Source organism: Suttonella indologenes, assembly GCF_900460215.1.
GTDB lineage: Bacteria > Pseudomonadota > Gammaproteobacteria > Cardiobacteriales > Cardiobacteriaceae > Suttonella > Suttonella indologenes.
Genome location: NZ_UHIA01000004.1, coordinates 276,852 through 332,710, shown reverse-complemented (window position 1 = coordinate 332,710; position 55,859 = coordinate 276,852). Strand labels below are relative to the sequence as shown.

At 47.3% G+C, this 55,859-nt stretch carries 59 protein-coding genes, 1 tRNA gene and 4 pseudogenes (2 of these 64 cut by a window edge); 27 read left to right on the top strand and 37 right to left on the bottom strand.

Features of this window, described 5'->3' with window-relative positions; genetic code table 11:
- The 9 genes from DYC63_RS05655 to DYC63_RS05615 all read right to left on the bottom strand — a co-directional run.
- A protein-coding gene (locus DYC63_RS05655) for a FixH family protein (RefSeq protein WP_115218343.1) crosses the window boundary here: on the bottom strand, positions 1-365 show its 5' portion. Its footprint begins 142 nt before the window's first position; 365 of the gene's 507 nt are visible here — the first part of the coding sequence; the start codon lies at positions 363-365; its stop codon lies off the left edge, out of view.
- Positions 362-1,735 (bottom strand): cytochrome c oxidase accessory protein CcoG, encoded by a 1,374-nt coding sequence (ccoG, locus tag DYC63_RS05650; protein ID WP_115218342.1) that lies wholly within the window; start codon positions 1,733-1,735, stop codon positions 362-364. The genes DYC63_RS05655 and ccoG overlap by 4 nt, the downstream gene beginning before the upstream one ends.
- A gap of 126 nt (positions 1,736-1,861) precedes the next feature.
- The gene (gene ccoP / locus DYC63_RS05645; RefSeq protein ID WP_112863896.1) at positions 1,862-2,800 is read right to left on the bottom strand and encodes a cytochrome-c oxidase, cbb3-type subunit III; all 939 of its coding nucleotides are present in this window, start codon (positions 2,798-2,800) and stop codon (positions 1,862-1,864) included.
- Positions 2,797-2,985: a cbb3-type cytochrome c oxidase subunit 3 gene (locus tag DYC63_RS05640; RefSeq protein WP_112863897.1), complete on the bottom strand. Its 189-nt coding sequence runs from the start codon at positions 2,983-2,985 to the stop codon at positions 2,797-2,799. Before DYC63_RS05640 ends, ccoP begins: the two co-directional genes overlap by 4 nt.
- A 2-nt stretch (positions 2,986-2,987) precedes the next feature.
- Positions 2,988-3,665, bottom strand: a complete 678-nt coding sequence (gene ccoO, locus DYC63_RS05635; protein WP_115218341.1) for a cytochrome-c oxidase, cbb3-type subunit II — start codon at positions 3,663-3,665, stop codon at positions 2,988-2,990.
- A gap of 20 nt (positions 3,666-3,685) precedes the next feature.
- Positions 3,686-5,113: a cytochrome-c oxidase, cbb3-type subunit I gene (ccoN, locus tag DYC63_RS05630; protein WP_115218340.1), complete on the bottom strand. Its 1,428-nt coding sequence runs from the start codon at positions 5,111-5,113 to the stop codon at positions 3,686-3,688.
- Between the two features lie 312 nt (positions 5,114-5,425).
- On the bottom strand, positions 5,426-6,751 hold the full coding sequence (locus DYC63_RS05625; protein ID WP_115218339.1) for an ArsB/NhaD family transporter: 1,326 nt from the start codon (positions 6,749-6,751) through the stop codon (positions 5,426-5,428).
- A gap of 3 nt (positions 6,752-6,754) precedes the next feature.
- Positions 6,755-7,237: a CBS domain-containing protein gene (locus tag DYC63_RS05620; protein WP_115218338.1), complete on the bottom strand. Its 483-nt coding sequence runs from the start codon at positions 7,235-7,237 to the stop codon at positions 6,755-6,757.
- Between the two features lie 119 nt (positions 7,238-7,356).
- On the bottom strand, positions 7,357-7,638 hold the full coding sequence (locus DYC63_RS05615) for a hypothetical protein (RefSeq protein WP_115218337.1): 282 nt from the start codon (positions 7,636-7,638) through the stop codon (positions 7,357-7,359).
- A 66-nt stretch (positions 7,639-7,704) separates the two neighbouring features.
- Between DYC63_RS05615 and DYC63_RS05610 the strand changes: the two genes are divergently transcribed.
- From DYC63_RS05610 to DYC63_RS05595, 4 genes are all read left to right on the top strand, one after another.
- On the top strand, positions 7,705-9,189 hold the full coding sequence (locus DYC63_RS05610) for an ATP-binding protein (RefSeq protein ID WP_115218336.1): 1,485 nt from the start codon (positions 7,705-7,707) through the stop codon (positions 9,187-9,189).
- A 97-nt stretch (positions 9,190-9,286) separates the two neighbouring features.
- On the top strand, positions 9,287-10,294 hold the full coding sequence (gene argF / locus DYC63_RS05605) for an ornithine carbamoyltransferase (protein WP_115218335.1): 1,008 nt from the start codon (positions 9,287-9,289) through the stop codon (positions 10,292-10,294).
- On the top strand, positions 10,273-11,463 hold the full coding sequence (locus tag DYC63_RS05600) for a BaiN/RdsA family NAD(P)/FAD-dependent oxidoreductase (protein ID WP_115218334.1): 1,191 nt from the start codon (positions 10,273-10,275) through the stop codon (positions 11,461-11,463). Before argF ends, DYC63_RS05600 begins: the two co-directional genes overlap by 22 nt.
- Positions 11,464-11,559: 96 nt before the next feature.
- Positions 11,560-11,922, top strand: a complete 363-nt coding sequence (locus DYC63_RS05595) for a hypothetical protein (protein WP_115218333.1) — start codon at positions 11,560-11,562, stop codon at positions 11,920-11,922.
- A 61-nt stretch (positions 11,923-11,983) separates the two neighbouring features.
- On the opposite strand, the gene DYC63_RS05590 is transcribed toward DYC63_RS05595, so the two are convergent.
- The 5 genes from DYC63_RS05590 to DYC63_RS05570 are packed head-to-tail and all read right to left on the bottom strand — an operon-like array spanning position 11,984 to position 16,390.
- Positions 11,984-12,433, bottom strand: coding sequence for a YbjN domain-containing protein (locus DYC63_RS05590; RefSeq protein ID WP_172459437.1), 450 nt, complete (start codon positions 12,431-12,433; stop codon positions 11,984-11,986).
- Between the two features lie 31 nt (positions 12,434-12,464).
- Positions 12,465-14,615 (bottom strand): NAD-dependent DNA ligase LigA, encoded by a 2,151-nt coding sequence (gene ligA / locus DYC63_RS05585; protein WP_115218331.1) that lies wholly within the window; start codon positions 14,613-14,615, stop codon positions 12,465-12,467.
- The gene (locus DYC63_RS05580) at positions 14,591-15,265 is read right to left on the bottom strand and encodes a cell division protein ZipA C-terminal FtsZ-binding domain-containing protein (protein WP_115219477.1); all 675 of its coding nucleotides are present in this window, start codon (positions 15,263-15,265) and stop codon (positions 14,591-14,593) included. Before DYC63_RS05580 ends, ligA begins: the two co-directional genes overlap by 25 nt.
- Positions 15,262-15,720, bottom strand: coding sequence for a YcgN family cysteine cluster protein (locus DYC63_RS05575; protein ID WP_245888049.1), 459 nt, complete (start codon positions 15,718-15,720; stop codon positions 15,262-15,264). The genes DYC63_RS05580 and DYC63_RS05575 overlap by 4 nt, the downstream gene beginning before the upstream one ends.
- A gap of 1 nt (position 15,721) precedes the next feature.
- A complete protein-coding gene (locus DYC63_RS05570; protein WP_115218329.1) occupies positions 15,722-16,390 on the bottom strand; it encodes a c-type cytochrome in 669 nt (222 codons plus the stop codon).
- A 208-nt stretch (positions 16,391-16,598) separates the two neighbouring features.
- Between DYC63_RS05570 and yihA the strand changes: the two genes are divergently transcribed.
- Entirely contained in the window at positions 16,599-17,204 is a 606-nt protein-coding gene (gene yihA, locus DYC63_RS05565; RefSeq protein WP_115218328.1) for a ribosome biogenesis GTP-binding protein YihA/YsxC, read from the top strand.
- Positions 17,194-17,979 carry a TSUP family transporter gene (locus DYC63_RS05560; protein WP_115218327.1) on the top strand — a complete coding sequence of 262 codons (786 nt, stop codon included), beginning with the start codon at positions 17,194-17,196 and terminating at the stop codon, positions 17,977-17,979. Before yihA ends, DYC63_RS05560 begins: the two co-directional genes overlap by 11 nt.
- Positions 17,980-18,193: 214 nt before the next feature.
- Here DYC63_RS05560 and DYC63_RS05555 read toward each other — a convergent pair whose 3' ends face one another.
- The 8 genes from DYC63_RS05555 to DYC63_RS05520 form a co-directional block, all read right to left on the bottom strand.
- Positions 18,194-19,627 carry an aminoacyl-histidine dipeptidase gene (locus tag DYC63_RS05555; protein ID WP_115218326.1) on the bottom strand — a complete coding sequence of 478 codons (1,434 nt, stop codon included), beginning with the start codon at positions 19,625-19,627 and terminating at the stop codon, positions 18,194-18,196.
- Between the two features lie 15 nt (positions 19,628-19,642).
- Positions 19,643-20,686, bottom strand: a complete 1,044-nt coding sequence (sohB, locus tag DYC63_RS05550; protein WP_245888048.1) for a protease SohB — start codon at positions 20,684-20,686, stop codon at positions 19,643-19,645.
- Positions 20,653-21,372, bottom strand: a complete 720-nt coding sequence (locus tag DYC63_RS05545) for a hypothetical protein (protein WP_115218325.1) — start codon at positions 21,370-21,372, stop codon at positions 20,653-20,655. The genes sohB and DYC63_RS05545 overlap by 34 nt, the downstream gene beginning before the upstream one ends.
- Complete coding sequence (locus tag DYC63_RS05540; RefSeq protein WP_115218324.1) at positions 21,369-22,256, bottom strand: ATP-binding cassette domain-containing protein; 888 nt, start codon at positions 22,254-22,256, stop codon at positions 21,369-21,371. The genes DYC63_RS05545 and DYC63_RS05540 overlap by 4 nt, the downstream gene beginning before the upstream one ends.
- Before the next feature lie 156 nt (positions 22,257-22,412).
- Complete coding sequence (gene rpmG / locus DYC63_RS05535) at positions 22,413-22,583, bottom strand: 50S ribosomal protein L33 (protein ID WP_072576824.1); 171 nt, start codon at positions 22,581-22,583, stop codon at positions 22,413-22,415.
- 11 nt (positions 22,584-22,594) lie between these two features.
- On the bottom strand, positions 22,595-22,831 hold the full coding sequence (gene rpmB / locus DYC63_RS05530) for a 50S ribosomal protein L28 (protein WP_115218323.1): 237 nt from the start codon (positions 22,829-22,831) through the stop codon (positions 22,595-22,597).
- A 33-nt stretch (positions 22,832-22,864) separates the two neighbouring features.
- Positions 22,865-22,940, bottom strand: a tRNA-Phe gene (locus DYC63_RS05525).
- An 83-nt stretch (positions 22,941-23,023) separates the two neighbouring features.
- Positions 23,024-23,287, bottom strand: coding sequence for an oxidative damage protection protein (locus DYC63_RS05520; protein WP_115218322.1), 264 nt, complete (start codon positions 23,285-23,287; stop codon positions 23,024-23,026).
- Positions 23,288-23,508: 221 nt separating this feature from the next.
- Between DYC63_RS05520 and nagZ the strand changes: the two genes are divergently transcribed.
- The 5 genes from nagZ to DYC63_RS05495 all read left to right on the top strand — a co-directional run bounded on the left by nagZ (position 23,509) and on the right by DYC63_RS05495 (position 26,460).
- Positions 23,509-24,519: a beta-N-acetylhexosaminidase gene (gene nagZ / locus DYC63_RS05515; RefSeq protein WP_115218321.1), complete on the top strand. Its 1,011-nt coding sequence runs from the start codon at positions 23,509-23,511 to the stop codon at positions 24,517-24,519.
- A gap of 26 nt (positions 24,520-24,545) precedes the next feature.
- Positions 24,546-24,917: a DsrE family protein gene (locus DYC63_RS05510; protein WP_115218320.1), complete on the top strand. Its 372-nt coding sequence runs from the start codon at positions 24,546-24,548 to the stop codon at positions 24,915-24,917.
- Positions 24,918-25,051: 134 nt separating this feature from the next.
- Positions 25,052-25,618, top strand: coding sequence for a hypoxanthine-guanine phosphoribosyltransferase (locus tag DYC63_RS05505; protein WP_115218319.1), 567 nt, complete (start codon positions 25,052-25,054; stop codon positions 25,616-25,618).
- Positions 25,605-25,985: a hypothetical protein gene (locus DYC63_RS12375; protein WP_147284932.1), complete on the top strand. Its 381-nt coding sequence runs from the start codon at positions 25,605-25,607 to the stop codon at positions 25,983-25,985. The genes DYC63_RS05505 and DYC63_RS12375 overlap by 14 nt, the downstream gene beginning before the upstream one ends.
- A gap of 7 nt (positions 25,986-25,992) precedes the next feature.
- Complete coding sequence (locus DYC63_RS05495) at positions 25,993-26,460, top strand: hypothetical protein (RefSeq protein ID WP_115218317.1); 468 nt, start codon at positions 25,993-25,995, stop codon at positions 26,458-26,460.
- A gap of 165 nt (positions 26,461-26,625) precedes the next feature.
- Here the strand turns inward: DYC63_RS05495 and DYC63_RS05490 are convergent, their stop codons facing one another.
- On the bottom strand, positions 26,626-27,057 hold the full coding sequence (locus tag DYC63_RS05490) for a hypothetical protein (RefSeq protein ID WP_115218316.1): 432 nt from the start codon (positions 27,055-27,057) through the stop codon (positions 26,626-26,628).
- Between the two features lie 171 nt (positions 27,058-27,228).
- On the opposite strand from DYC63_RS05490, the gene DYC63_RS05485 reads away from it, so the two are divergent.
- The 3 genes from DYC63_RS05485 to nirK all read left to right on the top strand — a co-directional run bounded on the left by DYC63_RS05485 (position 27,229) and on the right by nirK (position 30,337).
- Positions 27,229-27,810: an SCO family protein gene (locus tag DYC63_RS05485; RefSeq protein WP_115218315.1), complete on the top strand. Its 582-nt coding sequence runs from the start codon at positions 27,229-27,231 to the stop codon at positions 27,808-27,810.
- 14 nt (positions 27,811-27,824) lie between these two features.
- On the top strand, positions 27,825-28,976 hold the full coding sequence (locus DYC63_RS05480; RefSeq protein ID WP_115218314.1) for a YncE family protein: 1,152 nt from the start codon (positions 27,825-27,827) through the stop codon (positions 28,974-28,976).
- 239 nt (positions 28,977-29,215) lie between these two features.
- Positions 29,216-30,337: a copper-containing nitrite reductase gene (gene nirK, locus DYC63_RS05475; protein WP_115218313.1), complete on the top strand. Its 1,122-nt coding sequence runs from the start codon at positions 29,216-29,218 to the stop codon at positions 30,335-30,337.
- A 186-nt stretch (positions 30,338-30,523) separates the two neighbouring features.
- On the opposite strand, the gene DYC63_RS05470 is transcribed toward nirK, so the two are convergent.
- The gene (locus tag DYC63_RS05470; protein ID WP_172459436.1) at positions 30,524-35,134 is read right to left on the bottom strand and encodes a calcium-binding protein; all 4,611 of its coding nucleotides are present in this window, start codon (positions 35,132-35,134) and stop codon (positions 30,524-30,526) included.
- Between the two features lie 58 nt (positions 35,135-35,192).
- Between DYC63_RS05470 and DYC63_RS12615 the strand changes: the two genes are divergently transcribed.
- Together DYC63_RS12615 and DYC63_RS12610 are read left to right on the top strand one after the other, a co-directional pair.
- Positions 35,193-35,378, top strand: coding sequence for a hypothetical protein (locus tag DYC63_RS12615; RefSeq protein ID WP_172459435.1), 186 nt, complete (start codon positions 35,193-35,195; stop codon positions 35,376-35,378).
- A 63-nt stretch (positions 35,379-35,441) separates the two neighbouring features.
- Entirely contained in the window at positions 35,442-35,585 is a 144-nt protein-coding gene (locus tag DYC63_RS12610) for a hypothetical protein (protein ID WP_172459434.1), read from the top strand.
- Positions 35,586-36,621: 1,036 nt separating this feature from the next.
- Here the strand turns inward: DYC63_RS12610 and DYC63_RS05465 are convergent.
- From DYC63_RS05465 to DYC63_RS05460, 3 genes are all read right to left on the bottom strand, one after another.
- Complete coding sequence (locus DYC63_RS05465) at positions 36,622-37,587, bottom strand: hypothetical protein (protein WP_115218311.1); 966 nt, start codon at positions 37,585-37,587, stop codon at positions 36,622-36,624.
- A 95-nt stretch (positions 37,588-37,682) separates the two neighbouring features.
- Positions 37,683-37,820, bottom strand: coding sequence for a hypothetical protein (locus DYC63_RS12605; RefSeq protein WP_172459433.1), 138 nt, complete (start codon positions 37,818-37,820; stop codon positions 37,683-37,685).
- A gap of 11 nt (positions 37,821-37,831) precedes the next feature.
- Positions 37,832-38,797 carry a hypothetical protein gene (locus DYC63_RS05460; protein WP_115218310.1) on the bottom strand — a complete coding sequence of 322 codons (966 nt, stop codon included), beginning with the start codon at positions 38,795-38,797 and terminating at the stop codon, positions 37,832-37,834.
- A 180-nt stretch (positions 38,798-38,977) separates the two neighbouring features.
- Here DYC63_RS05460 and DYC63_RS05455 point away from each other — a divergent pair, with 180 nt between their 5' ends.
- On the top strand, positions 38,978-39,889 hold the full coding sequence (locus DYC63_RS05455; protein WP_147284931.1) for a cation diffusion facilitator family transporter: 912 nt from the start codon (positions 38,978-38,980) through the stop codon (positions 39,887-39,889).
- Here DYC63_RS05455 and DYC63_RS12600 read toward each other — a convergent pair.
- Positions 39,875-40,039: a hypothetical protein gene (locus DYC63_RS12600; protein ID WP_172459432.1), complete on the bottom strand. Its 165-nt coding sequence runs from the start codon at positions 40,037-40,039 to the stop codon at positions 39,875-39,877. The genes DYC63_RS05455 and DYC63_RS12600 overlap by 15 nt on opposite strands.
- Before the next feature lie 64 nt (positions 40,040-40,103).
- On the opposite strand from DYC63_RS12600, the gene DYC63_RS05450 reads away from it, so the two are divergent.
- The 3 genes from DYC63_RS05450 to DYC63_RS05440 are packed head-to-tail and all read left to right on the top strand — an operon-like array spanning position 40,104 to position 43,385.
- Positions 40,104-41,087: a ribonucleotide-diphosphate reductase subunit beta gene (locus tag DYC63_RS05450; protein ID WP_115218308.1), complete on the top strand. Its 984-nt coding sequence runs from the start codon at positions 40,104-40,106 to the stop codon at positions 41,085-41,087.
- A complete protein-coding gene (locus DYC63_RS05445; protein ID WP_115218307.1) occupies positions 41,074-42,738 on the top strand; it encodes a ribonucleoside-diphosphate reductase subunit alpha in 1,665 nt (554 codons plus the stop codon). Before DYC63_RS05450 ends, DYC63_RS05445 begins: the two co-directional genes overlap by 14 nt.
- Positions 42,739-42,743: 5 nt before the next feature.
- Positions 42,744-43,385 carry a hypothetical protein gene (locus DYC63_RS05440; RefSeq protein WP_174892111.1) on the top strand — a complete coding sequence of 214 codons (642 nt, stop codon included), beginning with the start codon at positions 42,744-42,746 and terminating at the stop codon, positions 43,383-43,385.
- A gap of 66 nt (positions 43,386-43,451) precedes the next feature.
- Here DYC63_RS05440 and DYC63_RS05435 read toward each other — a convergent pair.
- Positions 43,452-43,688 (bottom strand): annotated as a pseudogene (locus tag DYC63_RS05435) (DUF711 family protein); the annotation flags it as partial.
- Between DYC63_RS05435 and DYC63_RS05430 the strand changes: the two are divergent.
- Both DYC63_RS05430 and DYC63_RS13525 read left to right on the top strand, forming a co-directional pair.
- On the top strand, positions 43,636-43,896 hold the full coding sequence (locus DYC63_RS05430; protein ID WP_115218306.1) for a hypothetical protein: 261 nt from the start codon (positions 43,636-43,638) through the stop codon (positions 43,894-43,896). The pseudogene DYC63_RS05435 and the gene DYC63_RS05430 sit on opposite strands and share 53 nt — an antisense overlap.
- A 129-nt stretch (positions 43,897-44,025) precedes the next feature.
- Positions 44,026-44,481 (top strand): annotated as a pseudogene (locus DYC63_RS13525) (calcium-binding protein); the annotation flags it as partial.
- Between the two features lie 75 nt (positions 44,482-44,556).
- Here the strand turns inward: DYC63_RS13525 and DYC63_RS12730 are convergent.
- A pseudogene (locus tag DYC63_RS12730) lies at positions 44,557-44,808 on the bottom strand (DUF711 family protein); the annotation flags it as partial.
- Between the two features lie 449 nt (positions 44,809-45,257).
- Between DYC63_RS12730 and DYC63_RS05415 the strand changes: the two are divergent.
- The 5 genes and pseudogenes from DYC63_RS05415 to DYC63_RS13735 all read left to right on the top strand — a co-directional run.
- Positions 45,258-45,917 carry a hypothetical protein gene (locus DYC63_RS05415; RefSeq protein WP_115218304.1) on the top strand — a complete coding sequence of 220 codons (660 nt, stop codon included), beginning with the start codon at positions 45,258-45,260 and terminating at the stop codon, positions 45,915-45,917.
- On the top strand, positions 45,901-46,200 hold the full coding sequence (locus tag DYC63_RS05410; protein ID WP_115218303.1) for a hypothetical protein: 300 nt from the start codon (positions 45,901-45,903) through the stop codon (positions 46,198-46,200). Before DYC63_RS05415 ends, DYC63_RS05410 begins: the two co-directional genes overlap by 17 nt.
- Complete coding sequence (locus tag DYC63_RS05405) at positions 46,193-47,164, top strand: hypothetical protein (RefSeq protein WP_115218302.1); 972 nt, start codon at positions 46,193-46,195, stop codon at positions 47,162-47,164. The genes DYC63_RS05410 and DYC63_RS05405 overlap by 8 nt, the downstream gene beginning before the upstream one ends.
- A 529-nt stretch (positions 47,165-47,693) precedes the next feature.
- Positions 47,694-50,498: a calcium-binding protein gene (locus tag DYC63_RS05400; protein WP_172459431.1), complete on the top strand. Its 2,805-nt coding sequence runs from the start codon at positions 47,694-47,696 to the stop codon at positions 50,496-50,498.
- A 621-nt stretch (positions 50,499-51,119) separates the two neighbouring features.
- Positions 51,120-51,328: pseudogene (locus DYC63_RS13735) on the top strand (IS30 family transposase); the annotation flags it as partial.
- A gap of 64 nt (positions 51,329-51,392) precedes the next feature.
- Here DYC63_RS13735 and greA read toward each other — a convergent pair.
- The 7 genes from greA to DYC63_RS05365 all read right to left on the bottom strand — a co-directional run.
- On the bottom strand, positions 51,393-51,875 hold the full coding sequence (gene greA / locus DYC63_RS05395) for a transcription elongation factor GreA (protein WP_115218300.1): 483 nt from the start codon (positions 51,873-51,875) through the stop codon (positions 51,393-51,395).
- Positions 51,876-51,946: 71 nt separating this feature from the next.
- Entirely contained in the window at positions 51,947-52,480 is a 534-nt protein-coding gene (locus tag DYC63_RS05390; RefSeq protein ID WP_115218299.1) for an inorganic diphosphatase, read from the bottom strand.
- 60 nt (positions 52,481-52,540) lie between these two features.
- Positions 52,541-53,050: a 2-amino-4-hydroxy-6-hydroxymethyldihydropteridine diphosphokinase gene (folK, locus tag DYC63_RS05385; protein WP_115218298.1), complete on the bottom strand. Its 510-nt coding sequence runs from the start codon at positions 53,048-53,050 to the stop codon at positions 52,541-52,543.
- Positions 53,047-54,393, bottom strand: a complete 1,347-nt coding sequence (pcnB, locus tag DYC63_RS05380) for a polynucleotide adenylyltransferase PcnB (protein WP_115218297.1) — start codon at positions 54,391-54,393, stop codon at positions 53,047-53,049. Before pcnB ends, folK begins: the two co-directional genes overlap by 4 nt.
- Before the next feature lie 88 nt (positions 54,394-54,481).
- The gene (locus DYC63_RS05375) at positions 54,482-54,814 is read right to left on the bottom strand and encodes a hypothetical protein (protein ID WP_218564557.1); all 333 of its coding nucleotides are present in this window, start codon (positions 54,812-54,814) and stop codon (positions 54,482-54,484) included.
- 72 nt (positions 54,815-54,886) lie between these two features.
- Entirely contained in the window at positions 54,887-55,393 is a 507-nt protein-coding gene (locus tag DYC63_RS05370) for a nitrous oxide reductase accessory protein NosL (protein WP_115218295.1), read from the bottom strand.
- A protein-coding gene (locus tag DYC63_RS05365; protein ID WP_115218294.1) for an ABC transporter permease subunit crosses the window boundary here: on the bottom strand, positions 55,390-55,859 show its 3' portion. Its footprint extends 364 nt past the window's final position; the window shows 470 of its 834 coding nt (coding positions 365-834); its start codon lies beyond the right edge, outside the window; its stop codon occupies positions 55,390-55,392. Before DYC63_RS05365 ends, DYC63_RS05370 begins: the two co-directional genes overlap by 4 nt.

The window sequence follows — 55,859 nt, the reverse complement described above, 5'->3', positions numbered from 1 at the left end:
AGCGGATATTGACCTGCCGCATTGCGTGCGATTTCATAAGATTGGTCTTTGATATCCAGCGTAGGATGTTCCAATTTCAGCAGCAATACCGGCTCTTCACTGCCCTGCAAGGTCAAGATACCCTGTGCGATTTCCGCCCGAATGCGCTGCGATTTGGCGGAAGCCACCAATTGCCGCGGTGCCAAACCGTCTTTGTAATAACCCTGCATTACGGCGGATTCATCGCTTTTAATTGCTAGGACCAATGTCGCAATCGAACCTGCCACCGAAAACAGCGGCAGGAAAATCATCAGGATTAAAATATAGTTTTTATACCAAGGCAGCGGCGGCTTTTTCGCCGCCTGTGTCGGGCTTATTTCACTCATCGTTTCAATTTTCCGGTAAAGACCGCTTCTTTGGCATGCACATCATCAGGCGCATCCTCAGGTGCCACAGTAAACTCAAATTTCGTCATCAATTTGCCGTTTAAAGAGGCTTGCGGCACATTCAAACTAACCACCATTTGATGCACTTCGCTCGGCGCAATCGTAAACGCCGCATTGTTTTCGATTTCCGCATCGGGCAAACCGCGCGTGCTAACTATAAAGCGCCGCTCTTGCTCGCTTTTATTCAAGACTTGAATGGCGTAGGCATTTTGAATTTTACCACCGCGGATTTCGCGCGACAGCATATTACGGTCGGCAATCACATCGATTTCCACATCGCTCTTGGTAATAATCATAAAAATAAACAGCACGAAGGACAGGCTCAGCACTAGACCGTAACCCAAGGTTTTGGGACGTACAAAGCGGGTCTTTTTGCCTTCCAAGGCATTGGTGGAGGTATAGCGGATTAGACCGCGCGGCGCATTGATTTGATCCATCATGTTATCGCAGGCATCGATACAGGCGGCGCAGGCAATACATTCCAATTGCAATCCTTCGCGAATATCAATCCCTGTGGGGCAGACCTGCACGCACATGGTGCAATCGACGCAGAAACCGAGATGTTCGGGATTCTCGCGATCGGCTTTTTTCAAACGCCGGCGCGGCTCGCCGCGATTTTCATCATAGGCGATAATCAAAGTATCGCGGTCAAACATCGCGCCCTGAAAACGCGCATAAGGACACATATATTTGCAGAATTGCTCGCGCACAATGCCGGCTTGCAGCCAAGTAAAGCCGCCGTAAAAGGCAATCCAAAAATAATGTGTCGGCGCTGCTTTAAGCGTGAAGAAATCCACGACTAATTCGCGAATCGGCGTGAAATAGCCTACAAAACCAATGCCTGTGCAAACCACTACCGCGAACCAAGAAAGATATTTACCGCCGCGTTTAAGCCATTTTTCCTTACTCGTCCAGGGTTGGCGTGCCAATTTCAATTGCTCGGAACGGTTGCCTTCAAATTTCTGCTCCAGCCACATAAAGACTTCATTATAAACCGTGTGCGGACAGGCATAGCCGCACCATACGCGCCCCAATAAAGAGGTGGCAAAAAATAAAATCAGCGCCAAGCCTAATAAGACAAAAGCCAATAAAATAAAATCTTGCGGCCAGATATTTAGTCCGAATACAAAAAAACGCCGCTCGCTCAAATCAAATAAAATCGCCTGCCGTCCATTCCATTGGAATAAAGGCAGAATGTGAAAAATGCCGAGTAAGACTAATAAGGATGTGATGCGCAGATTTTGAAAGCGTCCGCGCACAGGACGCGGTCTTATTTTGACGTGTTTTTCGTAAAGCGTTTGACTTGCCATGTTTACCTCATGCTTTAACAAGCGGCGAAATTGATGTTATATAGAATAAACTCGCTGCGTTTTGTGCCGCTTATGAAAAAAGCCCGACACAATGTCGGGCTTGTGCCTATAAATCATCTAGGCATCTTACTCTTTATTGCTTAATGAGTAAACGTAAGCAGCAACTACTTTAATGCGACCTTCGTTTAACCATTCCTGCCAAGCCGGCATCACATTATTCACAGGATTAACAATTTGCGCCTTAATATCTTCGATATTGCCGTCCACGCTGTAAAGCCAAATATCATCGGCTAAGTTCGGTCCGCCAAGCAAAGTGTTTCCTGTGCCGTCAGCACCATGGCAGGCAATACAGGATTGCTCGTATAAGATTTTACCTTCTGCCGCCAAAGTCGCATCAACATCATGACCGCCCAATTGACGAACGTAATGCGCCACCGCATCTAATTTATGCTCGTCATCCGGCTGCGGATTATTCACATCAATCAATGCGCCACCTGCCGGCATGCCTTGCCCGGGAATTGTGTTGCGGCCATGGGTAATGGTGGCAATCAAAGCCGCCTCATCGCCGCCCCAAATCCAATCGTCGTCGGTTAAATCGGGATAGCCTAATGCAGCACCTTTGGCATTTTGTCCGTGGCAAACCGCACAGTTATTTAAGAAAATCCGCTGACCGGAAGCCACCGCCGCCGGCATTTTAGCCAGTTCTTCTACGCTTTTATCCGCATATACTCTGAAATAGGTTTCCGAGCGTGAGTCATCTTCGGCTTTTTCCTGCTCATATTGCCCGATTTGCGACCAACCTAAAAAGCCTTGGAATTTATCACCGAATACGCCTGGATAAGCTAATAAATACACTGCGCCAAAAAGAATCATGGCGTAGAACAATACTACAATCCAACGTGGCGAAAGGTTATTCACCTCTCTTAAATCGCCGTCCCAAGTATGATCAATAATCTCACCGTCAGGCACATCTTCCGGTGATAGGCGCGTTGTCCAATATACAAAAACGGCATAACCCACGATATGTATAATCGTTACGATGCCAATAAAGAGCGCAACTGTCATGATTTTGTCCTCTTGTCTGATGTCGGATGCCGCGGCGTAATGAGTTCTGAATCATCATCTTTGAGCGCCAGTTTTTCGGCATCCTGATAGGGTTTTTTATTATCCGAAGTAGGCAGCATCGTCAGCAGGCTAATACCGATAAATGCCGTAAACACCACCACAGTAATAAAACTCCACATGTCCATAATTAACGTTTTTCCTTAAAGGCACGTCCCAATCCCTGCAAATAAGCCACCATCGCATCGAGCTCGGTTTTGCCTTGCAAAGACTCCACTACCCAGGCATCAATCTGCTCATTGGTCAACAAAGTATTGCCTGTTGCCCCACCGGCTTGCTCAGGGAAGTTTTGCGCCGTATAAGGTTCGCCCAATTTAATTTTGGTTTTAATGCTTTTTTGCGTTAAATCCACATTCGCCTCAGTATCTGCCAACCAAGGGAAAGAAGGCATATTCGACTGCGGCACACGGCTGCGGGGATCAATCAAATGCAGCATATGCCATTCATCCGAATATTTGCCGCCCACACGCGCCAAATCAGGACCTGTACGTTTTGAACCCCATTGGAAGGGACGATCATAAGCGGATTCTTCCGCCAAAGAATAATGTCCGTAACGCTCGGTCTCCCAACGGAAGGGGCGAATCATTTGCGAATGGCAGTTATAGCAGCCTTCGCGTACATAAATGTTAAAACCCGCCAAACGCAGAGGATCGTAAGGTTTAACAAAGGTATTCTCGGCATCAGGACGCACCGATTTATCGTTAAGTAAAGGAACGATATGCACCAGTCCGCCCCAAATGACCGTTAAGGTAGAGAGTACGCCGAGCAATACAATGCTTTTTTCAATTTTCTCATGACTGAATTTCATTTTTTATTCTCCTTGTCGGCTTATGCTGTTTGCGGATTAACCGCTTGCGCGCTGCGCTTGGCTTCGTCTTTGCGCGGCAAGGTCATCAAGCAGTTATAAGCCATTAAGCACATGCCCGTGAGGAATACCACACCGCCGATCAGGCGTACAAACCAATAGATGTACTTCTTATCTACGATTTCAAGGAATGAGTAGGTTAAGGTGCCATCCGGGAAAGTTTCGCGCCATAACAAGCCTTCCATGATGCCCGCCACCCACATAGATGTGGTGTAAAGCAAGATACCGATGGTTGCCAACCAGAAGTGAACGAAAATAAGTTTAGTCGAATACATCTCGGTTTTACCGTACAAACGCGGCAGCATATGGTATAGAGAACCCATGGTAATCATCGCTACCCAGCCCAAAGCGCCGGAGTGCACGTGAGCAACTGTCCATTCGGTATAGTGCGATAAGGCATTAACGGTTTTCACTGCCATCATCGGTCCTTCAAAAGTACTCATGCCGTAGAAAGACAGTGCTAAGAACAGGAAGCGGATAATCGGGTCGGTAATCAATTTATCCCAAGCACCTGACAGCGTCATCATGCCGTTGATCATACCGCCCCATGAAGGCACCCACAGAATTACTGAAAACACCATACCTAATGATTGCGTCCAATCAGGCAAAGCGGTGTAATGCAAATGGTGCGGACCTGCCCACATGTAGATGGAAATCAGCGACCAGAAGTGCATGATAGAAAGACGGTAAGAGAAAATCGGGCGACCGGCTTGCTTAGGAACAAAATAATACATCATGCCTAAGAAAGCTGCGGTTAAGAAGAAGCCTACCGCATTATGACCGTACCACCACTGTGCCATGGCATCGACCGCGCCGGAATAGAAAGGATAGGAGTGGAACAAATCGATAGGCAGGGCCAGGTTGTTGAAGATATGCAGAATCGCCACGGCGATGATATAGGCGCCGTAGAACCACAGGCCCACATAAATATGCTTTTCCTTGCGCTTGCCGATGGTGATGAAGAAGACCGCACCATAGACCACCCAGACCACCGCCAGCAGAATGTCCAGCACCCAGGGCAGCTCGGCATATTCTTTGCCTTGGCTGTAGCCGAAGATATAGCTCAATACCGCCAAGAGCAAGACCAATTGGAAGCCCCAGAAGGTAAAGGCCGCCAATTTGTCCGACCACAGGCGTACGCCGCAAGTGCGCTGCACGATGTAGTAGGAGGTGGCGAACAGGGCATTGCCGCCGAAAGCAAAAATTACGCCGCTGGTATGCACAGGGCGTAAACGTCCAAAGTGCAACCAAGGAATATTCTCAAGAAAATGTGGATTATAAAGCTGATAAGCGATGATTACCCCGACGAGCATGCCCACTACTCCGAAAAGAATGGATGCCCAAGCAAACTGCTTAACGACTTTGTAGTTGTAGGTTGTATCTACGGTCATGTCGCGCCTCATTTTGTAAAGTTAATGTCCAACACAGCAACAAGTGCTGTCTACTTGTCTAGATAGCTAGCCAACTTCTAATTGGAAATGTCCGAGCTTTCCCAATTAAATAAGTTTCGGTATCATAGCATGACTAAAAATTCATAACAATACATTCATTAATGTAGGTGTTATTTTTTAACCTTAAAAATCAATCGACTAACAGAACTCTTTTAGTTCTATTTGAAATCTCTTTATTTTTACTAAAGAAATTTTTATAAGTTAAGACTTAGTTAATAAAAAAGCGGCTGCTGCCGCTTGTGTTGCTTATGCTTAAAAATAGCGCAGCCACAAATAGATATGCGCTAATAAAACGGTAGCCAACATTAAGCCGAATCCGTATTTGACATATTGCAGCATACCGATAGGCTGCTTCGCTTTTTCTGCGAAGGCGGCGACGGTTAGGTTTGCACTGGCGCCGATCAATGTACCGTTGCCACCCAAACAAGCGCCCAATGCCAATGCCCACCACACCGGTTGGAAGGTTTCTTGCGCAATATTCGCCCCTGCGGATTCCAGTAAGGGAATCATGGTTGCCACAAAGGGGATATTATCTAAAATTGAGGATAAGACGGCAGAAACCCATAAAACGGCAAAAGCCATTTTTTCGATATCGCCGTTTGTAGCCGCAATCAATTTATCGCCTAAAATCGCCAATAAACCGCTATGCTCCACCGCGCCTACAATGATAAACAAGCCCATGAAGAAGAAAATCGTTACCCATTCCACTTCTGCAAATACATGATGAATGCTCTCGCCCTGTTTTTCCGCAGGTTGTTTGCCATAAGCCAAGAGCATCAACAATGCTGCGCCCGACAGAGCTACCGTCCCCGGCTCGATATGCAAAGGATGTCCGACAATAAAGCCCAATAAGACCAATCCAAACACCAGCGCCGATTTTTTCAGCAAAGCCGCATCGTGAATCGCCTCTTTTTCATTAAAGCGCATGATTTTCGCGCGGGCACGCAAGGTAGCGGATAATTTATTACGATAAAAAAGCCAAAAATACACACAGATAACTAAAAGAATAAAAAAAGCAATCGGCGCCATGTGCAGCAAGAAATCACTAAAACTCAATTTCACCGCCGAACCGATAATGATATTAGGCGGATCGCCGATTAAGGTCGCCGTGCCGCCGACATTTGCCGCAATAATGGTGGCAAATAAATAGGGAAAAGCGCGCACACGCAATTGTTCGGTAATCAATAAAGTAACCGGCGTAATCAATAAGACGGTGGTAACGTTATCCAATAATGCCGAAAACACCGCCGTAATCACCACGATCATCAGTAAAATACCTATCGGATCGGCGCGTACCGTTTTTGCCGCCTTAATCGCCACATACTGAAACACGCCTGTTTTCGCCGTAATGCTGACCAACATCATCATGCCGATTAAGAGCCACAACGTGTTGAAATCCACCGCATCAATCGCCTGCTGCTGATTGAGCAGACCGCAGTAAATCATCAAGCAAGCACCTAAAGTCGCAATCACGGAACGATTTAATTTCTCCGTAATCAATATGATATAAACAATCACCAAAATAATGCCCGATAACCACATCGGGTTCATGCCAAAAACGGCTGCATGTTCATGCATGATTTACTCCTCATCCCGCACAGTGGCATGAATGGAATCCAACACACCTTTCACGGTAATCACGCCTAAAAACTGGCGGCTATTGGGCGCAAGCACCACCACATGATAATGATAGTGATACAGCAGATTCAGCGCTTCCATAATAGAGGTCTGCGGCGTACAAGTAGGCACATCATCTGTGAAAATATGATCTGTAATCAAAGAATCGCCGATTTCTTGCAAGCGCTCGCCCAGCTCATCCAGCGTGGTTTGCATAAACATCAAATCAAAAGGATTTTTTCCTTCTTTAATGCTCACGCTGCTGGGCAATAAAAGCTTAATCAGGGTCATGCTGGAAAAAGTGCCGACAAAATCACCGGCATCATCGACCACCGGCAAAAACCGCGTACCCACCTGTCGAATAATCGGAAATACCTCTTTAATCGTCATTTTAGGATGTAAAATTCTCGGCTCAGCAATCATGATGCTGCTACAGTTTGCGCTCATCTCAACCTCTCTTTTGATGAAAATCGCGCAAAATATAGCCGCCTTTGCAATCGGCAGCAAATTTATTTTTTAATACAAGTTAACAATATAATAATAAAAGTTTTTTCATAAGATACGACTTAGATAAAAGCCAATAGCAAAGGCGCGAATGCACCGCCGATATACGCCAACAGCCACAGGGCAATGCTGTCGCTAAGGCGCCGCAATAAAGCAAAATAACCCCAGACATAGACAAAAACGACAAGAGCGAGCAAAGCGATATGCAGCCAAGGCATCTGATTGAATAAAAGATTCCACAGCACACTGAAAACGCTATAAGCAGCCGCCCATTGCCATGCTTTGCCGGCATTCACCGCTTCTTGGATTTTAGCAAAAGCCAATAAGATCAAGACTTCTATCATCGTCGCTCCTCGTTTTTGGGGAATTGAATATAATCCGCCCCTAACATAAGGCAAAAAGGAGCGACTATGCAATTATTTATCCTGATTCGCGGACATCAGGGCTCGGGCAAATCGACTTTCGCCGCGCAGAAGATAGCGGAATTTCAACAACAGTATCCGCAGGCGGAGATTGTGCATATTGAAAATGATCTACTGATGACGGATGCACAGGGGGCATATCATTGGTCGCCGGAGCTGCTGAAAGCGGCACAGGCAAGGGGCGAGAGAATGATGCGCAGGGCTTGCAAGCATGCGCTCGCCAATCCGCAACAGGCGATGCTCATCATCAATTCCAATACCAATCAGACAGTCGGCGCTTGTCGGATATGGCTGGAACAGGCGAAAAAATACGGCTTAAGCTGCGAAACCTATTGTCTGAGTAATTTTTTCCCAAACCGGCATGCGGTAGAAGATGAAGACGTGATCGCCGCCTATTTGCGGATTCGCCGACAACGCGTCAGCGGCGAGATTGCCGTGTCTGCTGTGCGCGGTATGAGTGCGGCATTACGCGATGTAATGCGGCAGATGCAGACAATCGGCGAGCATGATTTGCCTTTCGACGAGGTAAGGCAGACTTATGTCAGCGAGCAATATTTGCGCTTGGGACGACTAAATTTTGTCAGCAAGACGTCTTCACAATATCCTGATTTGCGGCTGCTGAAATATTCGCATCGGGTCAAGCGTTTTGATGCCGCTTTATTAGAAATGCGCGGCTTGGTGCTGGATAAATACAATCACATTATCGTGCGTCCTTTTAAGAAGGTCTTTAACTACAGCGAAAGACTGGCGAAAAATAGCCGCTTTTCTCTGAAAATCGAGAATTCGCACTGCATTGACGCCGTCGTGAAAGTCGATGGTTTTTTAGGCTGCTGCACCTTTGTCGATTTGCCGCACGAACATCCTAGTTATGCGGCAAGTTTCAATCGGCAAGTGCTGTATTCCACCACCGACTCATTGGACGACTCTTATGCGCAAATGACGAAAAAGCATTGTCAGGCTTATGAAGCCCTATTTCGCAGCTATCCTAACCATACCTTTTTATTTGAGATTAACGATGCCGCAGCCCCGCATACCATTCAAGAAGCCTTGGGCGAGACCTTAATCGGCGCGGTGGAAGTTATCAGCGGTAACATGTTCAGCCAAGATCGCTTAGACGAAATCGGCGAAACCTACGCTATCCGCCGCCCCGCCCGTTTGCGCAATATCTGTTTCGGCGAACTCAAGGAATTATTGAAAAGCGTGCAACATGAGGGCTTTATGGTCTTTGACTCGCATAGCCAAGCCTTACTGTTTCAGCTCAAATCGTCCCACTACCTCATTTCAACATTCTTCAGCTACAACAAGAAATACAGGCTCGAAGACAGATTAAACAAACACCGCCTTGGCGAAGCATTCTATCCTTTGATTGAGCATATTCAGGCGCAGCAAAAACACTTCAATCAACTAAACGAAGCGGAAAAAATCGATTACATACGGCGTTTTTTACAAGAGCCGCATTTTCTTTACCGCTAAGCGGCACAGCGCGAAAATGCCGCCGAATTAAGCACTTTTATTGTCGCCGCCCGCTAAACAACGTATTATCGGCGACTTTGCTTATTTTGGAGGAATCATGGCTTATTGGTATCAAAAATCGCTCTTGGATTTGACCGATCACAGCGCGGAAGCGGTGCGTGAATTGCTCGAGCTGAGTGCGCAATTAAAAAGCGAAAAAAAAGCAGGAAGGGAAAAACGCCGTCTGCAAGGTAAAAACATCGCTTTGATTTTTGAAAAAACCAGCACGCGTACCCGCTGCGCCTTTGAAGTCGCCTGCGCAGATCAAGGCGCTTTCAGCACCTTTTTATCCCCCGAACATTCCCAATTGGGCGCCAAAGAAAGCATTGCCGACACTGCACGCGTATTAGGCAGAATGTATGATGCGATTGAATACCGCGGTTTTGCCCAAGAAACCGTGCAAGCCTTAGCGAAATTTGCCGCCGTACCGGTGTATAACGGGCTGACCGACCTCGCCCACCCCACGCAAATGCTGGCGGATTTGCTGACCATGCAGGAACACAGCGACAAGCCGCTGCAAGACATTGCCTTTGCCTATATGGGCGATGCGCGTTTTAACATGGGCAATTCCTTATTACTCGCCGGCGCATTAATGGGCATGGACGTACGGATTGCCGCACCTAAAGCCTATCAGCCCAACACGGAAATTCTGCATAAAGCACAGCAACTTGCCGAGAACAGCAGCGCAAAAATCCTCATCACGGAAGAGGTGCAAGCGGCTGCGACAGGTGCGGATTTTATCCATACCGATATTTGGGTTTCAATGGGCGAAGACAAAAGCGTCTGGGACGAGCGAATTCCCGCCTTAATGCCTTACCGCATCACACCCGAAATCATGCAAGCTGCCGGCGCACATGCAAAATTCATGCACTGTCTGCCCGCTTACCATGACCGCAAAACCCCGACCGGCGAAGCCTTTTATCAGCGGCAAAAATTAGTCGGCATCGAAGTGGCGCATAATGTCTTTGAAAGCGCCGCATCTATCGTCTTCGATCAGGCGGAAAACCGCATGCACACCATTAAAGCCTTATTAGTCGCCACCTTATGCGAGCATTATCAGGCGTGAACGTCGATGCCTTGATTATCGGCGGCGGCGCGGCAGGTACTTATTGCGCCATTCATGCCGCCGCACGCGGTCTGCGCGTCGCGATACTGGAAAAAAATCTCGATATCGGCGCCAAAATCCGCGTTTCGGGCGGCGGACGCTGCAATATGACCAACCGCGACATCGCCCCGCATGCCTATCTCTCTCATAATCCCAATTTTTGCCGCTCCGCCTTGGCGCGGCACAGCCAATGGGATTTTCTCGCTTGGTGCGAAGCGGCGGGATTAGACTATGAAGAGAAAACCCTCGGACAACTCTTCTGCCGGCAAAAAAGCCGAGGACTAATTGCCGCCCTGCAAAAGGCTTTAGATGCGGCACAAATTCCTGTTTACACCGATACTTGCGTAGACAGCATCAGGCGCGATGGACAAGGCTTTTGCCTGCATACCTCGCAAGGCGTATTCCGCGCCCCGCAAATCGTACTTGCCTGCGGCGGCCCGAGTTTCGCCAAATTAGGCGCCAGCGACCACGCCCTCGGTTTTGCCAAAAGCCTCGGCATTGCCAATTTTCCTTTCCGCCCTGCCCTTGTTCCTTTTACGCTGGCAGAAGCCATGCCGCAATTGGCGGGATTATCCTGCCGTGTCAGCCTGCATACCGCGCAATCAGCCACCTTTACCGAGCAATTACTCTTTACCCATCGCGGACTCTCCGGTCCTGCCATCTTGCAAGTCTCGAGCTATTGGCAGAAAGGCGAAACCGTTCATCTGAATTTTCTGCCCGATTGTCCCGCCGATGCTTTGGCGCAAGCCAAAGCGCAACATTCACCGCAATCACTGACGCAATGGCTCAAACAGCATTTGCCCAATGCTTTAGCGCAACACCTCGCCGCTCCTTATCCGCAGCGCCCGATATCCGAACTTGCCGACAAACAGATTCAAGCCATCAGCCAATCTTTGCAGGATTACCGCCTCATTCCCAGCGGCACGGAAGGTATGAAAAAAGCCGAAGTCAGTACCGGCGGTATTGATACGCGCGCCCTCGATCCGCGCACAATGGCAGTCAAATCGCAGCCGGGCATGTTTGTTATCGGCGAAGCCTTAGATGTAACGGGTTGGCTGGGCGGCTATAATTTCCAATGGGCATGGTCTTCCGCTTGGTGCTGCGCCCAAGCCCTAAACAAACATTTGTGAGCATTTGATAATATTTATATCATTAGACAGTAATCATCCATCAGTAATTAATCGCTATAATCACGACTCACTCACAAAAAAGCAAAGGAGTCTTTAATGGCAGAAGATCGTGTAGAAGTTCTCGAAAAACAATTAGCCGAGATGAAAAAAGAATTTGCCAATACGCAAAAAGAGCTGAAATCATTTTTAGATAAAGCCTTAAACGAAGCAGAGGACGTTTATGAAGACGGACGCGATGAAGCCGCTCATTTCTTTGAAAAAGCACGACGTAAAGGGCGTAAAGCATGGAATGAAGTGCAAAACGTCGGCGGTGACTGGACGGACGAAGTCTCTAGCTGCGTGAAAAAACATCCTTATTCCGTAGCGGCAGTCATCGGCGGTCTTGCTGTTTTCGCCGCCATCATTTACCGCTGCGCCGAAGACAACACCTCACGCGAATGGTATCGCCGTTGGCGTTAACATAAGCACACACGCTTAGCAAAAACCCTTCCTTACGGCAGGGTTTTCTTTTATTTGCAATTTATTGAATGAAATCCACATATTCTTGCATGAGGTCCTTCCAAATCTTGAAGGTATCTTCAAGATTGGCTTTCTCAACGCCATGCTTTAAGTTTACATCCCAATCCAAAGCCGGATCGCCATCCACATCAAGGAAAGCACGACCGAAGCGTTTGTTTTGGTTCCAATCATTGACCTTTTCTAAATCTACTTCCGAACTGATTTCCCAAGCAGCATCAAAAGCAATGGTCGTGCAATTTTTTCCGTTTTCGCAATCATAGAAAATGATTTGATATTTATATTCTTCCATACGTCCTTGAATCAAAGGATCGCCATGCTTGTCATTAGACAATTCCGCGCTGCCAAAACCTTTGGCAATCTCTAAAATTTTATTCGGTTCAGTCGCATCGACCGTTGCCGCCATTAGATTAAGACTCATGGCGCTTAAGGCAAGTAAGAAAGCTTTACGCATATTCATATCCTCTGTTAGCAAAAGAGCGGAATTATAGCATGCCGCCTTCTGCCAACCAAGAAATCAAATGTGTCTCATCCACAATCACCACGCCTAGATTTTGGGCTTTATTTAATTTACTGCCCGCTTTTTCTCCCGCCAAGAGATAATCGGTTTTTGCTGACAAACTGCCGCTGATTTTCGCCCCCAGTTTTTCTAAAGCCGCCTTGGCTTCTTCGCGCGTAAAATGCGCTAAAGTACCTGTCATGACGATGGTTTTGCCCGAGACGGGGCTATCGTCAGCAATTTCTTGCACTTCCATTTCCTGCCACACAATGCCTTGTGCCTGCAAATCCTCCATCACGGTAAGATTGGCGGCATCTAAAAAGAAATGGCGGATATATTGCGCCATCACAGGTCCGATACCGTCAATTGCCTGTAATTGGATTTCATCGGCTTGGATAAGCTCCGGCAGACGACGAAAATGCTGCGCCAGCAAATTCGCACTGACTTGCCCCACTTCGCGAATGCCCAAAGCATAAATGAAACGCGCCAACGTCGTCTGCTTCGCCGCTTCTAGCGCATTCATCACATTTTGCGCCGATTTTTCCGCCATGCGCGGCAAAGCCGCCCAATCGGCAAGGCTTAATTTGAACAAATCCGCAGGACTATGCACACTGCCGTTTTCCACCACCTGCTCAATCAATTTATCGCCCAAGCCCTGAATATCCATTGCTTTGCGCGAGGCAAAATGAATCAGCGCCTGCACGCGCTGCGCCTTGCAATGCAGACCGCCCGAGCAACGCGCCACCGCCTCGCCCTCGGGACGTAGCACTTCCGAACCGCAGACAGGACAATGCTCGGGCATCACAAAAGGCTGACTATCGGCAGGACGCTTTTCCACCACGACCTTAACCACTTCGGGAATCACATCGCCCGCACGGCGGACAAATACCGTATCGCCCACGCGCACATCTTTGCGCGCCACTTCATCGGCATTATGCAAAGTGGCATTGGTAACGGTTACGCCGCCCACTTCCACCGCCTGCAAACGCGCCACCGGCGTTACCGCGCCCGTACGCCCGACCTGCACGTCAATGCCTTCCACAAGCGTGGTTTTTTCCATCGCCGGGAATTTCCATGCAATCGCCCAGCGCGGTGCGCGCGAGCGAAAACCTAATGCCTGCTGCGCCGCAAAAGCATCCGTTTTAAACACCACACCGTCGATTTCATAAGGCAATGCCTCGCGTTCGGCAGCCAGCTCGTCCATATAACGAGCGGCAGCGGCAACCCCGCCTATCAAACTGCGCTGCCAATCACAGACCGGAAAACCGAAGCAGCGCAACTGCGCTAAGAATTGCGTATAAGTCTCGGGCAAAGCAAAGCCTTGTATTTCGCCGTAACCATAAGCGAAAAATGATAATTTTCTTGTCGCGGTAATCGTGGCATCCAATTGGCGCAAACTGCCTGCGGCGGCATTGCGCGGATTGGCAAAGGTTTTGCCACCCGAGGCAAGCGCGGCGGCATTTAAGGCGAGAAACGCCGCTTTCGACATATATACCTCACCGCGCACTTCCAAGACCGCCGGCGGATGTTGCGCCTGCAAACGCGCGGGAATATCGGCAATGGTGCGGATATTGGTGCTGACGTCCTCGCCCGTTTCGCCGTCGCCGCGCGTGGCGGCTTGCACCAAAACGCCTTGTTCATAGCGCAAATTAATCGCCAAACCGTCAAATTTCGGCTCGGCGGAAAGCGACAAGCCTTCGCCCAAACGCTCCTGCAAACGGCGGAAAAATGCGGCGAATTCTTCTTGATTAAACACATTATCCAAAGACAGCATCGGCACCTGATGGCGCACCGTCGTAAAACCTGCCGCCGCCTTGCCCGCCACGATTTGCGTAGGCGATTGGCTGTCGGCGGTCAAATCCTGCAATTGCTGCCGAATCTCTTGCTGACGAATCCAAGTTTCAATATCGCCGCCTTGTGCCTGCAAAGCGGTCAATTCCGCCTGCAAAGCCAAGCGCTGTTCTTCCAGCCATTGCTGTTCTTTCTGCGCCAGCTCGCGCAGCAGGGCATCATATTGCGCATCGGCAATCTGCGGATTGTCTTCTTCGTAATAATAGCGGTTATGTATTTGAATTTCTTCGCGCAAAGCCGCCACTTCGGCAGCTAAATCTTCTAGCGCTGATGAGCGGCTAACCATTGTTCATAATCTCTTTGGAATTTTTCTGCCGCATGGCGGTAAGTAAGCAAATCTTTGGCGGTAACTTGACGGCGTTCAAAATCGCACAAACGTCCGCCACAAAGCTCCGCCATATCCTTGCTAATCGCCAGAAAATTTTCCCAATCTTTTACCGCATCGCCGCAATTAGGCAATTGCAAGACTAGCATCACGCCGTCAATCGGCGCCATATGCTCCAAATCCTGCGCAAAAATGCCCGGACTATGGATGTTGAGCATGCTGAATAAAATATCGCGCCCGTTTTCATTGAGCAATTCATATACGCCACTGGGCGAACGTTGCAAACCGAAGGTTTTGACCAAAGCGGCGATGTCGTCGCCGCTGAAATGCTGACCGATGCGCGCCATAATACTGAGCGGCAAATCAATAGTCGGCGTATCGGGCAGACTGTCTGCGGTCGGTAAAGCGGTTTTGCCGAAAAAGCCGGGATTGAGACGTGATGTTTTTTGCGCTTGTGCGCTAGGCAAAGGGGCTTGTCCTGCGCGCTGCAATAGTAATTGTTTCAATTGTCGCTGACGACGTAAATAAATGCGCCGCGCATAATGCAAAAGCAAAAGCGCCAAACCTGCGCCCAGCAACCTGACAATCCACAACATCATTTCCTGACTCATTCACACTCCCCGTTTCCCAAAGCATCTTCCAGCCTGAACATCAAATAATCGTCAATGGCATATCCCTCGCGCTCAGACAAAGCAAAATGACAGACACTCCGTCCGCAACGATGCAAAGTCTGTCTATCGCCGCTTTCCAAATAATGCCATTTCGGTAAAGGCTTATTTTCATGACGTAAACGATAAGCGCAAGTCGGCGGCAGCCAACGAAAATCCTCGCGGGCAATCTCCGCTAAATTCAGGCAATCCGGCACTTTCTGCGCACGATTGGGATAATCGCCGCATTGTGCCGCCTCGATATCGAGCAGCGAACAAGCCACACGGGAGAAGTAAACTTCTCCCGTGTCAATATCTTCCATTTTATTCAAACAACACAAGCCGCAACCGTCGCAGAGCGCTTCCCACTCCTGAGCATTCAGCGCATCTAGCGGCTTGTGCCACCAAGGGCCGGTCAAATTAATTCAAGCCTTGAATATACAGACTGACCGCCTCGATTTGGCGCGGCGTCAATTTACGCGCCACATCGCGCATCATCTCATTCGGATCGTTGGCGCGCATTTCATCAGCCGCCAAAGCGCTGTCGCTTGCCTGCTGATCGGCATTCGCCGCATGTTGGAAATGCTGTAACTGCATACGGTTGTATTCGGCCTGCTGACCCGACAAAGCAGGGAAAGCCGCCGGCGGAATACCTGCTCCTGTCGGACCATGACAAGCCGAACAAGCGGGAATGCCGCGCGCCAAATCGCCGCCGCGATACAATGCCTGACCTTCCGCCAACATTTCTTCCGGCGTATCGCCGCGTCCCTGCGTTGCCGCAGGCGGCAAAGCCAATGAAGCATAATAAGCGGACACGTTTTCCATTTCCTGATCGCTGAGCATCGCCGCCTGCGCGCCCATCACGGCATTGCTGCGTGCACCGCTTTTAAAATCTTGTAACTGTTTCAGCGTATATTTGGCGCTCTGCCCCGCCAAACTCGGCCAAATAGGATTAGGCGACACGCCGCCCGCACCATGACAGGCCATGCATAAGGTCTCCGCCTTTTCCTTGCCGGCCTCTAGGTTTGCCTCGGCAAATGCCATCATACTGGCGCCTAATGCCAATATTGCAACTGCTGTTTTTTTCATAATTTGCTCCATGATGTTTCAACGCACAGAACGACACACAAAGCGTCGCTCTACGTGTTGCCCTGAATTGAAAAAAGTTATTAAGCCTCTCTCAATTCCATTATCCTACCTGAAGAGAGGTCTTTCAACTAGTAAGAAATTTTGATGAATTGTCTTGCGCGAATTTCCGCTATAATCCGCAGGCTTGTTTTTAAACATTCTACATTATATGCGAAATCCCTATCATCAGGCAAAATTTGCCTTCTCTGCCAATGCCAAAAAGCAGCTGCCCAATGATGCGAGGGCGGAAATCGCCTTTGCCGGCCGTTCCAATGCAGGCAAATCTAGCGCCTTAAACACCCTGACCGACCAGAAAAATCTGGCGCGCGTATCCAAAACCCCCGGCCGCACGCAATTAATCAACTATTTCTCGCTGGCACAAGCCGGCGATTATTTAGTCGATTTACCCGGCTACGGCTATGCCAAAGTGCCGGAAGAAATCCGCAGCCATTGGGAACGTTTGCTGGGCGATTATTTGCTCACGCGCGAAACCCTGCGCGGCGTAATTCTGCTGATGGACAGCCGCCATCCGATGAAAGACTTGGACATCCGCCTACTGGAATGCTGCGCCGAACGCCAATTACCGGCACATATTCTGCTGACCAAAATCGACAAACTGAGCAACAGCCAAGCCGCGCAGCAATTGCAGGCGATGAAAAGCGAAATCGTGAACTGGAACGCGCCCTTTAGCGTGCAAACCTTCTCTAGCCTTAAAAAACAAGGTTTGCCGCAACTGATTGCACAACTCAACCAATGGTTTGACTATGATTGCTGAACTGACCGGAAACCTTTCCCTATGGATACTGCTCGCGCTGCTCGCCGTCGGCTCCTTAGCCGGCTTTGTGGACACCTTAGCCGGCGGCGGCGGTATGCTGACCGTGCCCGCCCTACTGATTTCCGGACTTCCGCCTGATACGGCACTTTCGACCAACAAACTGCAAAGCAGTTTCGGCACCTGCTATGCCGCTTGGTATTTTATCCGCCGCGGACATCTGAATTTCCGCAAACTCCTGCCCGGTATTATCGCCTGCGCAATCGGCTCGGCATTAGGTAGCGCCGTGGTGCAAATTCTGCCCAAAGATTGGCTGAGTAGCGTGATTCCCGTCTTATTGATTGTCGTTGCCGCTATTTTTATTTTCATGCCGGCGCTGGGCGAAGTCGAACAGGAAGCCCGTTTGCCCATGAGTGCCTTTTTAATCGGCGCACTGGCACCGATTGGCTTTTACGACGGCTTTCTAGGTCCCGGCACCGGCAGCTTTATCCTGCTCTCCTTAATCGCTTTGCGCGGCTACACCTTGCAACACGCCACTATTGAAGCCAAACTGTATAACGGCACCACCAATCTCGTCGCCCTCTTCATTTTCATGTTGGGCGGCAAAATCATATGGCTTGTCGGCTTTGCCATGGCGGCGGGACAACTCATCGGCGCGCGCATTGCCTCGGGCATGATTTTAAGCAAAGGCAATAAACTCATCCGTCCCATGGTGATTACTATGTCTGTACTTATGAGCCTGTATTTAATAGGAAAAAACTGGTTTCACCTTTATTAAAACGCAAATTTAGGCGTAATTATTCCTATATACTAAAAAACCATTGCGCCGTCATTCGTAATATGACGACGCAATGGTTATCTTAAATCGTCGGAGAGGCAGACATTTACACAAAGCGGCGAGCCGGCAATTATCGTATAGTTTCTTCAGGTTAAAGCGTATCCTTTTAATCTGAAGAAACTATAGTTTTCTATTCTTCGACGATAAGCTCAAATCATTCCACCGCAGCCAAGGTATTGACCAGCCATTGCCAAAATTGCGCCACGCTTTCAATATGCACGCGTTCATCAGGGGAATGCGGCATTTCTATCGTCGGACCGAAGGATGCCATTTGCCAATGCGGATAATACTGCGCCAATAAGCCGCATTCCAGTCCTGCATGAATGACGGTAATCAGCGGCGTTTTGCCTAAGAGTTTTTCACCTTCGCGCGAGAGTACATCACTAATTGCCGAGCTGGGCGCAGGTTGCCAGCCGGGATAAGTACCGCTTAATACCGCGCTGCCGCCCGCCAAGCGGAAGAGATCCGCCATGCGCTCCGCCAAATCGTCACGCGCCGCATCGTCTAAAGAGCGCAGCAGGCAATGCACTTGTAATTGATCATGTTCGCAGCTGATTTTGGCAAGATTGGTCGAGGTTTCCACCAAGCCCGCCACCGCCATGCTCATGCGATCCACGCCGTTCGGGCATAAATACAGAGTGCGCAGCAGATTTTCCTGCGTTGCCGTCGTCCAGACTTGCGCCGGTTGTGCAACAGGGCTGAGTTCGATGCGCAATGTTTGTTCATCCGCCGCCAAAGCACGTTTAATGGCAGGAATAAGCTCATCAATCTGCGCCTGCAATTGTGCTTGAGAAAGCGCCGAAGCAAAGACCGCCTGCGCTTCGCGCGCAATGGCGTTGCGCAAACTGCCGCCGCCCACTTCGGCAATCTGAATGTTGTCTGAAAGTTTACGCAGCAGGCGCAATAGAATTTTAATCGCATTGCCGCGCTGCTTGTGGATGTCGATGCCGGAATGTCCGCCTTTCAAACCGCGCACTTGCAATTGGAAGCCCGCCTGCGTATTGGGAGCAAATGCCAGCGGCAGACTGAAGCTGCCGTCCACGCCGCCTGCACAGCCGATGCAGATTTCGCCCAATTCTTCGCTGTCCAAATTCAGCAGATAATCGCCTTGCAGCCAACCGCCCTGCAAACCTTTGGCGCCGTCCATACCGGTTTCTTCAGTCGCGGTAAAGAGAGCTTCAATCGGCCCATGACTGAGGGAATTATCCGCCAATATCGCCAAGGCTGCCGCCGCGCCGATGCCGTTATCCGCGCCTAAAGTCGTACCGCGTGCCTTAACCCATTCGCCGTCAATATAGGCTTGAATCGGATCGCGGCTGAAATCATGGGAACTGTCTTGGTTTTTCTGCGCCACCATATCCAAATGGCTTTGTAAAATCACACCTTTAACCTGTTCTTTGCCGGCGCTTGCCGCTTTGCGTACCAAGACGTTGCCGGCGGCATCGCGCTCCGCCCACAAGCCCAATCGCGCCGCTTCCGCCAATACGAAATCCTGCACCGCCGTTTCTTGATGCGAAGGGCGCGGAATCTGCGTCAATTGATAAAAATAGTGCCACAATCCTGCGGGTTTTAAGTCTTGAATGCTCATCATCTGCTCCTTGTCTTAACGAAAACGGCTTTTTAAAGGCGCGCTGGCTTGGGCGCGTCCCCATTGTCCGAAAATATGACCTTTTATGCGCTCGATAAAGGATTCGTTCGCCTCATAGCTAATCTGCCAAATCTGGTGGCTGTCGATATGTTCCAACAAATAATCGTCGCTGACCTGCACGCGGTCAATCAAGCCTTTTGCCAATGCCTGACTGCCGTACCATGTCTCGCCGGTGGCAATCGCTTCCACGTCCAATTGCGGGCGCATAGCGGCAATGTGATTTTTAAATAAATCATGCGTTTCCGCCAATTCTTTTTTGAATTGCGCGCGGTCTTCATCGGTATTTTTGCCAAAGACAGTCAAATTGCGCTTATGCTCGCCGGCGGTGTGTTGCTCATATTGAATATGGTTGCGGCTCAGCAATTCATGGAAATTCGGCACTGCCCCAATCACACCCACCGAACCGATAATGGCAAAAGGCGCGGCGATAATTTCCGTACCCACGCAAGCCATCATATAACCGCCGCTTGCCGCGATTTTATCCACCGCCACCACCAACGACAATTCCTTAGCACGCAAACGCGCCAATTCCGAAGCCGCCAGCCCGTAGCTATGCACAAAACCGCCGCCGCTTTCCAAACGCAGCAAGACTTTATCTGTCTTTTCCGCCACTTGCAGAATGGTAGAAATATGATCGCGCAAATCCGCCACCGCAGAGGCTTCCACATCGCCGTCAAAATCCAACACAAACAAACGCGGCTTTTCCGCCTCATCTTGGGCTTTTTCCGCTTTTTTCAGCGCTTTTTCACGCGCCTTCCATGCCTTTTTATCCAGCATCTGCGCATACAGCTGCTCGCGCCAATTGATGAACGTATCGTTAAGAGAAGTGATTTTGAGCTTATTCTCCTCATCATCGTCATCGCCGCCTTTCAGCGCCACCACCGCCGCCACTAACACAATCAGCAATACCACCGCCGTCAAGCCCTTAGCGAAAAACAAGGCATAAGCCTGCCAAAATTCCATCATCATCGATTCTCCTGTTGCATCAATATAAAGCAAGAGCCAAAAAACAAGACATGCAGCAAGACAAAAACTGCCGTCTGCACATGAAAAACTCCCTGCGTAAACAAAGCCGCATGCGAAAAAGGCGAGAGCCATCGCACAATATCCGCCGCCGGCGCCGGCTCGTAAACCAATAAAGGCGACAGCCACAGCAATAAAAGCAGCACCGCCGCCGCCAAAGCGGTGGTTACGCTATGACGCAGGCGCAGACTTAAAAGCCACACCAGCGCCAAAGCATAGAGACTCAAGAAAATTTGCGCCGCCGCTATGCCGTAAAGCAAACCCTTATCCCAATCGGTCTTCAGTCCCAAAAAGCCGACCGACAACCAAAAAGGCAGGCTTAGCAACATCACATTCAACCATAAAATCAGCGCTTTGCGCCACAAAACAGCCGCACCGGCAAAAGGCAGGGTCTGCCATTCGTATTCCTGCGCCAAAGCGCGTGCGCCGAAAAACACCGTCCACAGCAACATCGCATTGAGCAAAAGCTGATTCACCGGCAGCAGCAGCATCTGCGTTGCGCCGCGGCGATTTTCCAACTGCGCCAATTGCAAAGCCAAAGATTGATATTGTTGATAAGCCGAGAGAAAAAACAAAGCCAAAGCCAGCCACAAGCCTAATCGCAGCCATAAAGCGGCAAGACTAGATTGCAAATGCCATTCCTTACGCCATAAAGGATTCATGACGCCCTCCCCTGTTCCGTCTCAAGCGCCTCCGGCACAAGCAATGCCTCTCTTTGCGCCTGCAAAGCCGCCGCCGGATAATGAAAGCTCATGCGCTGCAAACCCGTTTGCCGGCTTAATTGCTGCATTTTTTCCGCCCGCGCCTGCGTATCTGTAAAAAGATAACCGCTGCAAGAGCCCAAGCGCTGCTGAGCATCAAGACAGCTTTGCGCCTGCTCGGCAGTTTCCCATTCGCACCATAGCCAGCATTCCTCTTTCGCCGGCAAAGGCAATGCCAAGCAATAGCCCTGCTGCAAGGCATAAACCCTATCTGCTAATGCCACGACTTCTTCCAAATCATGATGCACTAGCAATACGCCGGCAGACTGCGCCACCTGCCGCAAGATGGTGCGCAGCGCCAATTTCTGCCCCATATCCAAACCATTACCCGGCTCGTCAAGGCACAATAAATCGGGGCGCGCCGCTAAAGCGCCGGCTAAGGCAACACGCTGACGAAAGCCGTGCGAAAGATGTTTGCAGGGCGTTGTTAAAACGCTTTCCAAGCCGCAGGCGGCAACCGCCGCCAATGCCGCCGCTTTGGCATCTGCCACCGCTTGGCAATCGGCGCTGCAATGAATAAAGGTTTCCACCGTCCAATCGGGATATAAAGCAGGTTTATCGCCCAGCCATACAATGCGCAGCATCGGCTGCGCATATTGGCGCCGCCCTGCTTGCGGTTTCTGCAAATTCGCCGCAATGGATAACAGCGTACTTTTGCCTGCGCCGTTTTCCCCAATCAATGCCACGATTTCGCCGCGCGCGATCTGCAAATCCGCGTTTTTTAAGACGCTTTTATTGCCGTGGCGGTGCTGAATGCGGTGTAGTTGCAGTAGGATTTCGCTCATAGAATGACAATCACTCGACTAAAAAAGTACCTTAACTTCAAAATAAGACTTAAAGATGCGCATTTTGTCAGAAGAAGCGCGGAATAACCGCATTTTGAAATTAAGAGACTATAAAAAAACCCGCTTAAAAGCGGGCTTTCCTCAAGAAGTAAAACCTTATTTGATTTTCGCTTCTTTATAAATGCAATGTTTACGCGCTACCGGATCAAATTTTTTGATTTCCATTTTTTCCGGCATATTGCGTTTATTTTTAGTGGTAGTGTAGAAATGACCTGTACCTTCTGAAGATACGAGGCGGATTTTCTCACGAACATTTTTTTTAGCCATGATTAACGTCCTTACACTTTTTCGCCGCGGGCGCGGATTTCTGTTAATACTGCATCAATACCGCGCTTGTCAATAATGCGCATACCGTTGGCAGAGACTTTCAGTTTGACGAAACGGTTTTCGCTCTCCACCCAAAAACGGTGTTCTTGGATATTCGGAAGAAAACGGCGTTTCGCTTTGTTGTTTGCGTGTGAAACCGTGTTCCCGACTAAGGGACGTTTACCGGTTACCTGACAAATGCGTGACATGCCGTACCTCTGTATAAAGTCAATTAAAACTAATGGTGGCCAAGGGCGGAATCGAACCACCGACACGCGGATTTTCAATCCGCTGCTCTACCGACTGAGCTACTTGGCCGTTTAAGAAGGCGCGCATTAAACCGTATTTTGCCGATGCCGTCAAGCGCTTTTTAAAAATTTTTGCATCTTTGCGGCTAAAGCCTATTGCGGACGATATTCCTGCGGGCTGACGTTTTCATCGCCGAATAAAAAAGCCTCCATTTTTTCGCGCAAAAAGGCTTTGGTTTCCGGCTCGAAAGAAGAGAGGCGGTATTCGTTAATCAGCATGGTTTGCTGCTTGAGCCATAATTCCCAAGCCTCTTTCGATATGTGCTGAAATACGCGTTCGCCGATCTCGCCCGGAATGGGTTTGCGCGGTAATTGTTCTGCTTCGCGTTGTAATTTTTGGCAAAAGATGGTCGCCATTAGCCTCTCCGTATCTAAGATTTCTCTATAGTCGAAGAATTGAAAAAGTATTACGGTGTTGGCTCACCTTGCCGTACGCTTTTGTACTGTCTGCGGCTCGCCGCCTTGTACTACTGCTTCACTTCTCCGACTATACTATGCGGCGCGTATGATAGCGTAAACGGCACAGTTTTGCTTGTGCGGCATGCTACACTGACGCAAATTTTTCTTAAGAGACAGAGATGGCTTTATTGATCGGTATTGAGGGTAAGCAGTTGCAGGCGGCGGATGAGGCTCGGTTGCACCATCCTCAGACAGCAGGCGTAATTTTATTCACGCGCAATTTTGAAGATTTGGCGCAGCTGTGCGCCTTAACCGCCGCTATCCGGGCTATCCGTGCGGAGCTGTTGATTGCGGTGGATCATGAAGGCGGACGCGTGCAGCGTTTTCGTCATGAATTTACGCATCTCCCTGAAGCCGCCGCTTTCGGACGCTATTTTGATCATGCGCCGCAGGGTGCCTGCGAATGGGCACAGGCGGCAGGAGCAATTATGGGGTATGAATTGCGCCGCGCAGATATTGATTTCAGCTTCGCGCCGGTGCTGGATTTGCAAGATGCGCAGTCCGATGTCATCGGCAACCGCGCCTTTCATGCCGAGCCTGCGGCGGTAGCGCTATTGTCTTGCGCTTTGCGCCGCGGTTTGCGGCAGATGGGCATGGCGGCAGTCGGCAAACATTATCCCGGTCATGGGCGCGTGCAAGGCGATTCCCATCTGATGCTACCCTGCGATAGGCGCGAGTATGCGCTGCGCGAGGCGGACCGCTTCCCTTTTTACGCCAATATCCAAGACGGCGTCGAGGCGATTATGAGCGCGCATATTATGCTGCCCGAAGACGACAAACCGGCGGGATTTTCCGCCCTCTGCCTGCAATCTTTGCGCGATATGGGCTTTGAAGGCGCGATTATCAGTGATGATTTGGACATGGCAGGCGCAAAATTTTTCACCAATCCTGCTGAACGCGTGCAGGCGGCATTAGATGCCGGTGCGGATGCGGCGATGATTTGCAATACTTTTGCCGATATAAACAGCGCGCTGGCGCAAGCACTGCATCTGCCGCAGCCCGAGCGCAGCAAAGCGCGCTTGCAGGCACTGCGTGCCCGAGTGCTGCCTGCCGAGCGACTGGCACAAGATTATGCCGCCGCGGAAGAAATTTACCGCCGTCATCACGCACGCGCCCTAGCTATGGCATAATACGCCCTCTTTTTTAGGACCATCTTATGGCTGATAAACTTGTCGTCATTATTTTAAACAGCTCTTTGGAATCGAGCGCGGAATTGGTTGAGCCGATTTACCATGCCACTGTTGCCGCATCGATGGATTACCGTGTAGAAGTGATTTTGGCCGGTCGCGCCGGCGAACTCGCCATGCGCGGCGCGGCGAATAAAATCTCCTCGCAGCGCAAACCTGACGAAACCATTTACGATTTAATCAAAGAAGCCTATCAAAACGGCGTGGTATTTAAAGTAAGCAAATTTGTCACCCAAGTTTGGAATGAAAAAGATTTAATTGCCGAAGTGAGCGAAACCGTAAGCAGCGGTTACATCATCGGCGAAATCATGAGTCCCAATGTCCGCACCCTGACCTATTAAGCCTATGTTTGTTCAACACACAGAACAACAAATAAAGCCCCGCTCTAGATGTTGCCTGAACAGGAGGAGATTAGACCTCCTTCACACATTATCCTTTATAAAAGAGAAATATTTCAAATAGTAAGGAATTATTGATGAAAAATTTAACCAATAAAGAATTAGAAAACGTCCTTCGCCACAGCGAATGCCTGATTAGCGCCGGCGAAATCAATGCCGCTTACGACCGCCTTGCGGCGCAACTCAATCTGCATTATGCAGGCTTGAACCCGATTGTCATGGTCGTGATGAACGGCGGACTGATTCCCGCGGGACAATTGCTCACGCGCCTGAGCTTTTATCACCGCATGGATTATCTGCACGCCACGCGCTACCGCGACAATGTCGGCGGCAAAGAACTGATTTGGAAAATGCGCCCCAGCGTCAATGTGAAAGACGAACACGTTCTACTCATCGACGATATTTTCGACGAAGGCATTACCCTGAAAGCCGTCTATGACGAACTCAAAGCGCAGCAGCCCGAAACCCTTTCCACCTGCACATTGATTAACAAAATCCACAATCGAAAAGTGCCTGATTTCCAAATCGATTTTGTCGGAACAGACGTTGCCGACCGCTACATTTTCGGCTGCGGCATGGATTATCACGGCTATCTGCGCCACCTGCCGGGCATTTACGCCCTGAAAGAAAATGCGCAACTCTAAAGCCCTGTGGCTAATCCCGCTATGTCTGACAGGCTGCCTTGCCCAAGGCAGCTATCACAATCAAAACACCGTGCATTTCTCCCATAGCGGCAACAGTATCAGCGAAACCAACTCGGGAAGCTACAGCCACATGGGTTTACCGCCGGTCTCGGGCAGCCTTGCCGTACAAGGTTCGCAAGGCGCCGTTCTCATACACAGCCCCGCGCCGCCACCAGTATATGTTTACGACTACCCCCGAGACAGCCGCCGCGTTTACAGCGACGGCAATACCACCATTAGCCGCGGCACTATTTACCTCGGCGACTGCACACAAAACATCCGTCGGCACGGACGGATTTACAGCCGCCGCATTCCCTGCCCATACTAGGAGCATCATGCAGAAAATCAGCCTATTACTCCTTAGTGCCCTGCTTACCGCTTGCAGCAGCACCATCGGGCAAGAGCGCAATTATCATGTGGAACATTATTTGGACGCCAGCACGGATAACAGCATCGCGCAATGGCGCAAAGCGCGGCTAATCGGGCGCGATGCGCTGGTCGCCATTTATCCCGACGGGCATTTTGAAATTGTGGAAGCCGTGACCCGTACGCGCTATATCTCTCCCAGCATGAGCCCTTATGTAAATGATTTTGTGCAATGTTATCTGAATATGCGCGGCATTTACAAAGCCACGCCCGTTATCTTGCAAGCCCCCTGCGACCGCGATCCGGAACGCTGGCGGCATCACGGTTTTCATGGTCTTATGGGCAGCGGATTCGGATTCGGCGGCTATCACGGCGTTAGCGTCGGCATTGGTGGCGGACACCGCAATATGGGCATCGGCATCGGCTTAGGTCTTTAAGATAAGTCGGTTAAAATCAAAATAAGACAAGACGGCAAAGCGCAAGCCGTACAGAGCATACGGCAAGGCAATGCCGTATCATTGTGATTGTAAGCGACTACAAATACATACAGCCATTGCGCATTCATCGCAATGGCTGTATGGCATCAGATTTCAAAAACGTTTTTATTCGCCTTCGGATTTATTGGATTTCAAGAGATTAAATAACATAAACAGCAGCAACACACCGGCAAATGCCAATTTGCCCCAAACGCGCTCCCACATGCTCAATTTAGATTTGCCGTCATCCCAAGAAGTATCGGCATTCAATGCCTTGCTAATCTCCAGCAAATCTTCCTTGCCCACATCGCTATAGGTATTCTCGTCAACATAGCCGCAATAGCGTTCTTCCCAGTTCCACACAGGAATAAACATAATGCTCAACTGCTTATAGCAATAACCGATATCCACGTATCTGCCTTGCACCTTCAGTTCTTCGATATCCGGCAAATCCGCTACGCGCTTGATATGATCGCCATAGCCGAAAAATGCCGGTTTGGCAGCATAAGCAGGCAAAACCGCAAGGCTCAGTCCCAATGCTAAGAGATATTTCTTCATTTTCTATCCTTTTATTAATGAAGCTGACATTATACAAGGATTATTCTCATTTCATACATCAAAAAAATACCGTAAATACTGCTTATTTTTTACTTTCTTGACATATATCAAGGCAAATGATTGCTGCGTAAGCGATTATAATGCCTTTCATTTTAATAAGAGGAGCCGACTATGAAACATTATCTGAACAAATTCTTCTGCCTTGCCGCTTTCGCCGCAGTAAGCGCGATTGCCGCCCCGACTTATGAATACGCATTGATCGATCAGACAGGCAAGACCGTCACACAAAAAGATTTCCCCGAGCAATATCAACTAATTGCCTTTGGATTTACCCATTGTCCGGACGTTTGCCCCACCACTTTGTTTGATTTCAAACAAGTGTTGGCAAATATGCAGCAGCCCGAACGTCTGCAAGCTATTTTCATCACTATCGACCCGCATCGTGACACGCCTGAAACGCTTGCAAAATACACCGGCTATTTTGACAAACGCATCCTCGCCTTAGGCGGCGAGCGGGCGGCAATCGACCAAGCCGTCGAGAATTTCAATGCCACTTACGGCTATCAAATTGACGGCAAAAAAGCGGAATACGACAATCTGCCCAGCGACAAACCTTATGTCGTCTTTCATTCCACATTGATTTATCTCTTGGATAAAGAAGGCGAATTATTAGATATCTTTGATTATCAAAGCGGACACAAGCAATTGCTGGCAGGCATCGAAGCCAGTATCGCCGCCCGTGAACAGCAATAGGAGTGATAAGTGATATGAATACCTTTCTTCGTCTCTGCACGCTGATTCTTGCCCTTGCCGCTTGGCAAACGCCCGCGCAAGAACAATCCAAAGTCGATTTATACAACCCGACCCGCCACGCCTTTATTGCCGGCACAGCAGTGCCCGCAATTGCCGTGGTCGACCTTGCCGAGCAAAAACAGATTGATTTGCTCAATCTGCCCGTGCAAGCAAAAGTCTTCGCCTCTAGCACCGATTCACATTATTTGGCTTTCAGCGACCGCATCGACAGAGCCGTTTACACTTTCAATTTAAAAACACGCGAAATCAAACGCCATCCTACGCCCAGCACCGCTTACCGCCTGATTTTTATCCCCAACAGCAGCAAAATCTTAGTCGTGCTGTTTAAAAACATCGCGGTCTTAGACTTTGCCAGCGGCGAACTCAATGTGATTGAAAAAGACTTCCAAAGCCTTTACACGCGCTACAACATCGTCTTCAGCATCTATAGCCGCACCGTGTGGGTAATGCAGGAAAACACGCCGATTATTTACCGCTACCGCCTCGACAAACCGCAGGAAGGCTGGTCGGAAATCACTATGGAAGGCGACAAAGGCTTCGGCATGGGCGCGCCCAGTTTTGAAGACAAAGTCATTGCCTTTAACACCTATTATGCCGATGAAGGCTTCATTTACTTCAATGACAGCGGCAAAGTCATCCGCACCGGCAAAATGCACGATTCCCGCCATTTAAATGAAGCCATGGTAGAGCCTTATGTCGATAACGGCACGCGCCACGTCATCTTCGGTGACAAACGCGGCAATTTGAAAATCTATGATTTGGACAAAAGCGACGAACCGATGGAATATCAAATATCCTTCCCGCCCAACCGCTTCCGCACCGGCTGGCTCGACCAATACCTGATTGTAGCAGGCGACCAAAACCTCGGCATTTATCCTTTTGAAGACATGGACAAAGGCACAGTCATCTCCTTCGGCTATGAAGAAAACGTCAATGACGTTTGGGTCAGCGGCGACAGCAAAACCCTGCTTTTCGGCACGGCGCGCAGCAACAAACTCGGCATCTTCGATTTGCAACGCCAAGTCCGCCTGTCCGACATTCCCTTAAGCGGCATCGCCGAAGTCGGGCGTATCCGCATGAATACCGCCAACACGATCTGTTATTAAGCCTCAGCAGCACCGCCAAGTGCTGCTTTTTAATTACTCATTATCATAAAGACAGCACAGCCATCTTTCTGTTATAAAAAATAATCTTTACTAACATGACAATAATCACAAAAACAAATAGACAAGTATTTTTCACAAACTTTTTGTCAAAAATTTTTAACAAAATTGACGCAAGTCAAGGCGCTAAATCGGCAGACTTGTAAAATGAAAGCTCTTAACCAACTCGTAAGGAGAAAATCATGAAAAAGCTATTCTTAGCGATGACAGTGGCATCATTAAGCACCGGCGTATTAGCAGACACCGCAAGCACGCACACCGGCGGTTTAGAAGGCTATGAAGTCGGCAAACAAGCAGATATCGAAGCTTTAGAAGTCGTTACCCCGAAACTTCTGCCTGCGCCGCTGGTGCAAGAGCACAGCCTGGAAGCGCCTGCCAAGCCGCGTCTGGTCAAATACACCATGACCATTCAGGAAAAAGAAATCGAAGTCGAGCCCGGTGTGTTTATGTGGGCCTTCACCTTTGACGGCGCGGTTCCCGGCCCGATGATGGTGGTGCATGAAGGCGACTATGTAGAGCTGACCCTGAAAAACGCCGAAACCAACAAACTGGTGCACAACATCGACTTCCACGCCTCAACCGGTGCTTTGGGCGGCGGCGAATTAACCAACGTAGCCCCCGGTCAAGAAGTCGTATTGCGTTGGAAAGCCATTAAACCGGGCGTATTCATTTACCACTGCGCACCGGGCGGCGCGATGATTCCTTGGCACGTCGTACACGGCATGAACGGCGCGATTACCGTCTTACCTAAAGAAGGCTTGAAAGACAAAGACGGTAATCCTCTGAAATACGACCGCGCTTACTATATCGGCGAACAGGATTACTACATTCCTAAGAACGAAAAAGGCGAATTCATACGCTTTGACAATGCCGCCGCTTCTTATGCGGACGACAAACGCGCCATGGACACCTTAATTCCCAGCCATATTGTCTTCGGCGAAACCAAAGGACAATTGCTCGGCGACAATGCCATGACTTCAAAAGTCGGCGAAACCGTCATGCTTTACCACTCACAAGCTAACCGCCAAAGCTATCCGCACTTAATCGGCGGACACGGCGAATACGTCTGGGAACGCGGTAATTTGGCAGACGCACCGGCACACGATTTGGAAACTTGGGTCATTGCGGCAGGTTCGGCAGGCGCAGCCATGTACACCTTCAAACAACCCGGCACCTACGTTTACCTCAGCCACAACCTGATTGAAGCCCTGAACTTCGGCGCGATTTCGCAAATTCGCGTGGATGGCAAATGGGATAACGACCTGATGGAACAAGTCGTTCCGCCAAGCCCAATCAAAAACTAAACCTTGATTGTGCTGATAGCCCGCCTAGTGCGGGCTATTTTTTCTGTAGCTGAAATAATATAGTCAACAAACAATTGAAACCTTAGTTTATTCATGTGATTAAGCCGATACACAAAAGTCATATGTTGTGCTGTATGAATTAACTATATAAAGCGGCAAATGCCGCTTTTTTTCTAAATGCCGAATCTACACAATCTCAAAATGTTCATGACTTAAAGCATATAAAGCCGAACCGCGCAGCGTCGCCACATGCTGAGCCGCTATTACGCCCGAACCGTCAGCGTCATAAAGCAAAGATCCTGTCTTCACATCAAACAATACGCGCTGTTCCTGCGTATCGGCTTGAGTGCCTAAAGCAAAAGCCTCCGCCTTAAGCTGCTCGCCCAAAGCAGAAAACACCTCTCGGCTCAAAGCAATTTTATCTTCCTGAACATTGAAATCTTCAATAATATCGACCGCATCATCAGCCACATCAAACACAAACACATCCGCACCGGCATCGCCGTGCAAACGATCCGCGCCTTTGCCGCCGCTTAAGACATCATCCCCCGCGCCGGCATAGAGATAATCCGCTCCATCGCCACCATATAAACGATCATTACCGCCATTACCGTACAGTTTATCGTCTCCGTCTTCTCCGTACAGCACATCGTCTTTGTCCGCACCGTGCAGGGTGTCGTTTCCGGCTCCGGCATAGACTTCTGCTTTGCCGCGCCAATATTGGAAGGTATCATTTGCTTCCGTGCCGTGAATCAGCAAACCTTTTGTCATTAAGTCTTCAAGAGAGAAAGACTGATCGGCAAATTGGAAATGTTCGATTTTATAAGCATCGCTATGGAAAAAGTTTGTAATTTTGACGGAGTCTGTTTCACTGCTTTGCATGATGAGATGATAGCCTTCTTGGCGGAAGATCACTTCTTCTCTTTTTAGGTCAGTGAAAATAATACGGTCATCAGCATCATTATGCGGATCATGAATCACATCTTGTCCATGTCCTTTGGAGAAGACGTAAGTGTCATTACCGACACCGCCTTCTAAACGATCATTGCCAGCACCGCCAATTAAGCGGTCGTTACCGCCTTTGCCGTACAGTTTATCGTCTCCGTCTTCTCCGTACAGTACATCGTCTTTATCCGCACCGTACAGGGTGTCGTTTCCGGCTCCGGCATAGACTTCTGCTTTGCCGCGCCAATATTGGAAGGTATCATTTGCTTCCGTGCCGTGAATCAGCAAACCTTTTGTCATTAAGTCTTCAAGAGAGAAAGACTGATCGGCAAATTGGAAATGTTCAATTTTATAAGCATCGCTATGGAAAAAGTTTGTAATTTTGACGGAGTCTGTTTCACTGCTTTGCATGATGAGATGATAGCCTTCTTGGCGGAAGATCACTGCGTTTCGATTCAAGTCGGTAAACTGGATGGTGTCACTATTCGCCGTGGTTTGGTAGTCGTAAATCACATCTTGTCCATGTCCTTTGGAGAAGACGTAAGTGTCATTACCTGCACCGCCTTCTAGGTAGTCATTACCCGCACCGCCAATTAAGCGGTCGTTACCGCCTTTGCCGTAAAGTTTATCGTCTCCGTCTTCTCCGTACAGCACATCGTCTTTGTCCGCACCGTGCAGGGTGTCGTTTCCGACTCCGGCATAGACTTCTGCTTTGCCTCCCCAATATTGGAAGGTATCATTTGCTTCCGTGCCGTGAATCAGCAAACCTTTTGTCATTAAGTCTTCAAGAGAGAAAGACTGATCGGCAAATTGGAAATGTTCAATTTTATAAGCATCGCCATAGAAAAAGTCGTAGATTTTGACGGAGTCTGTTTCACTGCTTTGCATAATGAGATGGTAGCCTTCTTGGCGGAAGATCACTTCTTTTCTTTTTAGGTCAGTGAAAATAATACGGTCATCAGCATCATTATGCGGATCATGAATCACATCTTGTCCATGTCCTTTGGAGAAGACGTAAGTGTCATTACCTGCACCGCCTTCTAGGTAGTCATTACCCGCACCGCCAATTAAGCGGTCGTTACCGCCTTTGCCGTAAAGTTTATCGTCTCCGTCTTCTCCGTACAGCACATCGTCTTTGTCCGCACCGTGCAGGGTGTCGTTTCCGACTCCGGCATAGACTTCTGCTTTGCCTCCCCAATATTGGAAGGTATCATTTGCTTCCGTGCCGTGAATCAGCAAACCTTTTGTCATTAAGTCTTCAAGAGAGAAAGACTGATCGGCAAATTGGAAATGTTCAATTTTATAAGCATCGCCATAGAAAAAGTCGTAGATTTTGACGGAGTCTGTTTCACTGCTTTGCATAATGAGATGGTAGCCTTCTTGGCGGAAGATCACTTCTTTTCTTTTTAGGTCAGTGAAAATAATACGGTCATCAGCATCATTATGCGGATCATGAATCACATCTTGTCCATGTCCTTTGGAGAAGACGTAAGTGTCATTACCGACACCGCCTTCTAAACGATCATTGCCAGCACCGCCAATTAAGCGGTCGTTACCGCCTTTGCCGTACAGTTTATCGTCTCCGTCTTCTCCGTACAGCACATCGTCTTTGTCCGCACCGTGCAGGGTGTCGTTTCCGGCTCCGGCATAGACTTCTGCTTTGCCGCGCCAATATTGGAAGGTATCATTTGCTTCCGTGCCGTGAATCAGCAAACCTTTTGTCATTAAGTCTTCAAGAGAGAAAGACTGATCGGCAAATTGGAAATGTTCGATTTTATAAGCATCGCTATGGAAAAAGTTTGTAATTTTGACGGAGTCTGTCTCACTGCTTTGCATAATGAGATGATAGCCTTCTTGGCGGAAGATCACTTCTTCTCTTTTTAGGTCAGTGAAAATAATACGGTCATCAGCATTATTATGCGGATCATAAATCACATCTTGTCCATGTCCTTTGGAGAAGACGTAAGTGTCATTACCTGCACCGCCTTCTAGGTAGTCATTACCCGCACCGCCAATTAAGCGGTCGTTACCGCCTTTGCCGTAAAGTTTATCGTCTCCGTCTTCTCCGTACAGCACATCATCTTTATCCGCACCGTGCAGGGTGTCGTTTCCGGCTCCGGCATAGACTTCTGCTTTGCCGCGCCAATATTGGAAGGTATCATTTGCTTCTGTGCCGTGAATCAGCAAACCTTTTGTCATTAAGTCTTCAAGAGAGAAAGACTGATCGGCAAATTGGAAATGTTCGATTTTATAAGCATCGCCATAGAAAAAGTCGTAGATTTTGACGGAGTCTGTCTCACTGCTTTGCATGATGAGATGATAGCCTTCTTGGCGGAAGATCACTTCTTCTCTTTTTAGGTCAGTGAAAATAATACGGTCATCAGCATTATTATGCGGATCATAAATCACATCTTGTCCATGTCCTTTGGAGAAGACGTAAGTGTCATTACCTGCACCGCCTTCTAAACGATCATTACCTGTGCCGCCGTCTAAAACATCGTTTCCGGAACCGCCGTTAAGCGTATCATTGCCTGCTTTGCCGTAGAGAATATCGTTTTTCTCTGTGCCCTTAAGCGTATTGTTTTGCTCATCGCCGCTGATGCTAGGAATGACCACTTCGGCGGCAAAGAGTGCGCCGTATTCGTCGCTATGCTCCATCAAATAATCGCTGAGGCTATTTTGATAAGCTGAAGAGTAGGTAAATAAACCGTTCATCATGCGATAAGCGGCTTTAGCTTCGGCGCTGTTGTCTTGTGCCTGTAGAGATTGCAGATGATCGGCAAAGTCTTTCCAATCTATGCCGTCTTTATTTTGCGATTGCCGGCTCATCACTTGCCAAAAGTGTAAAGCGGTTTCCTGATGGGCTTTGCTGTAAAGCATCAGCCAAGCATGGGTATAGTCGGCAAATTCCGCAAATGCTTTTTTCAGATGCGGAGCGGCGTTGTGGTTAGGATTGGGGCGCGAACCGTTTTGTCTAAAAGCCTTGCCTGTCAGCGCTTCTAGTGCGACTAACGTTCTTGCGTCAATATGATCGCCACGGCTGCCGCTTGCCACATTTTCGCTACCCGTCCAGCGGTAAATCAAGGCTTTTAGCAAATCCTCTTGTGCTTCGGGCGCAGCCTGCAAATACGCCTGCACTTTTTCTTTGAGCAGCGCATCTTGGCTCATCGCAAGATGCAAATCCATGACATTGCCAAAACCCCGCACGTTCGGCAATGACAGCAATTCCGCCGCCTGCTCGGGAGAAAGCCGCACATCGCCGACATAGCGCGTTTGTGCGGGATTGATTTGAAACCATACGTCTTCGGCGATATGTTCGCGACCGTCGGCAAAACGTACGCTGCCGCGATGGGTAATGATATTGCCGTTAACATCACGTTCTTTCAGCGTTTGAACATGTAAATCAATACTGCTGATGCCTGCCTCGGCAAGGCTGATGATTTCTCCTTCTTCGCTGATGCCGTTTTGGTTTTTATCCTGCCATAGGGCTAATTGTGCATAAATGCTGTCTTGCGCATCAATTTTGCCGTCTTTATTCTCATCATAAGCGGCAAGGGCAGCGTAACCGTCGGCAAAAGATTTATTGCCTTTTTCGTCAAGCGTATGATTACCGAAGAGCTCTTTGCCGTTATCTATCTTGCCATTAGCGTTTTTATCCAGCACTAAGAAGGCATCGGAAGTATTAATCCAAGCGGTTTTCTCGGCAAAACCATTGCCGTCAAGGTCGAAATGGATTGCTTTTTCACTGCCTGTAGCGAGTTTGCCGGAATGAATGCCGTCTCCGTTCATGTCTATGATAATCGGACAAGAGGCTTGCTCGGCTTCGTCGAGGGTGGGGTTGAGATTATTCATAATATTGATCAAGCCATTTATTATTATTCCTGTAGTGCCTATAGAATGAGCACTAATTTTGGCAATTGTAGAAATCAATATGCTGCTGATGATTTCAGGATCAATGTTAGTCTCTTTAGCTAATTTTTCTATATTAGAAATATCTTTATCATCTTCTATAGGAGAAATATTTTTTAGTCCATCATACATAGCATTAAGCGCATTAATAAGATCTTCTTTATCTTTAGGGAGCTTACTTGCATAAATACCTATTAAAGCAGTGCGAATAGGTGAAAATATATCATTTGCAGAACTTTCTTTATTTAAAATGACTTCTGCAGATTGTTTTACACCTATTGTAGAAATCATGGCAGAAAACTTATTAATCATAGAGGGTACTTTAAAAGCATTGCTAATGCTAGATGCGCCAAGTCCTATACTTGCTAAATTGGCAAAATTCCCTAACTTTTGACCAGTTTCACTATAAGAAAAAGCCGTCCAATTTCTTTCAAAAGATGAACCAAGATTATTTTCATAATAATATATTTCTTTTAACTGATTAGTGCTAAGACCTGTGATTTCGGCAGTTTCTTGTAACAACTTATGAAAATTTTGTTGGTGCTTTTCTAAAGTATCTCTTAATATTGCAAGAGATGATTCTTTGAAAAAAGAATTCGCTACTTGAATTTTACTATTATTAAAAGATGAAATTTGATAATCAAGAGCTTGCTGGCTAAGTTCCACAAGCCATTTAGCATGCTCTATTTTTTTATCATGGTCTTGCAAGATTTGAGATAAATTTGACAACTCATCAATATTTTGCTTCATGATTTTAGTGATATGTTCTTGTTCTAAGGTTTCTTTATTTAATATCCAAGAAGGAGGAACGCCAAAGTGCAATACACCTATTCCAAACATACTTCCAGGATTGCTTTTGCTTGATTCTATTTGCCCCTTGATAACTGCCGCATTAATTGCATCTTGTTTAGCAATAGTTTCTGTAAAATCAGGAATATTAAGATTTATACTTTGAGCAAAATGTTTATCTGCATGACTTTTTCCATATAGCGCCGCATTAATTTCATAAGGAATATCATGAATGGTTTTAATTCCATTAAAACCATGAACATCATGAGCTTTATGATTAGCTCCTGTATATTCTTCATAATTTAAATCTGTAGTGACAGAACCATGCGTTTCAATTCTATTTTCTAAAGCTTCTAATATAAATTCTGCTTTAGTAGCATATAAGATTTGTGCGGTTTTATTATCAAGTTCACGACCTGTTTGCGAGCGCCAATAAATTGCGTTGCTTGCACCATAAACAGTGCCTTTATTAAATTCATTTATTGCCCAATAGGCACTATCAAAGCCTTTTTTCTGTAAATCTTGATAAATAGCATCAAAGTTTCCTTTTGCTAAGAGTTTCCGATAATAATTTGTATCTGTAATAGTAACTGCTGTCTTAACCGTATTTTCTAAATAAATATCACCCATATTATTTCTCCTTATTTGTCTTTACGAAAACCTAATACCATATTAATAGCATTTTTCTCTAATTCTTGCCATGAAGGTAAATTTTCTCTAATGTAAGATAACTCTATAAATATAGACATTTCATCTGGAAAATTAAAACGATGCCCACAAATATTAACTACTCCTTTATTAGTACAATTCATGATACTTTTTACACGTCCTTCATTATCACGATAAACAAATATATCTCTAGCTTTTTCATGTTCCCGCCAAGCCTTACCTGTTTTAGGGTCAATACCGGGGTGAATATTGACTTGCAAGCCATGAAAATATTCACCATTGGGTTGCCAATAATGATAAATTGGGGTATGTGGCAGATGAGGATTTCTTTCATAATAGTGTGCGACGGAATCATCTAAGAAATTAGGATTTGAATTGGCAAATTTAGCGGAAATACTAACTCGAATCCAATCATGACTTTTTATGCGAGCGGCTTTTAATTCTTGCTTCCTTTCTTCAACCAAAGCATCATTATGCCGGTCTAACATTTGCTTATCATGATTGCGAAAATCAAAGCCAAAAGAAGTAATGATGGAATCATAAGTTCGTACGCTGGGTTTGAAATTGCGCAGGGCTTGCGGGTTAAAGCCGGGAGAATCGGTATATTCTACAAAACGCACGATTGTCGGCGGCAGATTGACAGGCACACCGCCTAAATTGCCGATGATATAGGGTTTGCCGTATTTATCTTTAGGTGCATCATCAGGCATGATGCCTGCCGCACCGCCGCCCATAGCCCGCGCTAAATTCCCTACATCTGCAGCACTAGGAGCGGGCATGGCATTTTGTTTTTCTGTTTCGGGAGTATGTTGCGCATCAGCGGCAGCATGATGAGATGGCGCGGCATCGGTTTGGGATTGATTGCTTTCGACTGGCTTGCCGTCGCAGGCAACAAGACTCAGCAGGGCGATGCTTAAAAGCAGCGGATGAAACTTCATGGCTTTTCCTTATTTTAAAGAATTGCTGCAATATATTAAGCAATAATCAGCTAAAATCAAATGAAAATGATTTGTGAAATACTGTTGACTCTAGTCTAACAGAGTGATTCTGCTAGTCTAGAGCCTTGATAAATAGCATCGAAGTTTCCTTTTGCTAAGAGTTTCCGATAATAATTTGTATCTGTAATAGTAACTGCTGTCTTAACCGTATTTTCTAAATAAATATCACCCATATTATTTCTCCTTATTTATCTTTACGAAAATCTAACACCATATTAATAGCATTTTTCTCTAACTCTTGCCATGAAGGTAAATTATCTCTATTGTATTCAATACTAATAAAAATACTCATCTCTTCTGGGAATTTAAAGCGATGTGTGCAGCTATTAATTATACCTTTATTAGTACAATTCATGATGCTTTTTATACGTCCTTCATTATCACGATAAACAAATATATCTTTAGCGTCTTCATGTTCCCGCCAAGCCTTACCTGTTTTAGGGTCAATACCGGGGTGAATATTGACTTGCAAGCCATGAAAATATTCACCATTGGGTTGCCAATAATGATAAATTGGGGTATGTGGCAGATGAGGATTTCTTTCATAATAGTGTGCGACGGAATCATCTAAGAAATTAGGATTTGAATTGGCAAATTTAGCGGAAATACTAACTCGAATCCAATCATTATCTTGTATACGGGAGACTTTTAATTCTTGCTTCCTTTCTTCAACTAAAGCATCATTATGCCGGTCTAACATTTGCTTATCATGATTGCGAAAATCAAAGCCAAAAGAAGTAATGATGGAGTCATAAGTTCGTACGCTGGGTTTGAAATTGCGCAGAGCTTGCGGGTTAAAGCCGGGGGAATCGGTATATTCTACAAAACGCACGATTGTCGGCGGCAGATTGACAGGCACGCCGCCTAAATTGCCGATGATATAGGGTTTGCCGTATTTATCTTTAGGTGCATCATCAGGCATGATGCCTGCCGCACCGCCGCCCATAGCCCGCGCTAAATTCCCTACATCTGCGGCACTAGGAGCGGGCATGGCATCTTGTTTTTCTGTCGCGGGAGTATGTTGCGCATCAGCGGCGGCATGATGAGATGGCGCGGTATTAGATTGGGATTGACTGCTTTCGGTAGGTTTGCTGTCGCAGGCAACAAGACTCAGCAGGGCGATGCTTAAGATAAGCGGACGAGTTTTCATGGCTTTTCCTTATTTTAAAGAATTGCCGCAATATATTAAGCAATAATTAGCTAAAATCAAATGAAAATGATTTGTGAAATACTGTTTTTTCTTGCAGGATTTTGTCTGCGTTTGATAGCCCACCTAGCGCGGGCTATTTTTTTGCTACAATGCGCCGCTTGCCAATAGATGAGAATCACTATGACCTACGCCGAAAAACATGATTTGCTCAAACGCGCTAGCATGGCATCGGTCATCGTGGCGACCTGTCTTGTGCTTTTCAAATTCGCCGCATGGTGGCTTAGCGATTCGGTCAGTTTGCTGGCTTCCTTGATGGACTCGGTTACGGATATTGCCGCCAGCGGCGTGAATCTCATTGCGGTGCGTTATGCCATGCAAGAAGCCGATGACAATCATCACTACGGTCACGGTAAAGCGGAAAGTCTTTCCGCCGTCACGCAGGCAATGTTTATCGCCGGTTCTTCTTTATTTCTGATTGTCAGCGCTCTGCCGCGCCTCTTCCGCCCCAGCGCGCTCAATAATGATTGGATAGCGATTGGTGTGATGCTTATCTCTATTTGTATGACTTTAGGACTGGTACTCTATCAGCGCCATGTGTTGCGGCAAATCGATTCGCAATCGATGCGCGCCGACAGTCTCAATTATCTTAATGATTTGCTGACCAATAGCGGCGTATTGATCGCCCTTATTCTCAGCGGTTTATTCGGATTGACCATCGCCGACCCTATTTTCGCCATACTGATCAGCCTCTTTATGCTGCGCAATGTTTGGCAGATTATTAAAGACGCCATTTCCATTCTTATGGATGAGGCTTTGCCGCCTGAAGAAATGAAAAAAATCAGACTGGCTATCGCAAGCGTTGAGGGCGCTGTGGGCGTACACCGCCTGCGCGCGCGCAAATTGGCGCATTGGCGCATGATTGATATGCATTTGGAATTTCCTGATGATATTTCTCTCTTTGAGGCGCACCGTATCAATGACGAAGTGGAAATCGCGATTGCAGCTGAATTCGACGGTCCCTGCGAAATCATGATTCACCTTGAACCAATCTGCGTCGCCCATGACGACCGCTACAAATTAGGCGCCGAATAACCCTTGCAAAAATACCGCTTTAAACAGCGTCTCGCCCAAGCTTAAAACCACAAGATATAGTGCGGCGTACAAAAAACCTTCAACATCTTGTGGAGAAAAAATTATTTTTCCAGTAATTCCAAAGGGTAAATAAAGCCCGGCAATTGTCAAGATTGTAGAAAACGCAAATACGGCTACAATGCGGTCTGTTTTTTCTATTCCCTACCTTTTTTCTATGACCGCAAAACGCAATCTGTTTGAAAAACGCCTAGAAATCAAACCCTATGAATACCCGGAACTCTTGGAGTTTAAAGACGCTATCCGCCATTCTTACTGGCTGCATACCGAATTTAACTTCACCAGCGATATTCAAGACTACAAAACCGTGATTAACGAGCGCGAACGCAGCGCCCTCACGCGCGCCATGCTCGCCATCTCGCAAGTGGAAGTCAACGTCAAACGCTTTTGGGGCGATTTATACCGCTACTTCCCCAAGCCGGAAATCGATGATGTGGGCGGCACCTTCGCCGAAAGCGAAATCCGCCATAAAGATGCCTATTCCTTCCTGCTGGAAAAACTGGGCATGAATGACATGTTCGCCCACATCACCGAGATTCCCGCCCTCATGGCGCGGATTAACTACATGGAAGATTTCATGCGCGATAAAGACATCGGACGCGAACGCTTCGTTCTGTCGCTAGTTATGTTCTCCCTTTTTGTCGAGCATATTTCACTCTTCGGGCAATTCCTCATCATTATGTCTTTCAACAAACACCGCAATTTGTTCAAAGGCATCTCCAATGCCGTGGAAGCCACCTCGAAAGAAGAAGAAATTCACGGCCGCTTCGGCATCGCCCTCTATCAAATCATCCACGACGAACATCCGCGCTTATTCACGCCTGATTTCTATCACGAGCTGCAAGGCTTGGCAGACCAAGCGCTTGAAGCCGAACGCGGCATCTTGGATTGGATTTTTGAAGCAGGCGACCTGGACTTCATCAGTCGCGCCACCGTGGAAAACTACATCACCAACCGTTACAACAACTCTCTCAGCATACTCGGCATTAACACGCCCTATCTGATAGACACCCAAGCGCTGCGCGAAACCGAATGGTTCGACATCGAAATCCTCTCCGGCAAAGAGCATGATTTCTTCTACAAACGCAGCACCGATTACAGTAAAAAAGGCAAACAGATTACCGCAGATGACTTATTCTAAAGACCGTCCAGACTTCGACTGGCTCAATGACGACAGCCGCCTCTTCTTGCAACGCGGCTATCTCCTCGAAGGCACAAGCCCCGAAGCGCGCATACGCGCCATCGCCGACCATGCCGCAGCCCTGCTGCAAGACCTCGCTTTCGGCGACAAATTCTATCATTACATGGCGCGCGGCTACTTCTCGCTCTCCTCGCCGATCTGGTCGAACTTCGGACTGGGTCGCGGATTGCCGATTTCCTGCTTCGGCAGCTTCATCGGCGACTCCATTTACGACATCATGCGCACCACGGCGGAAGTCGGCATGATGAGCAAAATCGGCGGCGGCACCAGCGCCTACTTCGGCGCCATCCGCCCGCGCGGCAGCGACATCAGCAACAACGGCAAATCCGACGGCTCCTTTAACTTCACCAAACTATTCGACACCGTCATCGACGTCATCAGCCAAGGCACCTCGCGCAAAGGACAATTCGCCGGCTACATCGACATCGAACATGGCGACATCGAAGAATGGCTGGAAATCCACAGCGAAGGCAACCCCATCCAACTCATGTATTACGGCGTCTGCATCGGCAACGACTGGCTGGAAAGCATGAAAGCCGGCGATGCCGACAAACGCCGCATCTGGGCAAAACTCCTGCAACGTAAATCCGAAAGCGGCATTCCCTACCTCTTCTTCAAAGACAATGCCAATGCAGGACGTCCGGAAGTCTATAAAGACCGCGACATGCCCATCTACGCCTCCAACCTCTGCACGGAAATCATGCTGCCCGCCAGCGAAGAAGAAAGCTTCGTCTGCTGCCTCTCCTCCATGAACCTGCTCCATTACAACGAATGGAAAGACACGGATGCGGTAGAAACCCTAACCTATTTCCTCGATGCCGTCATGAGCGAATTCATCGACAAAAGCGCCGACCTTCCCTATCTCGACCGCGCCCACCGCTTCGCCAAACGCCACCGCGCACTCGGCTTGGGCGTGCTTGGCTGGCACAGCTACCTGCAATCGGAAATGATCGCCTTCGACAGCTTCGCCGCCATGCAGAAAAACAACGAAATTTTCAAATGCCTGCAAAACAAAACCCTCGCCGCCTCGCAAGCCTTGGCAGCAAAATTCGGCGAGCCGGAAATACTGCAAGGCTACGGACGGCGCAACACCACCCTGATGAGCATCGCCCCCACCAAATCCAGCAGCTTCATCCTAGGCAGCGTCTCGCCCTCAGTCGAACCCTTTAAATCAAACTACCATGTTAAAGACTTGGCGAAAATCAAAACCACCTATAAAAACCCATTCCTTGTCAAACTCTTGGAAAGCAAAGGACTGAACAGCAGCAATATTTGGGAAAGCATCCTACTGCACGACGGCTCGGTGCAACATCTTGAGCAACTCAGCGAGCAAGAAAAAGAAGTCTTTAAAACCTTCGCCGAAATCAGCCAATTAGCCGTCATACAACAAGCGGCACAGCGGCAGAAATACATCGACCAAGGGCAAAGCATCAACGTCATGATTCATCCCAACACACCGACTCGAGACATCAATCAACTCTATCTCACCGCGGCGGAACTCGGGATGAAATCCATTTACTATCAACACAGCATCAGCGCCGCCCAAAACTTCAACCGCAATTTACTCAATTGCAGCAGTTGTGAGGGATAAGACAGTTGACAATCTCTGGTACAGAAATGCGAAAAATGAAGAAACTATCTTATCTGGAATTGGGCATTCAGGCATTAGAAGCATTAAACCGTCCTGCAACTCACCTTGACATTTGGGAATATATCCAACAAAATCAACTCTATAAACAGCTTAATTCCTATGACGACTCTATTGGGATAGCCTCTATAGAAAAAAGACTACAAGACAGTATTAGCTCTAATTTATATACCGAAGCAAAAAAAGCCGACGGCAAGATTTACACAGAAGGCAGCAGACCAAAATATTTTCTTTTGTCCGCGCGCCGTAGTCATAATCAAGGCGTTGAGCTTCCTGTAGAACCCGAAGATATTCCGGAAAAACCTAATACATCTTCATTTCATGAACGTGATTTGCATCCGTTATTGAGCAAATTTCTTAATGGCAATCAGACCTTCGATGCTTCTTCGCGCACTATCTATCACGAACAAAGCAACAAGAAACAACGCGGTGCAGACAAATGGCTGTATCCCGACATGGTGGCCGTTAGCTTTGAATATGCGAATTATAAAAACAGTCAACTGGTTAATTTTGTAAAGAAATTTGACCGTCTTCCGCTAAAAATATATTCCTTTGAAATTAAGATTCGCTTGAATTTTTCTAACTCTTGAATTTACAATCCAACTGCAACAAATAAAAAAACTGCTGCCGCGGCGGCAGTTTTGGAGCCAAATTCTTTAATTTTTCAAAGACTGCACTGGCGCGGAGATGCGTCCACCACGATTGACAAACACGCTGCAATCCCCTGTTTTGACCGGTATAATCGGTGCAGAATCTAGCAAACCGCCAAATTCCACCATTTCGCCCACCTCTTTATTCGGCACGGGAATGATACGCACGGCGGTGGTTTTGCTGTTAATCATGCCGATTGCCGCTTCATCGGCAATAATGCCGGCAATGGTGTCCGCGCTGGTGCTGGCAAGGGAACTCCGCGTAGCGGAGTTCCCTTGCCAGCTTGAATTTTTCGGCGCGCGTCAAAACGCTTCGGACTTCGTTAATCGCTCAAACAGTGACGCGCTTGTTCCCGAAAAATCCTGCGCTGTCTGCGGCAAGGCAAAAGGGGATTTTGAGTGCTCCGTAACTGGTTTTGTGGAAATTTGCAGTTTCGCCGGCTCTGCGTAGCGAGTTTTGCTCAAAACTTTGCTTTCTTTGCTCTTCGTAGGAAATTCCGTCTTGTTTTAAAGTTTAACGGCTATAAATGGCGGCTATGGCAATGATACTTATGTCTTTGCTAAGAGACATGGTCAGGATGTGATTACTGATTATGAAACTACCGCCAATACCGACCGCATTGTCTTTAGCGATATTCAAAGAGCAGAAGCCATCTTCCGCCAAGAAGGCACGCATTTAATCATTCAAACAAGTGCAGAAGACAGCGTCAAAATCGAATACTTTTTCTCTGATAATGCCCATAAAATTGAAATCTTCCAATTTGCCGATCAGACTTTCAGCTTAGAAGAACTGATGGAAAACGGTTTGATTCTGCATGGCACAGAGAATAGCGATAACTATCAATACTGGCAAGGCAAAGGCATTGTCTATGCAGGCGGAGGAGACGATGTGCTGCGTGGTGCAGACAAAGACGATGAACTGTACGGCGAAGCGGGCGATGACAAGCTCTATGGCAATAACGGTAACGATATTTTGAACGGCGGCGCAGGTAATGATTATTTAAATGGCGGCTATGGCAATGATACTTATGTCTTTGCTAAGGGACATGGTCAGGATGTGATTACTGATTATGAAACTACCGCCGCGGCGGCAGTTTTGGAGCCAAATTCTTTAATTTTTCAAAAACTGCACTGGCGCGGGGATGCGTCCACCGCGATTGACAAACACGCTGCAATCCCCTGTTTTGACCGGCATAATCGGTGCAGAACCCAGCAAACCGCCAAATTCTACCATTTCGCCCACCTCTTTATTCGGCACGGGAATGATACGCACGGCGGTGGTTTTGCTGTTAATCATGCCGATTGCCGCTTCATCGGCAATAATGCCGGCAATGGTGTCCGCGCTGGTGCTGCCAGGTACGGAACTCCGCTACGCGGAGTTCCGTACCTGGCAGCTTGAATTTTTCGGCGCACGTCAAAACGCTTCGGACTTCGTTAATCGCTCAAACAGTGACGCGCTTGTTCCCGAAAAATCCTGCGCTGTCTGCGGCAAGGCAAAAGGGGATTTTGAGGCTCCGTAACTGGTTTTGTGGAAATTTGCAGTTTCGCCGGCTCTGCGTAGCGAGTTTTGCTCAAAACTTTGCTTTCTTTGCTCTTCGTAGGAAATTCCGTCTTGTTTTAAAGTTTAACGGCTATATAATTAAGAAAACACACAGCGCTCATGTCAGAAATTCATTTCCACAACTATGTATTTGCTAAACTCTAGCTGAGATTTGCTAAAACGATAAACAACTGATAACAAACACTTGACAAAGCAAATTAAAAAATTGTAAATTACGCCAAATAGGATGAATTCTTTTTTAGGAAAACTTTATGAAGTACAGCATCTCCAACACATCAATCTCAGTTCTTCTACTGCTCTGCAGCCTCATCTCTGCTTGCGAACCGCAAAATAAAAATCCAACAGAGAGTAATAAAGCACAAGTTCAAACAACATCAAGTCAAAGCAATCCACCGCCAAATACCGCACTAACCGCCGCCGATACCGCCAATCTTGCCCGCACAATGGGCGGCGGTGCGGCAGGTATCATGCCCGATGATGCCCTCAAAGATAAATACGGCAAACCCTATATCATCGGCAATTTAGGCGGCGTACCGGTGAATTTGCCGCCTACGGTGGTGGAATATGTGGAATATAACGACTCGCCCGGTTTTGACCACGAAGCCCTGCGCAATTTCAAACCCAGCATTCGCAATTATGATTCTGTTCTTGAGTCTTTTGGCTTTGAATTTCGCAATCGTGATTTGCAGCTTTATGACCGCTTAAATGAAAGTTTATATTATGCGCGCAAAAAAGATAGAGAGCGGAATACATTTGACTGGATTGATGTTGGCATTTCTTCCGGCAACTCTTATGGAAAAAATCCTGAGGCTTTAAGTGCTTCCTTAAATCGACATTTAGGAAATGTCGATTATGAGGTGAATCCTTGGAAATGGTTTAGAAGTGTATGCTGCAATGGAAATCAATCCTAAAACCGGAAAAATATGGCGTGAAGATGCAGACACAGATGATGTTTTTGTCCGCCGTGATGAGAAAGGTAAAGTACAAACCTTTATTCGTTGCTCAAATGCCAAAGTAGCTCGCCCACCTTGTACACATCATTTTCATTTGCCAAATGATATGAAAGCATGGGTATATTTAAGTTATAACCGTCATATACTTGCTGAATGGCAGAAATATGAAGAGAATACAATTAAGTTAGTAAATAGTTTTCGTGTAGATGATGCAGTTAGCAAAGGAGAAAATCATGACTAATAAAATCACTAAAGCACTTAATTCTACAGATATTGAAAAATATGGAAAATTAATTGAGAAAGAAGGCAAAGTGGGTGTTGATAAGATTTATAGCGATATGATGCAGCGTGGCTATCATAGTGCGATTTGGAATAAAAATGAATTTGCTTGCGATACAGATTTTGGCTTAAATAACGTTAATTTGATTATGCAGCAAAATGATATTTCGTATCTTAACCGAGAGTCTTTAGATGCATTATATATTATTACTGCCAAATCAATTTTAACGACTATATCCAATATAATAAAAAATAAAAATTGGAAACAAATTAAATACTTTTTTCACATCAAAAAATTTTTCAAAAATATTTCCTCAAATATCTTTTGTTTATTTTTGATTGTTATAGTTTCTAATAAAGCGCTGGCTTATTCTATCGAGGAAGAGAAAAATAATTTCGACAGGGTATTAAAGGAGATAAAATTTTGTGAAATAAGTGATTTATCTTTAAGAACAATGATTTATTACTTGAATTATAATGAACCTGCATTTCCATTTAAACACGATGATTTCTTTTTAAGAAACTCTTTGTATAAAGAAATCAACCTAGAAAACAGTGGTTTATTGTTAGATTTTATAAAAACACTTGAAACATTTTCACATGATAGAGATAAAGTATTATATAATGGATTTACTTATTCTAATCATTCTAGCGGTCAATTAGCAGATACTCATTTTTATTTCTCTTGCAATAAAGATACTTATAAATTATTTTTCTCATCCCAGTTTTTTTTAGACCCTAAAAGTAAAGATGGCTTTATAACTGCTACTATAATTAAAAATAAAAAAGAAAAATTTAATATTTTTGTTAAAATAGATACTTTAGACAGGATAATTACAATCGTAAACAAAATTTTTGATAAAGATGAAATAAAATCTTATTATGAAAATAAATCCTTGAATAAACTTATACATTGGAATAAATAATATGGTTAATAGTAAATATGGTATAAACGTACAATTCATAAATTTTTATGGAGATAAAAATAATGCAATCACTATGCTTGATTCTTCTTTAGATTACATTGCATCTGGTGATAAAAGTTCAAAACAAGCAATAAATGAGTTTTTAACTAATCTTAGAAATACAGGTGCACCAATATTGCTAACAGATTCTGAACATAGTTTTAGTCAAAAGGCTAGTAATGGCTCAATTTCTACTCAAGTTGTAATATATAACCCATATTGGGCATACCTAATTACAAATAAAGATAATCAGTTAATAGGGGTTGTATCTCCTGCCTCTGTTTTACGGCATGAGATAGAACATGCTAATGATAAATACATAGATATACATACAAAAATTCCAGATCAAGATAACGATAATAATGATAATTATGCTGAAGAAATTGCCCGAGAAGCCGCAAATAAATTAAGAGAATTTTATGGAGAGCCTATCAGATTAGATATAGAAAATTTAAGCTCAAATATAATTGTTTCTGATCCAACATTTAATATGGAGTTTAGAAATTTCAATTCTATTTTAACTAATCTTTTAAAAATCATAAAAACAATAATTGACCAAGCACCCTCCCTCGACAAAGCCGAACAAATCACCTCGCCCATCATCATTGATATGAATGGTGATGGGGTAAATGCCACTAAATTGGCAGCAGGCATTCACAAAGCCATTTATTTTGACCTGGACGGCAATGGCTTTGCCGAGAAAACCGCTTGGGTAGATGCGTATGATGCTTTGCTGGTGCTAGATAAAAACGGTAATGGCAAGATTGATAATGGTACAGAACTTTTTGGCAATCACAGTCTTGATGCAGAGGGCAAGAAAAGCTTTGCCGATGGCTATGCCGCTTTAGCCGCCTATGATGAAAACCAAGACGGTAAGATTGATGCGCAAGATACGGTTTATGCGCAATTGCAGATTTGGCGGGATATGAATCAAGACGGGATTAGCGAAACCGATGAATTGATGAGCCTTGCAGAGGCTGGGATTATCAGCATTGATCTCAATGCGCAAATCCTTAATGAGCGCGATGCACAGGGCAATTTGATTAGCCATCGTGGCACAGTGAATTTTGCCGATGGCAGAGAAGCCATAGCAGAAGACATATGGTTTCAAGTGAATACCGCACAGAGTAAATATATTGGCGAGAAAATTCAGATTTCTGCAGAAATTCAAGCCCTGCCTAATGTGCAAGCCTTTGGTAATGTTGTCGATCTGCATATGGCAATGCAAAAAGATAAGCACTTAACGCAATTAGTAGAGCAGTATATAAAAGCCAATCAAGAGGGCGCGAATAATACTAAAGTGCTGCTTGAAGAACTGATTTATCAATGGACAGATGCTGCAGAAATAGACCCTCATAGTCGTGATCCTAAAAAAGTCTATGGGCATGTCTTAGATGCGAGAAAGCTTGTCAGCTTAGAAAACCTCACAGGCAAAAGCTTTAGCGGCACATGGTGCTGGGGAGAAAAAGACCCTAATCCACATGGCTTAGCCGCCCCTATTCTTAATGCAGAATTCGAGAAATTTGCTCAGTATGTGCACAGCCATATTTTGCTACAAACAGCGCAATATCAACATCTGCTTATGCCAATCATGTTCGCCATTTTAAATGCTGATAACCAAGACCAATCGCTCAATTGGCAAGCTTTGGCTCAGCATTTTGAAGCGCAAATAGAACAAGGCAATATCAGCGCTGCTCAAGAAGAATATCAATTGATTAAGTACTTTTTCACTTATTCTTCTGCTTATCAAAACACGCTGCAAGATTATTTTGTGCAAAACATCAATGATTATTACCGTTTATTTGAAGCAGAGATCTTGGACAGCAGTATTGCAGGAGATGAAACAAACAATAATCTCAATGGCAGCAATGAAGCAGATATTATTTATGGCAAAGCTGGCGATGATAAGCTCTATGGCAATAACGGCAATGACTTGCTCAATGGCGGCGCCGGCAATGATTATTTAAACGGCGGCTATGGCAATGATACTTATGTCTTTGCTAAGGGACATGGTCAGGATGTGATTTACGATTATGAAACAAAAACCAATATTGATCGCATTGTTTTTAATGATATTCAAAGAGCAGAAGCCATCTTCCGCCAAGAAGGCTATCATTTAATCATTCAAACAAGTGCAGAAGACAGCGTTAAAATCCAAGACTACTTTTATAGCAATACCTACAAAATCGAAGTGTTCCAATTTGCCGATCAGACTTTCAGCTTAGAAGAACTGATGGCAAATGGTTTGATTCTGCATGGCACAGAGAACAGCGATAACTATCAATACTGGCAAGGCAAAGGCATTGTCTATGCAGGTGCAGGAGATGATGTGCTGCGTGGTGCAGACAAAGATGATGAGCTCTACGGCGAAGCGGGCGATGACAAGCTTTATGGCAATAACGGTAACGATATTTTGAACGGCGGCGCCGGCAATGATTATTTAAATGGCGGCTATGGCAATGATACTTATGTTTTTGCTAAGGGACATGGTCAGGATGTGATTTACGATTATGAAACTACCGCCAATACTGATCGCATTGTTTTTAATGATATTCAAAGAGCAGAAACCATCTTCCGCCAAGAAGGCTATCATTTAATCATTCAGACAAGCGCCGAAGACAGCGTTAAAATCGAATACTTTTTCTCTGATAATGCCCATAAAATTGAAATCTTCCAATTTGCCGATCAGACTTTCAGCTTAGAAGAACTGATGGAAAACGGTTTGACACTACACGGCACAGAAAGCAACGATAACTATCAATACTGGCAAGGCAAAGGCATTGTCTATGCAGGTGCAGGAGATGATGTGCTGCGTGGTGCAGACAAAGATGATGAGCTCTACGGCGAAGCGGGCGATGACAAGCTTTATGGCAATGGAGGGAATGATCGTTTATATGGCGGCGATGGTACGGATTATCTCTATGCCGGTGCGGGCAATGATTGGCTCAATGGTGGTCAAGGCGCGGATAGATTGCATGGCGGTGCCGGGGAGGATGTATTTGTTTTTGATGTGTTAGATGGCGGCATAGATACGATTGAAGATTTTCATGTTCAGGAAGATAAGATTGCTTTGAGTAAATCCGCCTTCACTGCTTTGGGCGATAGCATCTCGGCAGAAACTTTTGCTCTTGGCAGCCAAGCCACAAGCGAAGAACAGCGGATATTGTTCGACAGCAAAACCGGCAGTTTGCTTTATGATGCCGACGGCTCAGGCGCGGCGGAGGCGCAAGTGTTTGCTACTATTCGTGGCTCAGCGCTGAATAGTTTGAGTCATGAGCAGTTTGTGCTGGTCTGAGCAGAGAGCGGCAAATATGCTCCGCGCTTGCTGTTGAAGGATGATTGGCTGCTGAGCCGTAGAAAATCGTCCGTTGTTTATAGCATCATGGAAAAATACTGTAATGAAGACACATAAAAACACCAAAGTTTTGCCATATCTTGAATTTATAGCCATTCAACCCAAAAATCTATTTATGCTGAAAACGTCCAGATTTCTGGCATTGCTTAATTCTTATGATTTATTTTTAACGCTGCGCTGTGCCGTACTTTCTTTGCGCTGCCAAAGAAAGTACGCAAAGCAATCACCAAAGAAACGCTAGTAAGCAACGTAAAGGCAGCCCCTTGCCTTGCTCCGCTACGCGGAGTTCCCTTGCCAGCTTGCCAAATTAATTTTTATGGTTCGGCGCGCGTCAAAACGCTTCGGACTTCGTTAATCGCTCAAACAGTGACGCGCTTAAATTTCAAAATTTCTTGGCTCAAAATCCTGCGCTGTCTGCGGCAAGGCAAAAGGGGATTTTGAGTGCTCCGTAACTGGCTTTGTGGGAATTTGCAGTTTCGCCGGCTCTGCGTAGCGAGTTTTGCTCAAAACTTTGCTTTCTTTGCTCTTCGTAGGAAATTCCGTCTTGTTTTAAAGTTTAACGGCTATAATGAGAACCTCAACGGATTGATTCGACAATTTTTTGCCGAAGTCTGTGAGACTTGATAATCTCTGCGCTGAATACATTAAAGAGATAGAGGACAATTTGAATAATCGTCCTCGTAAGGTGCTAGGCTTTATGACGCCATTGGAGCTTAAAGCTAGTTTTGGGTGCGTTGCAGTTCATACTTGAATCTGCCTCATCGCCGTAAGCTACAGCGGTAAAAGGCATTATTGTAAGATTAAGCGGCTATCTGCTTAAAAACGGCCGTCTTATTAAGCCAGATAATGCACGGCGATAATTTCTAAAGATTTAACCCCGCCCGGTACATTGATATCCACCACATCGCCCTCTTCTTTGCCGAGCAAGGCGCGGGCAATCGGCGAGGTATTGGACAGCAGATTTTTCTTAATATCCGCCTCGTCTTCGCCGACGATTTTATAGGTCATGTTTTCGCCGCTATTCGTATCTTCCAATTCAACGGTGGTGCCGAAGACGACTTTACCGTTATTCGGCAGGGTGCTGACGTCGATAATCTGCACATTGCCCAGTTTGAATTCCAGCTCTTGAATACGACCTTCAATAAATCCTTGCTGCTCGCGAGCGGCATGGTATTCGGCGTTTTCTTTCAAATCGCCGTGTTCGCGCGCATCGGCAATAGCTTGAATAACTTTCGGGCGTTGTACGATTTTTAAATTTTCTAATTCGACGCGCAGGGCTTCCGCGCCGGCTTTGGTCATGGGAACTTTTTTACTCATCATCTTATCCTTATCAAAATGAAATAAAGTCTTGCCTACAGGCAAGACTTTAGAAAAACGAAGCGCGGGATTTAATCGCGCTCAGCCCAACGCACTTGGCAATCTTTAATCGTGGTTTTGGCTTCTTCCGCATCGCCCCAATGGTCAACTTTGGTTGAACCCGGTTTTTTCAGGGCTTTGTAATGATTGAAGTGGAATTCGATTTGTTTAATCAATTGCTCGGGCAAATCCGCCAGACTTTGAATAGCATTGCCGGTATGGCGGTCATCGGCGGGAACGACCACGACTTTATCGTCGACTTCGCCGTCGTCAATGAATTTCATAATGCCGATAATTCTGGCTTCCAAATATACCCCTGTCGGCAGCGGCGTGTCGGTAATAATCAGGGCGTCCAATTCGTCGCCGTCTTCGTCCAAAGTTTGCGGGATAAAACCGTAATTCGTCGGCTTGGCGAAAATCAGCGGTTCGACGCGGTCTAATTTAAAGGCGCCGAGTTGGCGGTCCCACTCGATTTTATTATTCGAACCGGTAGGGATTTCCACCACCACATTGATGATGCCGCTATCCACGTCGCCGGCATCGAGAATTTGATTAAAATCTGCCATTTATATGTTTTCCTTCATAAATTAAGAAAGTCGCATTATAGCCTTAAAGCCTGCCTGAGGCTAGCCGACCGCCAAATTATCCCAAGCCGCCACCGTGATTTTTTCCTGCGCGCTGCAATCCAGTCCTGCCAATAAATCCGCTACGATTCCCTGCCCTGCAATCATCAGCTGCGGCGCAATTTCCGCCAAAGGCTCTAAGACGAAGGCGCGTTCGTGCATACGCGGATGCGGCAGGCTCAAAGTCGGCGTATGTTCTTGTTGGTCGCCGTAGGTCAAGATGTCTAAATCTAGGGTGCGCGGCGCGTTTTTAAAGGGACGTTCGCGATGCTGCGCCGTCTCGATGCTTTGCAATAAGCACAGCAAGTCTTGCGCACTTAGGGCACTATCATAGGCAATGACGGCATTATAAAAATCGGGTTGCTCGGTAAAGCCCCAAGGCGGCGTGCGGTAAATGGAAGAAGCGGCAACTTCCTGCATATCCGCATGTTCTCTCAGGGTTTCGCGGGCGATTTGCAATTGCGCCAGCGGCGCGTCTTGATTGGAACCGAAGGCGATATAGCAGCGCTTCACCGTCTTCTTCCTCTGCGCGCGCGGCGTTTATTCACGCTGATTTTGCCTTTGCGTTCCAAATGATTGCCTTTGGATGCGGTTTCAAAATCGCCGTCATATTCATTGAGCGCCATCGGCACGATGCCGCTTTCCTTCTGTGCATAAGACCACCAACGTACACTTTCCGCCAAAGGTTCGCCCGCCGCTTCCCGCACCAAGAGAAAATCGTAAGCGGCGCGAAAACGCGGATGACTCAGCAGACTGCGGGTTTTGCGCTGGCTGTTGCCGGTCAAATCAAAACGCGCCTGCAAGGTCCACATTTCGCGAATCATGCCGCGCAGTCGTACGGGAATGGAGATGCGCTCCGCCGCCGCAATCAAGACCAAATCCACCGCTTCGTGCATGGCGCTGTGCCAGTCGCGCGATTTCAGCAAGCCTTGATATTGCAATTGAAAGACCGGCCATAGGAAGGCGGCAAACAAAAAGGCAATGGTCACGGGTTTGTCTTGTGCGATGCGCTGATCGGTATTGCTTAAAGCGATGCGGATGACGCGGTCGGCATAATCGGCAAATGCCTGATTGGGATGATTCAGTACCCGCGCCACATCGGGAAAGAGCATGGAGAACAATTGCAATCGTTTCATTTGCTCATAGCTTTTCACGCCGTAGCCGCTCATAAAGAGTTTCTGCGTTTCGTCGAATAAACGCGCCGGCGGCACGGATTTCAAACCTTCCGCACATACGCCGATCGCCGCCTCGGTCTGCGTTTCCAACTGCATATCCAGTTTCGCGGCAAAGCGCGCGGCGCGCAGCATACGCACCGGGTCTTGGGTGTAACGCGCCGCAGGTTCGCCGATTAGGCGTAGCACTTGCTGCTGCAAATCTTGCATTGCACCCAAATAATCAATCAATTCTTCCGACCGCGGATCGTAATATAAGGCATTGACGGTGAAATCGCGGCGCACCACGTCGTCTTCCATGGTGCCGTAGTGATTGTCTTCAATTACATGGCCGTCGCTGTCGGTTTTGACGTCCTCATCCGCACCGGCGCGGAAGGTCGCCACTTCGATAATATTGCGTCCGAAATGGATATGCGCCAAGCGGAAACGCCGTCCGATCAGGCGGCAATTGCGAAATAGCCTCGCCACTTCCTCCGGACGCGCATTGGTGGCAATATCAAAATCTTTCGGCTCGCGCGACAATAAGCTGTCGCGCAGGCAACCGCCGACTAAATAGGCTTCAAAGCCGGCATCAATCAATTGATGTGCAATGCGCATGGCGCGGCGGTCTAAACGTTCGGCATCAATCTGATGCTCTTCGCGCGTGTAAATGCGCGCAGTCTGTGTGTTTGCGGCGTAATCCATGCCGTCCCCTTCTTTTTGTTTTACGGCATCTGCCGCAGAATAAACGGCGCATTATACATAATAATTTGCCCTAAGATGCACCCGCCGTTCAGGGCGCCTTTTGCCGCCGATGCCAATTGCCGTCCCGATACTGTAAATAATGGACGCCGTCGCGCGAACGATAGCCGCCTTTGACGGCATCTAAGAGCAAGCTGCCCTCAATATCGTTTGCGAACAGCTCCGCCTGCTGCCGATCCGGCGAGAACAAAGCATAGACCGCCGCGCCCGAATACGCGCTATCGTCCAAACGCACATCCGCAGCAGCGGATAATCGCAGACAGGTCTGGCGCAATTGCGACCATTGCTCTCCTGCTTCAAGCAAGCAGCGCGACGACACTTTTGCGCCATCCATCGCCGCATTTACCAAGCAGGCAGTCAGCATAAAAGATAGCGCAGCGCTGAGCGCCAATGCCCTTAAACTGCGGTTTTTCCGTATTGTTTTCATCACATATTTTTAATGGCAGTCCAGCAGGTCTTCGTCGTGAATCTCGTGGTAGCGGTAAAGGCGGCTCAGCGGTACGTTTTGAACGACGGCTTCGGCGTTGCTTTGTTCGCGGTAAGCCGTCCATGTGGCGAGCGAAAAGGGATCTTCGGGATTGGGCGGCAGAAGCACGAACCATGCGTCTTCCAGTGCCGTCCATTGCCAAGGGCTGAGGGCTTTGCCTTCATTATCGCTGAGGGAAACATAGGCGGTCATCGGGCGGTTGGCAGTTTCAGGCAGGCGCGTATACATGATTAAATTGGCGATGCTGCCGAACCATTGGCTTTCGCTGCCGTCGTGGAAATGAATTTGCCCTTTATGTCCGCCGGTTTCCAAAGCGCTCATATGCGAGAGCGGATCGACGGCATCTTCGGGAATATCGGCAATGGCGGCGGGGCGGCTGTCGCTTTTGGCACTTGGTTCGCAGGCGCTGAGTGCAAATAAGGCGCAGAGACTGAGGAGTAAGATTTTCGTGTTCATAGGGATTTCCTTTTAAACAGGAATATGGCTGCGGCAAGCGGCAGGCTTATCCACAGGGCTAAAGAAAGCAGGAGAAGATTGGGCGAGAGGGCGATGTTTTTGCCGACATTGAGCATGCCCGCCACATTGGCGCTTTCGCCGCTGCCGAGATTATAAAGGCGGTAGGCATCGGCGGGATTGAACCATAAGAGCCATGACAGCAGTTTTTCCGAGATGAAGCGTCCTTTATCGACAATCAGTCCGCCGAGCAAGGCGATGTCGTAAATCAATACGAGCAGCAGCCATGTGCCGATTGCCATGCCGGCGGCGCGCGCGCGTTCGCGGCTGATTGCGGAGATGAGGTAGCCGATGGCTAAAAATGCCATGCCGAGCGCGATGCTGCTTAGGCTCATGGAAAAATAGGGCTGCCAGAATGTCCATGTCCAAGCGATTTTTTCATGACTGAAGATGATGGCAAGGGCGGCGA

What these genes read in the sequence shown, in the direction of transcription:
- DYC63_RS05640 (WP_112863897.1), bottom strand. Translation starts at nt 2,985, where the DNA reads ATGGACATGTGGAGTTTTATTACTGTGGTGGTGTTTACGGCATTTATC.
- DYC63_RS05570 (WP_115218329.1), bottom strand. Translation starts at nt 16,390, where the DNA reads ATGAAAAAAACAGCAGTTGCAATATTGGCATTAGGCGCCAGTATGATG.
- yihA (WP_115218328.1), top strand. Translation starts at nt 16,599, where the DNA reads ATGCGAAATCCCTATCATCAGGCAAAATTTGCCTTCTCTGCCAATGCC.
- DYC63_RS05460 (WP_115218310.1), bottom strand. Translation starts at nt 38,797, where the DNA reads ATGAAAACTCGTCCGCTTATCTTAAGCATCGCCCTGCTGAGTCTTGTT.
- DYC63_RS05485 (WP_115218315.1), top strand. Translation starts at nt 27,229, where the DNA reads ATGAAACATTATCTGAACAAATTCTTCTGCCTTGCCGCTTTCGCCGCA.
- DYC63_RS12605 (WP_172459433.1), bottom strand. Translation starts at nt 37,820, where the DNA reads ATGGGTGATATTTATTTAGAAAATACGGTTAAGACAGCAGTTACTATT.
- greA (WP_115218300.1), bottom strand. Translation starts at nt 51,875, where the DNA reads ATGAGTAAAAAAGTTCCCATGACCAAAGCCGGCGCGGAAGCCCTGCGC.
- DYC63_RS05610 (WP_115218336.1), top strand. Translation starts at nt 7,705, where the DNA reads ATGCAATTATTTATCCTGATTCGCGGACATCAGGGCTCGGGCAAATCG.
- DYC63_RS05495 (WP_115218317.1), top strand. Translation starts at nt 25,993, where the DNA reads ATGCAGAAAATCAGCCTATTACTCCTTAGTGCCCTGCTTACCGCTTGC.
- ccoO (WP_115218341.1), bottom strand. Translation starts at nt 3,665, where the DNA reads ATGAAATTCAGTCATGAGAAAATTGAAAAAAGCATTGTATTGCTCGGC.
- DYC63_RS12610 (WP_172459434.1), top strand. Translation starts at nt 35,442, where the DNA reads ATGACTTCTGCAGATTGTTTTACACCTATTGTAGAAATCATGGCAGAA.
- DYC63_RS05470 (WP_172459436.1), bottom strand. Translation starts at nt 35,134, where the DNA reads ATGAATAATCTCAACCCCACCCTCGACGAAGCCGAGCAAGCCTCTTGT.
- ccoG (WP_115218342.1), bottom strand. Translation starts at nt 1,735, where the DNA reads ATGGCAAGTCAAACGCTTTACGAAAAACACGTCAAAATAAGACCGCGT.
- DYC63_RS05615 (WP_115218337.1), bottom strand. Translation starts at nt 7,638, where the DNA reads ATGATAGAAGTCTTGATCTTATTGGCTTTTGCTAAAATCCAAGAAGCG.
- DYC63_RS12375 (WP_147284932.1), top strand. Translation starts at nt 25,605, where the DNA reads ATGCGCAACTCTAAAGCCCTGTGGCTAATCCCGCTATGTCTGACAGGC.
- argF (WP_115218335.1), top strand. Translation starts at nt 9,287, where the DNA reads ATGGCTTATTGGTATCAAAAATCGCTCTTGGATTTGACCGATCACAGC.
- DYC63_RS05455 (WP_147284931.1), top strand. Translation starts at nt 38,978, where the DNA reads ATGACCTACGCCGAAAAACATGATTTGCTCAAACGCGCTAGCATGGCA.
- ccoN (WP_115218340.1), bottom strand. Translation starts at nt 5,113, where the DNA reads ATGACCGTAGATACAACCTACAACTACAAAGTCGTTAAGCAGTTTGCT.
- DYC63_RS05620 (WP_115218338.1), bottom strand. Translation starts at nt 7,237, where the DNA reads ATGAGCGCAAACTGTAGCAGCATCATGATTGCTGAGCCGAGAATTTTA.
- rpmG (WP_072576824.1), bottom strand. Translation starts at nt 22,583, where the DNA reads ATGGCTAAAAAAAATGTTCGTGAGAAAATCCGCCTCGTATCTTCAGAA.
- DYC63_RS05375 (WP_218564557.1), bottom strand. Translation starts at nt 54,814, where the DNA reads ATGCTGACTGCCTGCTTGGTAAATGCGGCGATGGATGGCGCAAAAGTG.
- DYC63_RS05410 (WP_115218303.1), top strand. Translation starts at nt 45,901, where the DNA reads ATGGAAATCAATCCTAAAACCGGAAAAATATGGCGTGAAGATGCAGAC.
- DYC63_RS05480 (WP_115218314.1), top strand. Translation starts at nt 27,825, where the DNA reads ATGAATACCTTTCTTCGTCTCTGCACGCTGATTCTTGCCCTTGCCGCT.
- pcnB (WP_115218297.1), bottom strand. Translation starts at nt 54,393, where the DNA reads ATGGATTACGCCGCAAACACACAGACTGCGCGCATTTACACGCGCGAA.
- ccoP (WP_112863896.1), bottom strand. Translation starts at nt 2,800, where the DNA reads ATGACAGTTGCGCTCTTTATTGGCATCGTAACGATTATACATATCGTG.
- nirK (WP_115218313.1), top strand. Translation starts at nt 29,216, where the DNA reads ATGAAAAAGCTATTCTTAGCGATGACAGTGGCATCATTAAGCACCGGC.
- DYC63_RS05415 (WP_115218304.1), top strand. Translation starts at nt 45,258, where the DNA reads ATGAAGTACAGCATCTCCAACACATCAATCTCAGTTCTTCTACTGCTC.
- DYC63_RS05445 (WP_115218307.1), top strand. Translation starts at nt 41,074, where the DNA reads ATGACTTATTCTAAAGACCGTCCAGACTTCGACTGGCTCAATGACGAC.
- DYC63_RS05600 (WP_115218334.1), top strand. Translation starts at nt 10,273, where the DNA reads ATGCGAGCATTATCAGGCGTGAACGTCGATGCCTTGATTATCGGCGGC.
- DYC63_RS05590 (WP_172459437.1), bottom strand. Translation starts at nt 12,433, where the DNA reads ATGCGTAAAGCTTTCTTACTTGCCTTAAGCGCCATGAGTCTTAATCTA.
- DYC63_RS05450 (WP_115218308.1), top strand. Translation starts at nt 40,104, where the DNA reads ATGACCGCAAAACGCAATCTGTTTGAAAAACGCCTAGAAATCAAACCC.
- DYC63_RS05625 (WP_115218339.1), bottom strand. Translation starts at nt 6,751, where the DNA reads ATGCATGAACATGCAGCCGTTTTTGGCATGAACCCGATGTGGTTATCG.
- DYC63_RS05560 (WP_115218327.1), top strand. Translation starts at nt 17,194, where the DNA reads ATGATTGCTGAACTGACCGGAAACCTTTCCCTATGGATACTGCTCGCG.
- DYC63_RS05520 (WP_115218322.1), bottom strand. Translation starts at nt 23,287, where the DNA reads ATGGCGACCATCTTTTGCCAAAAATTACAACGCGAAGCAGAACAATTA.
- DYC63_RS05465 (WP_115218311.1), bottom strand. Translation starts at nt 37,587, where the DNA reads ATGAAGTTTCATCCGCTGCTTTTAAGCATCGCCCTGCTGAGTCTTGTT.
- DYC63_RS05545 (WP_115218325.1), bottom strand. Translation starts at nt 21,372, where the DNA reads ATGAATCCTTTATGGCGTAAGGAATGGCATTTGCAATCTAGTCTTGCC.
- DYC63_RS05505 (WP_115218319.1), top strand. Translation starts at nt 25,052, where the DNA reads ATGAAAAATTTAACCAATAAAGAATTAGAAAACGTCCTTCGCCACAGC.
- rpmB (WP_115218323.1), bottom strand. Translation starts at nt 22,831, where the DNA reads ATGTCACGCATTTGTCAGGTAACCGGTAAACGTCCCTTAGTCGGGAAC.
- DYC63_RS05555 (WP_115218326.1), bottom strand. Translation starts at nt 19,627, where the DNA reads ATGAGCATTCAAGACTTAAAACCCGCAGGATTGTGGCACTATTTTTAT.
- DYC63_RS05510 (WP_115218320.1), top strand. Translation starts at nt 24,546, where the DNA reads ATGGCTGATAAACTTGTCGTCATTATTTTAAACAGCTCTTTGGAATCG.
- DYC63_RS05370 (WP_115218295.1), bottom strand. Translation starts at nt 55,393, where the DNA reads ATGAACACGAAAATCTTACTCCTCAGTCTCTGCGCCTTATTTGCACTC.
- DYC63_RS05490 (WP_115218316.1), bottom strand. Translation starts at nt 27,057, where the DNA reads ATGAAGAAATATCTCTTAGCATTGGGACTGAGCCTTGCGGTTTTGCCT.
- ligA (WP_115218331.1), bottom strand. Translation starts at nt 14,615, where the DNA reads ATGGTTAGCCGCTCATCAGCGCTAGAAGATTTAGCTGCCGAAGTGGCG.
- DYC63_RS05595 (WP_115218333.1), top strand. Translation starts at nt 11,560, where the DNA reads ATGGCAGAAGATCGTGTAGAAGTTCTCGAAAAACAATTAGCCGAGATG.
- DYC63_RS05390 (WP_115218299.1), bottom strand. Translation starts at nt 52,480, where the DNA reads ATGGCAGATTTTAATCAAATTCTCGATGCCGGCGACGTGGATAGCGGC.
- DYC63_RS05540 (WP_115218324.1), bottom strand. Translation starts at nt 22,256, where the DNA reads ATGAGCGAAATCCTACTGCAACTACACCGCATTCAGCACCGCCACGGC.
- DYC63_RS05400 (WP_172459431.1), top strand. Translation starts at nt 47,694, where the DNA reads ATGGAGTTTAGAAATTTCAATTCTATTTTAACTAATCTTTTAAAAATC.
- DYC63_RS05430 (WP_115218306.1), top strand. Translation starts at nt 43,636, where the DNA reads ATGCCGATTGCCGCTTCATCGGCAATAATGCCGGCAATGGTGTCCGCG.
- DYC63_RS05580 (WP_115219477.1), bottom strand. Translation starts at nt 15,265, where the DNA reads ATGAGTCAGGAAATGATGTTGTGGATTGTCAGGTTGCTGGGCGCAGGT.
- nagZ (WP_115218321.1), top strand. Translation starts at nt 23,509, where the DNA reads ATGGCTTTATTGATCGGTATTGAGGGTAAGCAGTTGCAGGCGGCGGAT.
- DYC63_RS05405 (WP_115218302.1), top strand. Translation starts at nt 46,193, where the DNA reads ATGACTAATAAAATCACTAAAGCACTTAATTCTACAGATATTGAAAAA.